Annotated in this window: 47 protein-coding genes (1 of these 47 cut by a window edge); 24 read left to right on the forward strand and 23 right to left on the reverse strand. The window is 42.0% G+C overall.

Annotation, left to right across the window (positions count from 1 at the left end):
* Positions 1 to 236 precede the first annotated feature (236 nt).
* The 7 genes from AC5JQI_RS10300 to AC5JQI_RS10330 all read left to right on the forward strand — a co-directional run bounded on the left by AC5JQI_RS10300 (position 237) and on the right by AC5JQI_RS10330 (position 6152).
* The gene (locus AC5JQI_RS10300) at positions 237 to 719 is read left to right on the forward strand and encodes an MSMEG_0572/Sll0783 family nitrogen starvation response protein (RefSeq protein ID WP_010845689.1); all 483 of its coding nucleotides are present in this window, start codon (positions 237 to 239) and stop codon (positions 717 to 719) included.
* Positions 720 to 749: 30 nt separating this feature from the next.
* Entirely contained in the window at positions 750 to 1742 is a 993-nt protein-coding gene (locus AC5JQI_RS10305) for a Nit6803 family nitrilase (protein WP_493912084.1), read from the forward strand.
* A gap of 36 nt (positions 1743 to 1778) precedes the next feature.
* Complete coding sequence (locus tag AC5JQI_RS10310; RefSeq protein ID WP_493912085.1) at positions 1779 to 2873, forward strand: MSMEG_0568 family radical SAM protein; 1095 nt, start codon at positions 1779 to 1781, stop codon at positions 2871 to 2873.
* 12 nt (positions 2874 to 2885) lie between these two features.
* Complete coding sequence (locus tag AC5JQI_RS10315) at positions 2886 to 3449, forward strand: MSMEG_0567/Sll0786 family nitrogen starvation N-acetyltransferase (protein WP_493912086.1); 564 nt, start codon at positions 2886 to 2888, stop codon at positions 3447 to 3449.
* Positions 3446 to 4474: a sll0787 family AIR synthase-like protein gene (locus AC5JQI_RS10320; protein ID WP_493912087.1), complete on the forward strand. Its 1029-nt coding sequence runs from the start codon at positions 3446 to 3448 to the stop codon at positions 4472 to 4474. Before AC5JQI_RS10315 ends, AC5JQI_RS10320 begins: the two co-directional genes overlap by 4 nt.
* Positions 4475 to 4547: 73 nt before the next feature.
* Positions 4548 to 4838: an MSMEG_0570 family nitrogen starvation response protein gene (locus AC5JQI_RS10325; RefSeq protein WP_493912088.1), complete on the forward strand. Its 291-nt coding sequence runs from the start codon at positions 4548 to 4550 to the stop codon at positions 4836 to 4838.
* A 12-nt stretch (positions 4839 to 4850) separates the two neighbouring features.
* Complete coding sequence (locus AC5JQI_RS10330) at positions 4851 to 6152, forward strand: MSMEG_0569 family flavin-dependent oxidoreductase (protein WP_493912089.1); 1302 nt, start codon at positions 4851 to 4853, stop codon at positions 6150 to 6152.
* A gap of 123 nt (positions 6153 to 6275) precedes the next feature.
* Here the strand turns inward: AC5JQI_RS10330 and kdsA are convergent, their stop codons facing one another.
* From kdsA to hemA, 5 genes are all read right to left on the reverse strand, one after another.
* Entirely contained in the window at positions 6276 to 7130 is an 855-nt protein-coding gene (gene kdsA / locus AC5JQI_RS10335) for a 3-deoxy-8-phosphooctulonate synthase (protein ID WP_493912090.1), read from the reverse strand.
* Between the two features lie 91 nt (positions 7131 to 7221).
* Positions 7222 to 8031 carry an invasion regulator SirB1 gene (gene sirB1 / locus AC5JQI_RS10340; protein ID WP_493912091.1) on the reverse strand — a complete coding sequence of 270 codons (810 nt, stop codon included), beginning with the start codon at positions 8029 to 8031 and terminating at the stop codon, positions 7222 to 7224.
* On the reverse strand, positions 8015 to 8863 hold the full coding sequence (gene prmC / locus AC5JQI_RS10345; protein ID WP_493912092.1) for a peptide chain release factor N(5)-glutamine methyltransferase: 849 nt from the start codon (positions 8861 to 8863) through the stop codon (positions 8015 to 8017). The genes sirB1 and prmC overlap by 17 nt, the downstream gene beginning before the upstream one ends.
* On the reverse strand, positions 8863 to 9945 hold the full coding sequence (gene prfA, locus AC5JQI_RS10350) for a peptide chain release factor 1 (RefSeq protein WP_493912093.1): 1083 nt from the start codon (positions 9943 to 9945) through the stop codon (positions 8863 to 8865). The genes prmC and prfA overlap by 1 nt, the downstream gene beginning before the upstream one ends.
* A gap of 30 nt (positions 9946 to 9975) precedes the next feature.
* Positions 9976 to 11238 (reverse strand): glutamyl-tRNA reductase, encoded by a 1263-nt coding sequence (gene hemA, locus AC5JQI_RS10355; protein ID WP_493912094.1) that lies wholly within the window; start codon positions 11236 to 11238, stop codon positions 9976 to 9978.
* 273 nt (positions 11239 to 11511) lie between these two features.
* Here hemA and lolB point away from each other — a divergent pair, with 273 nt between their 5' ends.
* The 5 genes from lolB (at position 11512) to AC5JQI_RS10380 (ending at position 19031) form a co-directional block, all read left to right on the forward strand.
* Positions 11512 to 12129 (forward strand): lipoprotein insertase outer membrane protein LolB, encoded by a 618-nt coding sequence (gene lolB, locus AC5JQI_RS10360; RefSeq protein WP_493912095.1) that lies wholly within the window; start codon positions 11512 to 11514, stop codon positions 12127 to 12129.
* Complete coding sequence (gene ispE, locus AC5JQI_RS10365) at positions 12129 to 13034, forward strand: 4-(cytidine 5'-diphospho)-2-C-methyl-D-erythritol kinase (RefSeq protein ID WP_493912096.1); 906 nt, start codon at positions 12129 to 12131, stop codon at positions 13032 to 13034. The genes lolB and ispE overlap by 1 nt, the downstream gene beginning before the upstream one ends.
* A 59-nt stretch (positions 13035 to 13093) precedes the next feature.
* Positions 13094 to 14041, forward strand: coding sequence for a ribose-phosphate diphosphokinase (prs, locus tag AC5JQI_RS10370; protein WP_493914657.1), 948 nt, complete (start codon positions 13094 to 13096; stop codon positions 14039 to 14041).
* Positions 14042 to 14787: 746 nt separating this feature from the next.
* A complete protein-coding gene (locus tag AC5JQI_RS10375) occupies positions 14788 to 16776 on the forward strand; it encodes an autotransporter outer membrane beta-barrel domain-containing protein (RefSeq protein ID WP_493912097.1) in 1989 nt (662 codons plus the stop codon).
* 278 nt (positions 16777 to 17054) lie between these two features.
* Positions 17055 to 19031 carry an autotransporter outer membrane beta-barrel domain-containing protein gene (locus AC5JQI_RS10380; protein ID WP_493912098.1) on the forward strand — a complete coding sequence of 659 codons (1977 nt, stop codon included), beginning with the start codon at positions 17055 to 17057 and terminating at the stop codon, positions 19029 to 19031.
* A gap of 106 nt (positions 19032 to 19137) precedes the next feature.
* Here the strand turns inward: AC5JQI_RS10380 and ychH are convergent, their stop codons facing one another.
* A complete protein-coding gene (gene ychH, locus AC5JQI_RS10385) occupies positions 19138 to 19413 on the reverse strand; it encodes a stress-induced protein YchH (protein WP_323855399.1) in 276 nt (91 codons plus the stop codon).
* A gap of 374 nt (positions 19414 to 19787) precedes the next feature.
* Here ychH and pth point away from each other — a divergent pair, with 374 nt between their 5' ends.
* The 3 genes from pth (at position 19788) to AC5JQI_RS10400 (ending at position 22639) form a co-directional block, all read left to right on the forward strand.
* Positions 19788 to 20378: an aminoacyl-tRNA hydrolase gene (gene pth / locus AC5JQI_RS10390; protein WP_493912099.1), complete on the forward strand. Its 591-nt coding sequence runs from the start codon at positions 19788 to 19790 to the stop codon at positions 20376 to 20378.
* Between the two features lie 111 nt (positions 20379 to 20489).
* Positions 20490 to 21581, forward strand: coding sequence for a redox-regulated ATPase YchF (gene ychF / locus AC5JQI_RS10395; protein ID WP_237387040.1), 1092 nt, complete (start codon positions 20490 to 20492; stop codon positions 21579 to 21581).
* An 878-nt stretch (positions 21582 to 22459) separates the two neighbouring features.
* Positions 22460 to 22639 (forward strand): hypothetical protein, encoded by a 180-nt coding sequence (locus AC5JQI_RS10400; protein WP_237387041.1) that lies wholly within the window; start codon positions 22460 to 22462, stop codon positions 22637 to 22639.
* A 317-nt stretch (positions 22640 to 22956) separates the two neighbouring features.
* On the opposite strand, the gene AC5JQI_RS10405 is transcribed toward AC5JQI_RS10400, so the two are convergent.
* Positions 22957 to 23160: an alpha/beta fold hydrolase gene (locus AC5JQI_RS10405; protein WP_493912100.1), complete on the reverse strand. Its 204-nt coding sequence runs from the start codon at positions 23158 to 23160 to the stop codon at positions 22957 to 22959.
* Between the two features lie 259 nt (positions 23161 to 23419).
* Between AC5JQI_RS10405 and AC5JQI_RS10410 the strand changes: the two genes are divergently transcribed.
* The 3 genes from AC5JQI_RS10410 to lhgO are packed head-to-tail and all read left to right on the forward strand — an operon-like array spanning position 23420 to position 27660.
* Positions 23420 to 24454: a TAXI family TRAP transporter solute-binding subunit gene (locus AC5JQI_RS10410; protein WP_493912101.1), complete on the forward strand. Its 1035-nt coding sequence runs from the start codon at positions 23420 to 23422 to the stop codon at positions 24452 to 24454.
* Between the two features lie 52 nt (positions 24455 to 24506).
* Positions 24507 to 26477: a TRAP transporter permease gene (locus AC5JQI_RS10415; RefSeq protein ID WP_493912102.1), complete on the forward strand. Its 1971-nt coding sequence runs from the start codon at positions 24507 to 24509 to the stop codon at positions 26475 to 26477.
* Entirely contained in the window at positions 26470 to 27660 is a 1191-nt protein-coding gene (gene lhgO, locus AC5JQI_RS10420) for an L-2-hydroxyglutarate oxidase (protein WP_493912103.1), read from the forward strand. Before AC5JQI_RS10415 ends, lhgO begins: the two co-directional genes overlap by 8 nt.
* Positions 27661 to 27802: 142 nt before the next feature.
* Here the strand turns inward: lhgO and AC5JQI_RS10425 are convergent, their stop codons facing one another.
* The 7 genes from AC5JQI_RS10425 to AC5JQI_RS10455 all read right to left on the reverse strand — a co-directional run bounded on the left by AC5JQI_RS10425 (position 27803) and on the right by AC5JQI_RS10455 (position 39908).
* Complete coding sequence (locus AC5JQI_RS10425; protein ID WP_493912104.1) at positions 27803 to 28753, reverse strand: omptin family outer membrane protease; 951 nt, start codon at positions 28751 to 28753, stop codon at positions 27803 to 27805.
* Positions 28754 to 29227: 474 nt separating this feature from the next.
* Positions 29228 to 35479 carry a TcdA/TcdB pore-forming domain-containing protein gene (locus AC5JQI_RS10430; RefSeq protein ID WP_493912105.1) on the reverse strand — a complete coding sequence of 2084 codons (6252 nt, stop codon included), beginning with the start codon at positions 35477 to 35479 and terminating at the stop codon, positions 29228 to 29230.
* Positions 35467 to 35658, reverse strand: coding sequence for a hypothetical protein (locus AC5JQI_RS10435; protein WP_493912106.1), 192 nt, complete (start codon positions 35656 to 35658; stop codon positions 35467 to 35469). Before AC5JQI_RS10435 ends, AC5JQI_RS10430 begins: the two co-directional genes overlap by 13 nt.
* A gap of 607 nt (positions 35659 to 36265) precedes the next feature.
* Positions 36266 to 36835: a HutD/Ves family protein gene (locus AC5JQI_RS10440; RefSeq protein ID WP_493912107.1), complete on the reverse strand. Its 570-nt coding sequence runs from the start codon at positions 36833 to 36835 to the stop codon at positions 36266 to 36268.
* Between the two features lie 125 nt (positions 36836 to 36960).
* Positions 36961 to 38382 carry an aminotransferase-like domain-containing protein gene (locus tag AC5JQI_RS10445; RefSeq protein ID WP_493912108.1) on the reverse strand — a complete coding sequence of 474 codons (1422 nt, stop codon included), beginning with the start codon at positions 38380 to 38382 and terminating at the stop codon, positions 36961 to 36963.
* Between the two features lie 87 nt (positions 38383 to 38469).
* A complete protein-coding gene (locus AC5JQI_RS10450) occupies positions 38470 to 38598 on the reverse strand; it encodes a hypothetical protein (RefSeq protein ID WP_272903029.1) in 129 nt (42 codons plus the stop codon).
* Between the two features lie 173 nt (positions 38599 to 38771).
* Positions 38772 to 39908 (reverse strand): hypothetical protein, encoded by a 1137-nt coding sequence (locus tag AC5JQI_RS10455; RefSeq protein WP_493912109.1) that lies wholly within the window; start codon positions 39906 to 39908, stop codon positions 38772 to 38774.
* A gap of 192 nt (positions 39909 to 40100) precedes the next feature.
* On the opposite strand from AC5JQI_RS10455, the gene AC5JQI_RS10460 reads away from it, so the two are divergent.
* The 4 genes from AC5JQI_RS10460 to AC5JQI_RS10475 all read left to right on the forward strand — a co-directional run bounded on the left by AC5JQI_RS10460 (position 40101) and on the right by AC5JQI_RS10475 (position 43879).
* Positions 40101 to 41450 carry a cytochrome ubiquinol oxidase subunit I gene (locus tag AC5JQI_RS10460; RefSeq protein WP_493912110.1) on the forward strand — a complete coding sequence of 450 codons (1350 nt, stop codon included), beginning with the start codon at positions 40101 to 40103 and terminating at the stop codon, positions 41448 to 41450.
* Positions 41440 to 42447: a cytochrome d ubiquinol oxidase subunit II gene (cydB, locus tag AC5JQI_RS10465; RefSeq protein WP_493912111.1), complete on the forward strand. Its 1008-nt coding sequence runs from the start codon at positions 41440 to 41442 to the stop codon at positions 42445 to 42447. The genes AC5JQI_RS10460 and cydB overlap by 11 nt, the downstream gene beginning before the upstream one ends.
* The gene (locus AC5JQI_RS10470) at positions 42428 to 42586 is read left to right on the forward strand and encodes a DUF2474 domain-containing protein (RefSeq protein ID WP_323855261.1); all 159 of its coding nucleotides are present in this window, start codon (positions 42428 to 42430) and stop codon (positions 42584 to 42586) included. The genes cydB and AC5JQI_RS10470 overlap by 20 nt, the downstream gene beginning before the upstream one ends.
* A 66-nt stretch (positions 42587 to 42652) precedes the next feature.
* Positions 42653 to 43879 carry an ATP-binding protein gene (locus AC5JQI_RS10475; RefSeq protein ID WP_493912112.1) on the forward strand — a complete coding sequence of 409 codons (1227 nt, stop codon included), beginning with the start codon at positions 42653 to 42655 and terminating at the stop codon, positions 43877 to 43879.
* Between the two features lie 91 nt (positions 43880 to 43970).
* Here the strand turns inward: AC5JQI_RS10475 and AC5JQI_RS10480 are convergent, their stop codons facing one another.
* Entirely contained in the window at positions 43971 to 44942 is a 972-nt protein-coding gene (locus AC5JQI_RS10480) for an endonuclease (protein ID WP_493914658.1), read from the reverse strand.
* Between the two features lie 315 nt (positions 44943 to 45257).
* Here AC5JQI_RS10480 and AC5JQI_RS10485 point away from each other — a divergent pair, with 315 nt between their 5' ends.
* Complete coding sequence (locus AC5JQI_RS10485) at positions 45258 to 45440, forward strand: hypothetical protein (protein WP_275359107.1); 183 nt, start codon at positions 45258 to 45260, stop codon at positions 45438 to 45440.
* A gap of 453 nt (positions 45441 to 45893) precedes the next feature.
* On the opposite strand, the gene AC5JQI_RS10490 is transcribed toward AC5JQI_RS10485, so the two are convergent.
* The 8 genes from AC5JQI_RS10490 to AC5JQI_RS10525 form a co-directional block, all read right to left on the reverse strand.
* Positions 45894 to 46331 carry a universal stress protein gene (locus tag AC5JQI_RS10490; protein ID WP_237387607.1) on the reverse strand — a complete coding sequence of 146 codons (438 nt, stop codon included), beginning with the start codon at positions 46329 to 46331 and terminating at the stop codon, positions 45894 to 45896.
* Positions 46332 to 46437: 106 nt separating this feature from the next.
* Positions 46438 to 46866 carry a universal stress protein gene (locus AC5JQI_RS10495; protein ID WP_493912113.1) on the reverse strand — a complete coding sequence of 143 codons (429 nt, stop codon included), beginning with the start codon at positions 46864 to 46866 and terminating at the stop codon, positions 46438 to 46440.
* A 218-nt stretch (positions 46867 to 47084) separates the two neighbouring features.
* Entirely contained in the window at positions 47085 to 48335 is a 1251-nt protein-coding gene (locus AC5JQI_RS10500) for a NupC/NupG family nucleoside CNT transporter (RefSeq protein ID WP_493914659.1), read from the reverse strand.
* Between the two features lie 195 nt (positions 48336 to 48530).
* Positions 48531 to 49475: a pseudouridine-5'-phosphate glycosidase gene (locus tag AC5JQI_RS10505; protein ID WP_493914660.1), complete on the reverse strand. Its 945-nt coding sequence runs from the start codon at positions 49473 to 49475 to the stop codon at positions 48531 to 48533.
* The gene (locus tag AC5JQI_RS10510; RefSeq protein WP_493912114.1) at positions 49475 to 50563 is read right to left on the reverse strand and encodes a PfkB family carbohydrate kinase; all 1089 of its coding nucleotides are present in this window, start codon (positions 50561 to 50563) and stop codon (positions 49475 to 49477) included. The genes AC5JQI_RS10505 and AC5JQI_RS10510 overlap by 1 nt, the downstream gene beginning before the upstream one ends.
* 590 nt (positions 50564 to 51153) lie before the next feature.
* A complete protein-coding gene (gene adiC, locus AC5JQI_RS10515; protein ID WP_493912115.1) occupies positions 51154 to 52482 on the reverse strand; it encodes an arginine/agmatine antiporter in 1329 nt (442 codons plus the stop codon).
* A gap of 17 nt (positions 52483 to 52499) precedes the next feature.
* The gene (adiA, locus tag AC5JQI_RS10520; RefSeq protein ID WP_493912116.1) at positions 52500 to 54773 is read right to left on the reverse strand and encodes an arginine decarboxylase; all 2274 of its coding nucleotides are present in this window, start codon (positions 54771 to 54773) and stop codon (positions 52500 to 52502) included.
* A 602-nt stretch (positions 54774 to 55375) separates the two neighbouring features.
* Complete coding sequence (locus AC5JQI_RS10525; protein ID WP_237387613.1) at positions 55376 to 56689, reverse strand: sodium-dependent transporter; 1314 nt, start codon at positions 56687 to 56689, stop codon at positions 55376 to 55378.
* Between the two features lie 761 nt (positions 56690 to 57450).
* Here AC5JQI_RS10525 and AC5JQI_RS10530 point away from each other — a divergent pair.
* On the forward strand, positions 57451 to 57671 hold the 5' portion of the coding sequence (locus AC5JQI_RS10530) for a phage holin, lambda family (RefSeq protein WP_493914661.1). 94 nt of this gene lie beyond the right edge of the window; the window shows 221 of its 315 coding nt (coding positions 1-221); the start codon lies at positions 57451 to 57453; the stop codon falls past the right edge of the window.

Genomic DNA, 57671 nt, shown 5'->3' on the forward strand with positions numbered 1-57671 from the left:
TTCATAGTTGAGACTATAAAAATTCATAATACTACGGAAAATCATAGCATCCCAGCAGTTCCATTTATATTAATAAAAATATTTTATGTGAATTTTAACTCTATTTTTCAAATAGATAAATACAACCACCCTGCCCTGAAATATAACTTGGCATAGCTTTCGCAATAACCTTTTGCAATAAGACCGAAAGACGACAGATCGATTCATTCCAAAACAACATTGAACTAGGAGCTGTTATGCCAAAAGTTGATATCGAACAATATAAAGATGGCGATTTTCTTGTTGATTACGAAGAAAAAGTGTTTGAGGACGTCAAAGCACAGCCGGGTGAAAAAGCCTTGTTGACTTTCCATACCGTTGCATTTGAAGGGTCAATCGGCCTGATCAATGTGTTACAGGCAAAGCGTTTATTGCGCAAGGGCTTTGAAACCAAAATATTGCTTTACGGCCCGGGTGTGCAATTAGGGGTTCAACGTGGTTTTCCAACTTTAGGGGCTGAGGCTTTTCCGGGTCATTTGGCCGTCAATAACCAATTGAAAGCCTTTATGGAAGAAGGCGGCGAAGTCTATGCCTGCCGTTTTGCGTTACAAGCAATGTATGGTCAAACCGAGAAAGCACTTATTCCGGGAATTCGCCCGATTAATCCATTGGATGTGATGGATTTAAAACTACTGATGCGTCGTGAAAATGCCTTAATTATTGATACCTGGACTGTTTAAGTAAGCACAAACTCATAAGGGGAATAAGACATGAACCGAATCATTAAAGCTGCCGCAGTGCAATGTAGTCCAGTACTTTACAGCCAAGCCGCAACAGTAAAAAAAATCTGTGACATTATTTTAGAGCTTGGAAAACAAGGTGTGCAATTTGCTGTTTTTCCTGAAACCGTCGTGCCTTATTACCCTTATTTTTCCTTTGTACAACCGCCATTTGCTATGGGAAAAGAGCATTTAAAGTTGTTGAATGAATCAGTGGTTGTCCCTTCCGAAACAACGCTGGCGATTGGTCAAGCCTGCCTTGAAGCCAGCATGGTGGTATCGATTGGCATTAATGAACGTGCAGGCGGGACGATTTATAACGCACAACTGTTATTTGATGCCGATGGTTCAATCATTCAGCATCGCCGCAAAATTACGCCAACTTACCATGAGCGCATGGTCTGGGGTCAAGGTGATGGCAGTGGCCTGCGGGCCATTGACTCCGCAGTGGGACGAGTTGGTTCGCTGGCATGTTGGGAACATTACAACCCGTTGGCACGTTTTGCCTTGATGGCAGATGGTGAGCAAATTCATGCGTCCATGTTTCCCGGTTCGCTGGTAGGACAAATTTTTTCCGATCAAATCAGTGCAACCATTCAACACCATGCGTTAGAGTCCGGCTGTTTTGTGGTCAATGCCACTGCATGGCTGCATCCTGAACAGCAGCAACAAATTATGCAGGATACTGGCTGTCACATCGGGCCAATTTCAGGGGGATGCTTTACCGCCATTGTTTCTCCTGAAGGCAAGTTCTTAGCTGAACCGCTCACGCAAGATGAAGGTTATTGCATTGCCGATCTGGATCTTAGCTTGATTGATAAACGCAAACGCATGATGGATTCAGTGGGACATTACAGCCGCCCCGAATTGTTCAGCTTATTGATTGATCGCCGCCCGGCAAATGTATTGCACGAACTGAAAATTGAAATACCGGCTCAAAATCATCTCGAAAAAGATTCAAAACTTAATGAAACCCAGATCTGAACCGTATTGATTAAACCCAAGTAATAGGGGGTAGAAATGTCTGCAACGCAATTACCTGCAACTCAATTACTGACCGATTTGCAATGTAATGGTCTGAAATGGGAAGGCGAGCTTGGTTTATCCCGCAAAGGGGGCGCAGGCCCAAGCGATCATAAGGCACTGAGCCTTAACGGGAAGACTATGATGATTCCTGTGCTGAACCTTGCAGCACAAGACTCTCCCTATACCGCAAAGCCTGAGCTGAACTCCGGCAAGGTCACTGTCTTTAAAAACCGGATTCCGGTGGCAACCTTAACGATACCTGCACGGCCCCGGTTTTATGATTTAAAAACCGCCGAAGGTATTGCCTATGAGCAAATTGCGACCTTACATAGCCATGATGTATTGGCAACGACAGTGCTACAGCATTGCATCCGTATGAATGATAAGGCAACGGCGTGTCAATTTTGCTCAATTGATCAGTCTTTAATAGGTGGTCGAACCCTGATCCGTAAACGTCCGGAACAGTTGGCAGAGGTGGCTAAAGCAGCCGTTGAGCTGGATGGTATCAAGCAAATGGTGATCACCACAGGTACACCAAATACGGGAGATCGCGGGGCAAAAATCTTATATGACTCGGTCAAAGCGATTAAGGCACAAGTAAATTTACCAATACAGGTACAGTGCGAGCCGCCCGATGATTTTGCATGGTTTCAACGTTTAAAAGATGCGGGTGCTGTATCGATTGGAATGCATCTTGAGGCGGTGAGCGAGCGTGTGCGGCAGAAAATTATGCCGGGCAAAGCCGAAGTCTCACTGGAAAAGTATTTTTCAGCCTTTGAGGCCGCCGTTGCGGTGTTCGGCCGTGGACAAGTCAGTACCTACATTTTGGCAGGATTGGGTGATACCGAACCGGAAATCGTGGAAATGACCGCCAAACTGACTGAAATGGGGGTGTATCCCTTTGTGGTGCCGTTTGTGCCAATTAAAGGCACACCATTGGAACATCATCCTAAACCTGATCACGCCTTTATGCAGTCGCTCTATCCGAAAATCGGACTGCAACTCAAACAACATGGCCTGAATTCAGAAAATACTCAGGCAGGTTGTGCCAAATGCGGCGCTTGTTCTTCGCTGAAAGCCTATGAATAAGGAAAATATGCTATGAAACTTTCTCGTTATTCTTGGCTGCTTGGGCTAAATGAAGAGCTGAAACAATTTATTAGTGATGACATTGCCATCAAAATGGTGTCGGAAGATTGGGAGCGTCGCCAATATTATCGTTTGCGTGAAGTGACCTTTCGTGATGAACAGAAAATCTTGCAAGAAGATCGTGACGAGTATGATGTTAAAGCATTAGGCATTGTTGCCATTGGGAAAATGTCTGGTGAGCATGACCGTGTGATTGGCGCAGTGCGGATTTTTCCCGATGGCGAACAGACGTGGTATGGCGGACGCTTATGTGTAGAACCTCTCTATCGACGCCACCATACCATTGGTAAAGCGTTAATCAATGCAGCGGTATCAACCGCCAAGAACTTGGGGTGCCGTACTTTTTTAGCCACTGTGCAAAGCCAGAATGAACGCTATTTCCAAAGATTGGGTTGGGATAGTTTGCGTCAGTTAACCGTTGCCAACATTCCCCATGTGTTGATGCAGGCACAGATTGAAAACTATCCATTGCAGCATATTCCGATGCAAACCTATATGCAGAAGGAGACGCAATGATGGATCTCAATCAGTTACTCGAGATATTGAGGCATACACCCGCCATGCAATCCAAACAGGCAATTGCACCCAGTGTTTCAGTCAATACCGTTTCAGCCAATACAGTTTCAACTAATACAACTTGCCATGCTGATTCATTGGATAGTTTATATACTTACCCCGGGGATGATACGGCGGCACTGCCATTAAATGGTCAGTATATATTGCACGCCTGTGAAGGTATGTTGCCAGGTTTTGTGGTCAATCATCCTTATTTTGCAGGATGGTCGGCAGTCATGGCGAATATTAGTGATATTGCAGCTATGGGTGGTCGGGCGTTGTCAGTGGTAAACACTCTTTGGCATACCAACCCCGAACAGGCCCGGTTATTAATGCAAGGTATGCAGGATGCTTGTCGTGCTTATAGTGTGCCATTGGTTGGCGGGCATACTAATCTTGGCACAGTTTATCAACCTGCTTTATCAGTTGCGATTCAAGGCACGGCACGAAAATTGCTCTCAGTGCTGCATGTCAGACCACAACAAAAAATCCTGATCGCTTTAAATCTGCAAGGGCAATTCCACCCCAATACCACTTATTGGAAATGCTTTGAGCATGTCTCTGACGGCGTTTTACAGTCACAAATTGCCTTGTTGCCGCAATTGGCGGAAGCAAATCTGGTTCATGCCGCCCGTGATATCAGCAATGCCGGCATTTTAGGCAGTTTGTTGATGTTGCTCGAAGCTACAGCTTCGGGGGCTGATATCAACCTGGATGCCATTCCTAAACCTGATGATGTGGACTGGTCTGAATGGCTGCAAATTTTTCCCAGCTTTGGTTTTTTACTGACTGCCAATGCCGATCAATGTGAAGAAATTATCAGGCTGTTTCACAGTCAGAGTATTGCCTGCACTGTGATTGGTGAAACCAATGCCAGTGGTGTGGTTACAGTGCAGCAACAACAGCAACGCGGCATATTTTGGAATTTTAACCACCACATATTTACCGGTTTTTGTTATGCCGATGTCTTGAAAGCATTGGATTAATAAAATCAGTTTAAAAAAGTTATAGGTTCAACCCGTTATAGAGTGAGCCTGAGAGCCAGCAGGAGCCTATGTTATGCCCAGTGTGAATTTTACAGTGAAGTGGCCCAATGGAGAACAGATTCAATATTACTCACCCTCAACCGTGATTTATAAATATTTGTCCATGGGTCAGTGTTACTCAAGCACGCAGTTTTTGCATCAGGTTGAAAATGGTCTGTATGCCGCATCGGAAAGAGTACGGGCATGTTATGGCTTTGTCTGTAGTTCGGCGATGGACAATCTGGCAATGATCAAACACCAGGCCAAACTGTTCGAACTCAGTCCCGAAGATCAAATTACAGTTATTGAAATGACGAATAAATGAGAGGCATGTTCTATGTTAAATAGCCAAAATCAAATATTACAGCCAAATTATGATGTCGTGATTGTTGGTGGTGGTCAGGCAGGTTTATGTATCAGTCACTATTTGCAGAAAGCAGGTATTAATCATGTGATATTGGAAAAAGAATCCGAGTTAACCCATAGCTGGCGCCGTAAACGTTGGGATAATTTTACTTTGGTGACACCGAACTGGCAGTGCCTGTTGCCTGAACATCCTTATCAGCAGCAAGACCCCGATGGGTTTATGAAAAAGCACGAAATTGTGGAATATCTTGATGAATTTATTGAAAAACTCAATCCACCTGCCATTTTAAACATTCAGGTAGAACATGTGAAAAAAGTGGCTGAACATAAGTTTGTCATTAAAACTAATCACGGCACAACCACCGCCAAACAGCTTGTCGTCGCAGCAGGTGGGTATCACACCCCGATTTATCCAGAATTAAGCGATGCTTTGCCTGAGCATATAAAAGTCATGCATTCGGAAGAGTATTTGAACGCAGATCAATTGCCTCAAGGGGCAGTGTTGGTGGTCGGCTCAGGACAATCCGGAGCACAAATTGCCGAAGACTTGCATCTGGCAGGCAAAAAAGTCTATTTATCGACAGGTGATGCGCCGCGCTGTGCCCGGTTCTATCGCGGCAAAGATGTGGTGAAATGGCTGTTTGATATGGGCCATTACAAAACGACTGCGAAAGATCATCCCTATAGTGAGGAAGTACGTAACAGTACCAATCACTATGTTACAGGCCGTGATGGCGGACATGATATTGATCTGCGTAAATTTGCTTTAGAAGGCATGCAGTTGTTTGGCCGTTTTGATGACTATAAACAGGGTCAACTCTGGTTCAGGCCGGATTTATCAGACAATCTGGATCGTGCCGATGCTACTTATAACCGGATTAATGCTTCTATTGATGAATATTTAGCTAAAAATAATATTGCGACTGATGAGCCTGCATCGGTATATCAGCCTGTCTGGCAACCAGAACAAGAAATCACACACATTGATTTAGCAAAAGAAAATATTACTTCCGTGATTTGGTGTATCGGTTTCAGGCCGGATTATTCATGGATTGATTTAGATATTTTTCAAGCCAATGGTTATCCGAAACATGATCGGGGTATTACCGTTGATCCGGATGTCACGTTTATTGGTTTACCGTGGTTACACACATGGGGTTCTGGGCGCTTTCTGGGGATCGATCAGGATGCTGCCTATGTGGCACAGCATATTGAGCAAAAAATAAGTCGGCAAAATAATCATCACAAGCAGATTGCAGAAATGGCTGGGTGACCATTGCAAGCCCCCAGCCCGGCATGTTGTTTTATATCCCTTAGACGCAGCGGATAAAAATAAGCGGTTACAAGACAGAATGCCTGTAACCGCATCATCAAGAAAACCTGACAGTTTCAGTGATTATTTGCTGGTATCCAGTTCAGGAAAACTTTTCACCACATCATCAATGGCTTTCATCTGCGCCAGGAATGGTTCCAGTTTTGCCAATGGCAGCGCTGACGGGCCATCACATCTTGCATTTTCTGGATCAGGATGTGCTTCAAGGAACAGACCTGCAATTCCGACTGCCATACCCGCGCGAGCCAGTTCAGCAACTTGTGCGCGACGACCACCAGAAGCGGCACCGAATGGATCACGACACTGCAATGAGTGAGTAACGTCAAAAATCACAGGAGCACCGCCGGTTGCCTGCTGCATGACACCAAAGCCCAGCATATCAACAACCAGATTGTCGTACCCAAAGTTGCTACCACGGTCACACAAAATAATTTGTTCGTTACCGCCTTCTTTGAATTTCTCGACGATATTCCCCATTTGCCCCGGACTGACGAATTGAGGCTTTTTAATATTAATGACTGCACCCGTCTTCGCCATTGCTTCAACCAAGTCAGTCTGACGCGCAAGAAAAGCCGGAAGTTGAATAACATCAACAACATCTGCAACCGGTTGTGCCTGGGCAGGTTCATGCACATCAGTAATGATTTTTACGCCGAAAGTTTGTTTCAGTTCCTGAAAAATTTTCATCCCTTCTTCCAAACCCGGTCCACGATAGGAATGGATAGAAGAACGGTTAGCTTTATCAAAAGAGGCTTTGAAAACATAAGGAATGCCCAGTTTTTGCGTTACGGTGACATAGTGTTCACAAATACGCATGGCCAAATCCCGTGATTCAAGGACATTCATACCACCAAACAGTACAAAAGGCAGATCATTTGCGACCTTGATGTCACCAATATTAACCACTTTCTGTTGCATGCTTATACCTTCTTGTTAAGGGCAAATAAATTTGCTATTTCCATAAAAAATAAATGGGGCACAGAGAATTTTTGTCTATTCATGAAAAGGCTCAATGAAGAACAATCAATCTCCGCTCAATGGAGTTAATCTGCATTTTTATCATTTCTGAGATAGGGTCCTCAGGGCAGTGTTCCACAAAATAACTCAAATCCGAAACAGCGATATGATTGCAATCAAGCTGAGCATAAATCAGCCCTCGGTCACGGATTTCATACGGATCATCGGGGTCAAACATCAGTACGATTTCGCTCGCCTTAAGTGCCAGTTCCATCTTTTTCTCTTCCATCAAGGAAACTTTGATGGTATCGGTGACTTTACGTACGATACTAATGTTATCCGATTCTTGTAAGTCTTTATTTTCTAAGCAAACAGTTGGACCAATATTGCCTTTCAACCAGACATCAAGTATATGTTCGTTGAGTGTATCGCCATTCATGGGATTAATAAACCATGTTGGCTCATCAACCAAATCCATCCTCAAGATCAACTGGGTCGGGAATATTACCGGCTGTACGGGTAAAGCCAGCATCTGAGCAATGTGTGAAAAAAGCGTTCCAAGTGCCACAGGCGCGCCTTGGCGTGAACGCAGTACACTATCCAACCACAGAGTATCAGACAAACAATACACCCCACTTGCCCCACCAAATTTCCATTCACGATAAAACAGTGTCAGCAATGACTGCACCTTGGCTTTGATATCAGTAATTGAAGAAAGCCTCTGCTGAGCTTCTTCAATCAAAGCAGCTAACTGTTCAGCCACCAATATTTGGGGGAAATCAGGACGAATAGCCTGTGTTACTAGAATAATACCGTCAATCAGGGGAGCACTATTGAATTCATAATTAACTATGGGTTTCATTTTTATTCCATCGACCTACCGTGATACGTTCGTTACCACCATAATCCTGAAAAGTCGCTATCTGCTGATAACCTTTCTCCAAAAATAGATTTCTAACAACGGTTCCCTGTTTCCAGCCATGCTCCAATAATAGCCATCCGTTTGCTAACAAGAAATAGCGAGCTTGTTCCACAATTGTTTGCAAATCTGACATACCATTTTGTGCAGCGATCAGTGCAGTGGCCGGTTCAAACCTGACATCCCCTTCGCGCAGATGAGGATCAGCCCCATCAATATACGGTGGATTGCTGACAATCATATCAAATTGTCGATGTCCAACTTCAGTAAACCACTCACTTTGCAAAAAATTCACATTGTGGAAAGACAGTTTTTCAGCGTTGCGTTTCGCCAATGCCACCGCATCAGGATTAATATCGACTCCTGTTACATGGCAATCACGGCGCTCACTTGCCAGCGCCAGCGCAATTGCACCAGTTCCTGTGCCGAGATCCAGAATCTGCGATGGTGAGTCAGGCAATAATTCCAAGGCCTTTTCAACCAGACATTCTGTATCTGGGCGTGGGATCAGCGTCGCCGGTGATACCGCCAGGGGCAGTGACCAAAATTCACGTTCCCCTACAATATAAGCAATCGGCTCACCCTGAATGCGGCGAGCCAATAAGCGATCAAGCCGATGTGCTTCCTCCGATGAGATTAATGTTTCACTGAATGCAATCAAGTAAGTACGGGAACGCCCTGTCACATATCGCAGCAAAATCTCTGCATCACGCTTAGGGCTGTCACTCTCGGTCAATTGCAGGGCCGCATACTGGAGCCAATATTGATAGTTCATCAATCCTGCTCTGACAATGCGGATAATTGGTCTGCTTGATATTCTGTAATGATAGGCTGAATAAGCATATCCAGTTTACCTTCCATCACTTCTTCAAGGCGATATAACGTCAGGTTAATGCGGTGATCGGTAACCCGCCCCTGTGGGAAGTTATAAGTCCGGTTGCGATCTGAACGGTCGCCAGAGCCAAGCAAATTGCGGCGCTCAGATGCCTCGGCTTCCTGACGTTTCCGCACTTCAGCAGCACGAATACGCGCAGCAAGCACAGACATCGCTTTGGCTTTGTTTTTATGCTGGGAACGCTCATCCTGGCACTCTACGACGATGCCGGTTGGAAGGTGGGTAATTCGAATAGCTGAATCTGTGGTATTGACGTGCTGCCCACCCGCCCCAGAAGAGCGATATGTATCAATTTTCAAATCACCGGGGCTGATTTCTGGTAATTCTGCGTCAGGAATTTCCGGCAGAATTGCCACTGTACAGGCGGAAGTGTGAATACGCCCCTGTGATTCTGTTTCCGGCACACGCTGGACACGATGACCACCTGATTCGAATTTCAGATGACCATAAACATGTTCACCAGAAACTTTAGCAATGATTTCTTTATATCCACCATGTTCACCTTCATTGGCGCTCATTATCTCAACTTTCCAGCGGCGGGATTCAGCGTAGCGGCTATACATGCGGAATAAATCCCCGGCGAATATTGCTGCTTCATCACCACCGGTTCCTGCACGAACCTCAAGGAAACAGTTGCGCTCATCATCCGGATCTTTCGGCAGCAACAGCACCTGCAACTGTTGTTCCAACTCTTCATTACGAATTTTTGCGTCTTTGAGTTCTTCCTGCGCCATTTCCTTCATTTCGGGATCGTCAAGCATCATCTCAACTGTTTCAATATCATTCTGAACACTTTTCCAAGCTTTAAAACAGTTAGTCACATCGGTAAGTTGAGCATATTCTTTTGATAATGCACGGAAACGCTCTTGATCAACGATCACTTCAGCATCACCGAGGTGAGCCAGTACTTCTTCATGGCGTTCTTGCAATGCTTCCAATTTAGCGACAATAGAAGGCTTCATTCGTAATATCAGACCTTAATTAGAATAGGATTAGTTATGATCCAGCCCAAGGCTGTCCCGTAATAGATTCAGGCGTTCCAAATCGCCATCACTGGCAGCCTGTTGAAGTGATTTTGTTGGTGTATGGATCAGACGATTGGTCAATTGGTGAGTCAATTGGTTAATGATCTGTTCTGCATCTGCACCCTGCCTTATGGACATCAATGCCTTTGCCGTCATCTCAGCCCTAATTTTCTCTGCCTGCTCCCGATATTCGCGGATTGTATTAACAGCCCCCTGAGAACGCAACCAATCCATGAAATGGCTGCTCTCTTGTTGCACAATACCTTCCGCCACAATTGCAGCGGCTTTACGCTGAGCAAGGTTTTGTTGAATGATCGCCTGTAAATCGTCCACACTATACAGATAGACATCACTCAATTTTTCAACATCCGGTTCAATATCACGCGGAACAGCTATATCAATCAGAAGCATCGGCTGATTGCGGCGTAATTTCAGTGCCCGTTCAACCATGCCTTTACCGATAATCGGCAGAGGACTAGCAGTGGAACTGATTACAATGTCAGCTTCTGCAAGCCGAGTATCAATATCCGGCAAAGAGATAACTTCCGCATTGACTTCACTGGCAAGTGCCTGAGCGCGCTCTCTTGTGCGGTTAGCGATCATTATGTGACGTACTTTGTGCTCTTTAAGGTGACGCGCTACCAACTCAATGGTTTCCCCCGCGCCCACCAACAGGATGCTTAATTGAGAAAGGGATTCAAAAATCTGCCGGGCAAGTGTACAGGCTGCAAAAGCCACGGAGACAGCATTTGCTCCAATATCTGTTTCTGTTCTGACCCGCTTGGCCACCGAGAAAGATTTTTGGAACAAGCGCTCCAGTTCACCCGACAGAGATCGATAATTCTGCGACTCGGCAAATGCTTTTTTCACCTGCCCCAAAATCTGAGGCTCTCCCAATACAAGGGAGTCCAAGCCACTCGCAACACGCATCAAATGACTGACAGCGTCATTATCCAGATGCCAGTAAAGGCTGGATTTCAGGTCTTCGGGCTTGATCTGATGATAACGGCATAGCCAATTGATCAGCTGCTCTTTAAAATTTTCCTGCTGTTCAACACTGAGGTATAGCTCTGTGCGGTTGCAAGTTGACAGCACAACGCCGCCCCGCACCAGTGGCTGCTGGAGCAAGTCATCAAGCGCAAGCCCTATCGTGTCAGGGGAAAAGGCCACCCGCTCACGTAAAGAAACGGGCGCTGTATTATGGTTGATACCGAGTGCTAATAAAGTCATTTTAACTGCGTTGAGTTATCACAGGGATCAAATTCATGATGATATTAATAACTATTCTCATAAACTCACACCCTTCATAAGGACTCTCATTGGCCGAGCATTTTACTTGATGCATCAGTTCAATAAAAGTCAATCGAACGGTTCTGCGTTAATTTATTCGAGAATTTTTGCCAAATTTTCGCTAAATTAGCGCGCTGATTATAGACTTGGATGGCACATCCTATACCCAATGGATTTCAAGTTTCAAACTATCCTATTGCCAAGGGTCATTATATGAAAATATCCTCATTCCTTCGCCTTCTCCCTCTTTCGGGTGTTTTACTGACTGCCTGTACAGTCACTCAGCCCCCTGCGGGCACTGGCTCAGCGGATACCCCACAATGGCATGCCCGTGAACAACAATTGCAAAAACTGGAGCATTACCAGACCCGTGGTTCATTTGCTTATCTGGCCAATGATAAAAAAGTGTATGCCCGTTTTTTCTGGCAACAATATTCGTCTGATAATTATAAATTGCTGCTGTTAAATCCGTTGGGTACAACAGAATTAGAATTGTTCGTCGAGCCAAATATGATCCAACTCACGGACAACGACGGTAAAAAATATCTCAGCAATGATCCTGAGACCTTAATTTATCAACTTACAGATATGAATATTCCGCTAGATAATCTGAAGAGTTGGATTATTGGCTTACCCGGCGATGCCAATAATTTTCAACTGGATGCAAATTACCTGCTTAAATCCGTGAGTGACCGAAAAAGTGGTGAAGTTTGGCGCGTGAATTATCAAGGATACGATACATCAACAATCCCGGCTTTACCCAATCGGCTTGAACTCACTCAAGGAAAAAACCGCATCAAATTAAAAATGGATAACTGGACGATTCAATAATGACCTTAACTTGGCCTTCTCCGGCAAAATTGAATTTATTTTTATATATCACAGGCCAGCGTCCCGATGGCTACCACGAACTGCAAACACTGTTCCAATTTCTGGATTATGGTGATGAAATCACCATAACACCCCGTATGGATAGCCAGATCCAACTGCTGACTCCCGTTGCTGGCGTAGAGCATGATGATAATTTAATCGTGCGTGCAGCCCGGTTATTACAAGAATATTTACTACAAAAGCATTCATTGCAGGATAACAGAAAGACATCTCAATTTGAAACCAAACACTTAGGTGCGGATATTCACATTGATAAATGTTTGCCTATGGGTGGAGGTTTAGGCGGAGGTTCTTCCAATGCCGCGACCGTATTAATTGCCCTGAATTATCACTGGAAAGCTAATTTGTCCGATGATGAACTAGCACAGATTGGTATCAGCCTTGGCGCAGATATTCCTGTATTTGTCAGAGGACATGCTGCGTTTGCTGAAGGAATAGGCGAAAAACTCCAGCCAGCTTCACCAGAAGAAAAATGGTTTTTGGTTGCCCACCCCGGAATTGAGATATCAACCCCGACGATCTTCACAGATCCTGAATTAAAAAGAAATTCTCCGATTCGTTCTTTACCCGCATTATTACAGGTACCATTCGAAAATGATTGTGAACCAATCGCAAGAAAACGTTTTCGTGAGGTTGAACAGCTTCTTTTATGGCTGTTACAATACTCACCGTCGCGCCTGACCGGAACTGGTGCATGTGTTTTCGGCGAGTTCGAATCAGAAGCATCGGCCCGTAAGGTGTTAAATCAAGCCCCAGAGTGGATGCAGGGCTTTGTTGCGCGTGGTGTTAACATTTCTCCATTGCATAAATTCCGCTCTGGGATACCCGTGTTATTGAACCAATGAACAATGTTTGTTCGATTGGTCAACAATATCTCTCTGGACGCAAGCCTGAGGTTTATCCCGTGCCCGATATGAAGCTTTTTGCTGGTAATGCTACACCTGAACTAGCACAACGTGTTGCCAACCGCCTGTACACTAGCCTGGGAGACGCTGCCGTTGGTCGTTTTAGCGATGGTGAAGTCAGTGTTCAAATCAATGAAAATGTACGTGGTGGCGATGTTTTCATTATCCAGTCCACCTGTGCACCGACCAACGACAACCTGATGGAATTAGTCGTTATGGTTGATGCTCTGCGTCGTGCTTCCGCAGGCCGTATTACTGCTGTTATTCCATACTTCGGTTATGCTCGTCAGGATCGCCGTGTCCGTTCAGCACGTGTACCTATCACAGCCAAAGTTGTCGCTGATTTTTTGTCCAGCGTTGGTGTGGATCGTGTTCTCACGGTAGACCTGCACGCTGAACAGATCCAAGGCTTCTTTGATGTTCCGGTTGATAATGTATTTGGTAGCCCAATCCTTCTGGAAGATATGCTCCAGAAAGGTCTGGAAAACCCGATTGTTGTCTCTCCAGACATTGGTGGTGTTGTTCGTGCCCGTGCGATTGCTAAGCTGCTGAACGATACAGATATGGCTATCATTGATAAACGTCGCCCACGCGCAAACGTTTCTCAAGTTATGCATATCATTGGTGACGTTGCTGGTCGTGATTGCGTTCTGGTTGATGACATGATCGACACTGGCGGTACTCTGTGCAAAGCCGCTGAAGCATTGAAAGAGCGTGGGGCTAAGCGAGTGTTTGCTTATGCAACTCACCCTATTTTCTCTGGTAACGCAGTAGAAAACATCAAGAATTCAGTGATCGATGAATTTATCGTCTGTGACACAATTCCTCTGGCTGATGAAATCAAGGCGTTAAACAAAGTTCGTACTCTGACACTATCTGGCATGCTTGCTGAAGCTATTCGCCGTATCAGCAATGAAGAGTCAATCTCTGCCATGTTTGAGCACTAATGCTTGAGAGTCTTAGTGCAGATATTAAGCACAAACTTATTCAAGTGATTAAATAAGTCATTGTCTGAAAAACCCCGTTGATGCATCCGCGCAGCGGGGTTTTTCAGTTTATTTAACAAACACCATTAATAATTTCATTAAAAAATAAATAACATTTGGTAATGTTTTTCTTAAAAAATAATTAGTAGTATCAATTTGTTAAGTTAATTTATGTAAATTATTTCCACTCTGACATTCTGCTTTATTTATAAACAAATAAAAATTCATATTCTATAAGAATAATATTTCATCTGGTACGTCCAGTATTACAATTCTCTGAGAATACTGGTGTCATTGAAAAGTTGCTGCTAACCTGTGGCGCAATTAATAACGGCAGATTTTTATTTCCTTACGTCATAATACAGTATGGATAAATAAGTATTATTTCCAACCTAAAAAATAAACTTTACTAATAAATAAGCTACTAACACCTCAATTTGAGGTGACGGTTTCTTTTAGCCTAAATTATCTTTTTATCAAGTTATTGCCAAAGGAAATTTACAAGATGAGTGTATTAACATCACATTATATATAAAAAGCTCGAATCAGTATGGCTGATTACCAACCAGTAACCATACTTAATCGCAGGCAGTTGTTATAAACAAGTTAACTGTCTGATAAGGATTTATTTCAACGACTCAATGCATCAGCCCCAAAGCGGTAGGCTGATCAAAATAACAAAAACAACTTTTTTAAGGAAAGTGCCAATGAAAAAGACATTTTTATTTACACCTGCACTGTTAGCGCTTTCAATCAATGCCATTTCAAATGCTTATGCCTATGACAAAGTTTATGTCTTTGGTGATAGCCTGAGTGATGGTGGGAATGTAGGGCGTTTCACCACGAATGGCGCGACAAGCCAGTTATATGATGAGTATATCGCGCAACAACTTACGGGCACCAATCTGATCCCATCCAATCATGATGGCGGAACCAATTATGCTCAAGGTGGTGCGACTGCGCTTAGAATGGCACGTCAGGATCCTAAATTGAATGCTTTTAATCCCAATACCCAAAAACAAGTTGATGATTATCTCAGCCTGCATAATAACCGGGCAGATTCCAATGGCATATACATTCATTGGGTGGGCGGTAATGATCTTGCTGAAGCCTTAATTGCAGGCCAAAAAGATCCTCTTGAGGCACTTAGAATTGTCAATACCAGTGCTGCCGCTGCTTCTAGCCAAATCAATAACCTTATCACTGCGGGTGCAGGGTTAGTGGTTGTGCAGACGGTTCCTGATGTGGGTACTACGCCTAAGTTATTCGAGAGCTTAATAAAAACAGGTTTGGAAGGTAAAGGGGTTTCCCAAGATCAGATTAATTTTATTCTGCAAGAAGTTCATACAGAAATTAATAAACATGTCATTCCCAATGATGCGGCACGTGATTTGGCGCTAAAAAAAGTATTTCATACATTAGCGGAAAAAGGTGAAAAATTAATTCCAGGGGCTTCCGCTACAGCAATTGAAAAAGAACTTACAGAGGGCTATGAAAAAACCAGAGAAAGTGCGACAGAGTGGACAAATCTCTATAACGAGGAAATAGACAAACAAATCAGCCAAGGAAACGGCAATATCTTACGTGCCGATATCAATGGCCTGCTGAATGAAGTCATCGCCAACCCGCTGATTTATGGCTTTCAGAATACATTAGGCTATTCCTGCCCATATGGCGAGAGTGCCGCTAAATGTTCCTCCAATGATCCCGATTTTGTCAAAAAGTTTTTATTTTCTGACAACTTCCACCCAAATCCATTAGCGCATAAAATTGAAGCCCAATACATTACCTCTATCTTCATTGCCCCCACACAAGTCATGGCGCTGGCTCAAGCCAACCGTGCGTCAGTGAAAAGCGCCCTCTCCTCCCTTGATGGTCACTTGCAGCAACTGCGCAATGGTGGTAATGAACAAGGTAAATTCGGTGTTTTCGGTGGCTACACTGGCAGCCAGAATAAAACCTTCACGCTGGGAGGGGATTATCAATTGATAGATAATTTGTTGTTGGGTGCAATGTACTCTAACTATAAAGACGAACGCACTCCAGCGGCTAACTTCTCTTATGAAGGACGCGGTCATGTGTTTACAGCGTATGCGCTGTGGAATTATTACAACAACGGCTGGCTGAGTGGCGATGTTCACTATTCACGCACCAATTATGACAGTCTGACCCGTAGCATTCAGCTTGGTGAATACACTCACAGAGAAACCGGCTCTACCACAGGTAAACAACGGGGAGCGCGTATTACCGCAGGTTGGGATATCTCTGTCACGAATTACCTGACCACCAGCCCAATCGTTCAATATGCTTGGGATAAAGGTGATGTCGATGGTTACCGTGAATCCGGTAATAACAGCTCCTCCATGCACTTTGGTAATCAAAATTACAGCTCCAAGGTTGGAACTCTGGGATGGCGGGTGGACACCAAACTGGGTCGCTTCAATCCTTACGCCTCTGTCCAGTTTAACCATCAATTTGATGATACACACTATAAATTGAGCGGCGCGATTAATAGCACCAGAACCTCTTTTGTGCAGGAAAGTGGAAAACAGAACACCAATTGGCGTCAGTATACTGTTGGTGTGAACGCAAACTTGATCAATAACGTGCGGGGCTTTGCATCCGTGACTCGTAATGACGGCAATGCTCAAGATCCTAACTACAATTTCAGTTTAGGGATCAACGCCAGCTTTTAATTCTGTATAAACACACTACCTAAAAACTGAAATAGAACCATCAATCAAAATGTAAGGCATGACTATCAATGCCTTACATTTTTTTGTCTCTTCTCTACTCAATATTCAAATGAGCACATTAACACCACGTTGAATCCTCATATATACAGCCAGAAGTAGTATCAAACTGAAATGATAAAAAATCACGCCTCAACCAGTAAAATGGAGAAATTATTCTGCAATTAATTCAAGGTGGTGTGCTGGCGTAAAAATAGTGAATTGTTTTCAGGAGAATCAGGATGAAGAAAGCACTTTTTTTAATATCAGCTATAACAGTCGTTTTATTGAATTTCATGACAAATGCGCATGCCTATGATGATATCTATGTTTTTGGTGATAGTTTGAGCGATGGTGGGAATATAGGAAAATTCACTATAGATGGGAAAAATGCTGAACTTTACGATGAATATATAACTCGAAAGCTCACAAACAAAAAGTTAACACCATCTAAATATGGTGGAAATAATTACGCACAAGGTGGTGCAACGACCAATGGCTCAGAAAAACCTATCATATTCCTTAACCCCACAACACAAAATCAAATCGCCACATATTTAAAGAAACATTCTGAAAAAGCTGACCCCAATGGTATTTATATACATTGGGTGGGAGGTAATAATATCGCTGAAGCTCTGAGTTTTTTAGCAAAAGGCAATAAAAACAAAGCGGAATATATTATTAATAATAGTTCCGCATCCGCTGCATCGCAGGTCAATCAACTCATTAAAGCTGGGGCAGGTTTAATTATTGTTCCTAATGTACCTGATATTGGTAAAACACCCAGAATCATGGATGAAGTACTTACAGGAGCATTACAAAAAAGTAAAATTCCCAGTGCAGAAATTGATAAAATTCTTAAACAGACCCACAAAGCCATTAACCAGTACTCTACACCAAATGCTGATATTCGAAACAAGGTAATCTCAGGCGTTTTCAAAAAGATTGCAGAAAATAAAGCTCCTCAAGATCCAATTAAGGCTGACGAGATCTACAATCAGTTATTGAATGCTTATAATAAAACCAGCAAAACTGCCTCCCAATTTTCTGACAAATATAACCAAAAAGTAGACGAACAACTCGGTAACGGCAATATCCTTCGTGCCGATGTCAACCGCCTCCTGCAAGAAGTAATTGATGATCCGACTATCTATGGCTTTTCCAATACACTGGGTTATACCTGCCCACAAGGCAAGTATGCCGTATTTTGCGTTTCTTCCGATCCAGAGGTTGATAAAAACCAATCTTACTTATTTTCCGATAACTTTCATCCAACACCTTATGCACATCGGTTGATTGGTCAGTATATTACGTCCATCTATAAGGCCCCTCTACAGGTGATGGTGTTGAATCAAGTCAACCGAATACCAACCAAAAACGTTACTTCCTCACTGGATGGTCACCTGCAACAGCTACACAATGGGCATAATGACCAAGGTAAAATTGGTATATTCGGCGGTTATACCGACAGTGGCAATAACACTTTCACATTGGGTAGCGACTATCAACTAACGACTAATTTACTATTCGGATTAGTAATTTCTCATTATCAGGATGAACAGAACCCCTCCTATAATTTCCATTATGCCGCGAATGGCCATATTATAGCCGCTTATGCGCTATGGAACTATGCTGGTAATGGCTGGTTGAGTGGTAATCTTCATTATTCCCACACCAATTATAATTATCTGTCACGTACCATCCAGCTTGGACAAGCCACGCGCAGAGAATCAGGTTCAACAATTGGTAAACAGTGGGGTTGGAGAATTACGGCAGGCTGGAATATTCCTATCACGCAATACCTGACCACCAGCCCAATTATCCAATATGCGTGGGACAATGGAGATATCAATGGTTACCGTGAATCCGGCAATAACAGCACCTCCATGCACTTTGGTAATCAAAACTATAACCCCAATGTAGGTTCAGTGGGCTGGAGAATTGACACACAATTAGGCCGTTTCAATCCATACGCCTCAATCCTGTTCAATCATCAGTTCAATAACGAACGCTATACACTGCGCAGTGCCATCAATTCCACCATAACATCATTCGTACTGCAAAAAAAACAAGCCAGAAATCATGTTCAATACACGGTAGGAGTGAATGCTAATCTGACCAACGACTTTCGCGCATTTGCCGCTGTATCACATGAAAACAGTGCTAGCGATTTCTCGCGTAACTATAATTTTAATTTCGGTTTGAATGTCAAATTTTGATAAGATTAATTCAAGATAAAAATTAGAAAATTTATAAAAAGAAAAGCAATTAAGGCGGTAATTTTTTTACCGCCTTAATTAAATTAGTTACTTTTTAATCTATTAATCATGGGAGTCTATGTTTTTTGCGACGATAACGTTCATCGTAATTTTTTAACCACCAATACTTATCAGCCACTTGTTCCCGTCCACCAATACTGGCTCCTGCCAACCAAATTAATGCCCCCACAAACAGCCCCATTAATGCAACGCCCGTCAATAATTCAGACAGCCCCAAATTAAAGACATGACCGAGCAATACATAAGCCAAACTGAGAAACATTGCAGCCATTCCCAACCCCATGAGAATGTTACCAAAGATAAAAGCCTTTTTACGTTTCATAACCAACCTCCAATACTTTTTGCGAACGCAATTTGCAAACCCAACGAACTAAAAAGCACGAAAGTAGATATCTTTCTTTGTATTAATTATAGCCTTGATTTTTCAAAGGTTATTGAGGTGGTGATCACAATCCGTACAAACTTGAACCTAATTTTTTACATTATGTCGGAATAATATTTATTAATAGTTTGCATTTATCCAAACTAGATTTGCCTAAATAACGGTAGCATGACGAGTATATCCTTCATCTTTCAAATTACGCCTTTGTTTTCTGCCTCTAAAAAATAAAACACATAATGAGTTTTGTACTCAGGCCTTTAGATAGGTAAACTAATGCCCTTTTTTGTTTTATTGCCAATAAGCGAACCAAAACTGTGAGTAACATAAAATTAATCGTTGGCCTGGCAAATCCTGGAGCTGAATATGCGCAGACCAGACATAACGCCGGGGCATGGTTTGTCGATTCATTAGCACACCGCTATAACCAATCCCTGAAAGAAGAAAATAAATTTTTTGGCTATACCGCCCGTATCAATATAAATGGGCAGGACATCCGCCTGCTGGTGCCAGCCACTTTCATGAATCTCAGTGGTAAATCTGTCCTTGCCCTTGCCGGGTTTTATCGCATCCAACCGGACGAGATTCTGGTAGCACACGATGAATTGGATCTACCGCCTGGTGTGGCAAAAATGAAGTTAGGCGGCAGCAATGGCGGTCATAACGGCCTGAAAGACATTCAGAACAAATTCAGCAATAACCCTAACTTTCATCGCCTGCGCATTGGTATAGGCCATCCGGGTGATAAAAATAAAGTTGTGGGATTCGTACTCGGCAAGCCACCTGCCAGTGAGCAAAATCTGATTGACGATGCCATTGATGAAGCATTGCGCTGCACTGATATTCTGATTAAAGATGGCATGAGCAAGGCAATTAACCGTTTACACGCATTCAAAGCCAGCGCCTGACTGGGAGTACGTGGCGCAGCGGGTTATTGCGTGTATAATAGCGCCAATTTGTATAACTCACCGACAAGCATATTGCTCGTTGGTTTATAAGTGATTTAAGGTGATAAATATATGGGATTCAAATGCGGTATCGTTGGCCTGCCTAACGTTGGGAAATCTACATTATTCAATGCGCTGACCAAAGCAGGTATCGAAGCAGCAAACTTCCCGTTCTGCACTATCGAGCCAAACACTGGTGTTGTGCCGATGCCAGACTCACGTCTTGACCAATTGGCTGAAATCGTCAAGCCACAGCGTATACTGCCGACCACAATGGAGTTTGTGGATATTGCCGGTCTGGTAAAAGGCGCTTCAAAAGGTGAAGGCTTGGGTAACCAATTCCTGACCAACATCCGTGAAACAGAAGCAATCGGCCATGTTGTGCGTTGCTTTGAAAACGACAACATCATCCATGTTTCAGGTCAGGTTGATCCTGCTGCCGATATTGACATTATCAATACTGAACTGGCTCTGTCGGATCTGGATACCTGCGAACGCGCTATCCAGCGTGTACAGAAAAAAGCCAAAGGTGGTGATAAAGACGCTAAAGCAGAGCTGGAAGCTTTGGAAAAGTGCCTTCCCCACCTCGAACAAGCAGGTATGCTGCGTGCTTTAAATCTGAGTGCAGAAGAAAAAGCGGTTATTCGCTATCTGAGCTTCCTGACGCTGAAACCAACCATGTACATTGCTAACGTCAATGAAGATGGTTTCGAGAATAACCCACACCTTGACACTGTTCGTGTCATCGCAGAAAAAGAAGGTTCTGTCGTTGTTCCTGTTTGCGCTGCGATTGAAGCTGATATTGCAGAACTGGAAGATGCCGACCGAGAAGAATTCATGGCTGAACTGGGTCTGGAAGAACCAGGGTTGAATCGTGTTATTCGTGCGGGCTATGAGCTGCTGAACCTGCAAACTTACTTCACTGCCGGTGTAAAAGAAGTTCGTGCCTGGACAATCCCTGTAGGCGCTACGGCTCCACAAGCAGCGGGTAAAATTCATACTGACTTTGAAAAAGGCTTTATCCGTGCCCAAACCATCGCGTTTGAAGATTTCATCACTTACAAAGGTGAACAAGGTGCGAAAGAAGCAGGTAAAATGCGTGCAGAAGGGAAAGATTATATCGTCAAAGATGGCGATGTGATGAACTTCTTATTTAACGTCTGATTTTTTATGTCTGAGGCATCTAACGATGCCTTATAATTAGCAGAAAAATCATTAAAATCCACGTAATTCAACGTGGATTTTAACTTTTATAATATCTCAAAATATTTCATCAAAACGCATTAAAAATAACTCTCGGATTTATCCCGTTTGTCTCACACTCCCCCACACTATTTCCCCATTATGGAATATAGAGGTTCATGAAAAGATACATGCCTCTGCCTTTATAGCATAGATAACCGTATGTTTATAAAAAGATAAGTATGCGTAATCAACAAATCTGCGACTGAAAGATGACAACTATAATATCCCCATATACATAGTAATAAAAAGCCTAATTTATAATAAAAATAGAAATGATATAATTAAAAATCAATTTAACTGGATATTTCTCTTATAAATCATTCAGTAGCTTTTTTATATAAAAATCTCAGAGATACATCATTGTTATTTTATAAACAAATCATAAATGCATTGGACAAATAGATAGCCAAAACATAGAACACTTGCAAGAATAATCACGTTCAATTCTGATATTGAACATGTTGTAAATATCGATATATTTATCCATTATGAAGAGATGAGATATGGAATCATGAATAGAAAATTAGTTGCTTTTATACTGTCATGAATCATAGTATCGACTATCACTGCTAACGCCACAGAGTGAATCTCGGTATATTTTTGGCGAGTAAAGAATACTCTCTAAATAATCTATAACCTGATTCCTAATAGTGGTAGACATTATGTTATTAAACGCCTTTTCTAATAAGCCAGATATTATAGCTTAAAGAAAAATCTAGTGACATTAATGAATGCAGCCAACAAGGCTGGAAAACGACAAGTACTTTTATTTACACACAAAAATAGGGTATGAAATTATGAACAAAAAATTAGTTGCTTGTATATTGACCTTTATTATCGGAACAACTGTTACTGCTAATGCCTCAGCTCTTGCTTGTAATATCTTTGGTCCTTCAGCCAAGCAAATCTGCTTAGGGGGCTGCGATCTGCTATCAGATAAGGGTTTCTTAGGTTTCCTCAAAAAAGTCTGTATATAATCAACATCCAGTATATTTAAAATATAAATTCTGTTTCATCATGTTTCATCAATGAATGTATAAAATAAATCTGCATATCAGGTATGTAACCATGAAAATCATTTTCAATGGCCTTCATGTAACAATCATTGGTGAACTGTTTGTGTTTAATGCTTATTTATAATTATTGATTTATAATTTAAACTGGATTTTTAGAGTAAAGAGTTTTAAACTAAATTATGATTAATAGTTTGGTTTATTAAATTATAATGGCGGGAGTTTTTACTGCGTTACTGTCCAAGCATGTAATCAAAACTCCCACTATTATTGATTATTATCTATTCGCATTTATTGAGTTTGTTTTCTTCATAAACTCTGGTGCTTCCCAGAAAGGTTCTGCACCAGTTGATATCGGTGGAGTGCCACAAATCATCAACCCGATCATTTCCAATATGCCCTCCCAATGACCAACCAAAAACCACAACGCTGTTAATAGCTAGCTTTTCCAATACCTCAATGACAGTAAGCGCATAACCAGACATTGAATACGCCTGACGAGGTTCACTAGCGTTTGATGACGCGCCATGCCCCGGTAAATCTAACGTTTACCTCTTTAAAAATTATTTAGTGATTTTATCACTCAAAAACCATCAGTTATTTCATATTTCCTGTTTCACTTCTAACATTTATAAAACGATTATCACAAATTTATGACATTAAACTCTAAATTAGAGGAGTAATGTTGTATACAAATTAATATAAATATTAAGAATTTGTTACATAACATCCGGTAATCACATTATGAAAATAAAAAAAATAAAACTCCTTCTGGCGATACTCGCCATCTGTATATTGGTCGTCATGGCTATTGCAGGAAAGGTGGAGAATACCCATAAACGCTTTCTCTCTGTAGCTACTGCTTCCACTGGTGGAACTTATTATCCGATGGGAGTGGGATTAGCCAATATCTGGAGTAATCATTTAAAACAGGAGAATATTCAAGTTACAGGACAATCTTCAGCAGGTTCAATTGAAAATATTGATTTACTCCAAAAAAATGAAGCGCAACTCGCTATCTTACAGAGTTTGATCGCCCTCGAAGCTTATCAAGGAGTCCGGAATTTTGAAAACCGCTCTTATCAGGATTTGCGCTCAATTTCAGTACTCTGGCCTAATGTTGAGCACTTTGTTCTATTAAATGAAAAAATCAAAGATGGTACGTTGAATGATATTTCTGGTACTCGTTTTTCTGTCGGGCCACAAGCCAGCGGTACCGAACAATCTACGCTGATTATTCTGAAAGGAGTTAATCTCAGCAAGCAAGATATTCAACCAGAATACCTTGGCTATGGTGATACAGTTTCGGCCATGCGAGACGGTCGTCTTGATGGTGGCGCCCTGCCTGCGGGTATACCCGCATCAGCAGTCACGGATATGTATGCCAGTGGTGTTCCGGCCCGAATCCTGAATGTGACAGATGAACAGCTGGATAAAATTAATGCCATCGCCAATTCATGGTTCCGCTTCATCATTAATCCAGAAACTTACCCTCGTCAGAAATGGGCCATTCAAACTATTGCGCAACCCAATATTCTAATGACAACACGCGGAATAGACGAAAAAACCATCTATGAATTGACCAAAGTAATGTTTGAAAATCAGAAAGAAGTCCATCAAATTCACAGTTCAGCAAAGTATATTTTGCCGGAAAACGCACTCAAAGGTGTCTCTGTGCCACTACATCTCGGTGCTTATCAATATTATCGCGAAATTGGCCTGGATATACCTGATTACCTTGTACCACCAGAACTTAGTTCCATGCCATCCCAACCATAATTCACCCTGAGTTTTCCCATTATGTTATTGACCATAATATTATGGAGTCGCCATGAGCACTGATAATGTCGCACTATCTTCCGCAGAACTGGATAAAGAAGCGGGTTCCGGCAGCCGCCACTTAGGTGGTTTCTACCTGAAATTGACAACCATACTTGCCATCGCTATTTCTCTGTATGCCATCTACTCAAATGCATTATCCAATACGCAGGAATTTTACCGTAATGCCATATTCCTCAGCGGAATTCTGGTCTTAGGTTTTATTCTGTTTCCCATTTCAGAACGTTATTCAACCCAAAAATTCAATTATTTGGATTACTCTTTCATTCTGCTCACGTTGGTCAGTTACGGATATTTTTACTTCACCTATACTGACTTACACGTCGGACGTAACAGTATTCCCAACACTACAGATTATGTCATGTCCGTCATCGGCCTAGGTGTATTATTTGAGGCCGCCAGAAGAACCACAGGCTATTTCATACCGGGTTTATCCATTTTTTCCATCGTTTATGCCCTGTTCGGTCAATATTTCATGGGGATATTTGGGCATGCCGGCTTTTCGCTTGAACGCCTATTGTTCCGCTTATTTATGACCAGCGAAGGTATTTTTGGTATTACCTTATCCACCGCATCAACAGCAATCGTTACCTTTATCTTGTTCGGTGCATTTTTAAGTGTGAGCGGAGCAACTGCACTGTTCAATGATCTTGCTCTGGCAATTGCCGGTCGCCGTCGGGGAGGGCCAGCTCAGGTTGCTGTCATTTCGTCTGCCCTGACCGGCTCACTCAGCGGTAGTGCAGTTGCCAACGTGGCTACAACAGGGACTTTCACCATTCCTCTGATGAAAAATATCGGCTTATCTCCCCGTTTTGCCGGCGCTGTCGAAGCAACAGCATCAACGGGAGGAATGATTATGCCACCGATCATGGGAGCGGCGGCATTTATCATGGCGGGCTTTTTAGGTGTTTCCTACACTACCATTGTGATTGCAGCCATTATTCCGGCACTGCTCTACTATGCAGCCCTGATTATTGCCATTGATTTGGAAGCCAAAAAACAGGGATTAAAAGGTATCAGCAAAGAAAATATTCCCAAAGTCAAAGCTGTATTGAAAGCTCGTGGTTTATTATTACTGCCACTGTTTATCGTAATCGGTACCTTATTAACCGGAAAAACACCGATTTATGCTGGTTTTCTCGGCATTATTACAATTATTATCGCAAGTTGGATAACGCCAGATACCTCCGTTCGCATGACTCCGAATAAAATAGCTGCCGCCCTGAATGATGCAGCTCGTGGTGCAATTCAAGTTACCATTGCTTGTGCCACCATCGGAGTTATTATCTGTGTTGTCACCATGACAGGCATTGGTTCTACCCTTGCTTTCAATATCGTTTCCCTGACTGACAATACGCTATGGATGATCCTGCTTGTCGTGATGGTCGTTTGCATTGTTCTCAGTATGGGGTTACCTTCCACCGCCTTATATATTGTCGTTTCTGTGACAGTGTCACCCATATTAATCAAAGCCGGTGTTTTGCCACTGGCTGCTCACTTCTTTGTTTTCTGGTTTGGCGCACTTTCCAATATCACGCCTCCCGTCGCCCTTGCCAGTTATACAGCAGCCAGCATTGCCCGCGCTGATCCCATGCAAACATCATGGGATGCTGTTCGTTTGGCGTTTCCGGGTTTTATTATTCCCTTTATTTTGGTGTACAACCCGGCGTTATTAATGCAAGGCGATGACTTAAACGTTCTGTCCATCAGCTATATGATACTGACTGCCTTGATTGGTATTTACTCACTTTCTATCTCCAGTGCCAATTTCTGGATGTATAAAATTCATTGGTTAGAAAGAGTTCTCTTCGCAATTGCTGCTATTCTTCTGATTAAACCGGGAATGCTGACCGATCTCGTAGGCGTAGGGTTAATTATCAGTGCAGGAGCCATGCACATATTGCGTAATAGGTTGAATAACATAAAAAATAATAACAAAGAGGAACACCCTAAAAATGTATGACGTAATTATTATTGGTGCAGGATTAGTCGGGCTTGGCACTGCCAATGCCCTGCAAGAGCAACATCCGCACTTACGTTTGCTGATACTGGATAAAGAAAATAGGGTTGCTGCTCACCAAAGCGGTCATAACAGCAATGTTGTTCATTCCGGCATTTACTACACCCCTGACAGTTTAAAAGCACGGCTGGCAAAACAGGGAAACCGCACAATATATGAGTTTTGTCAGCAACACGGATTATATTACGACCGTTGCGGCAAAGTGATTGTTGCAACGCAACTCAAAGAGTTGCCTTTGTTGGAAAACATCTATCGGCGAGGGTTAAAAAATGGTCTTGAAGTCAGCCGGCTATCACAAGCCCAATTGAAAGAGCGTGAACCTTACGTCAACGGGCTTGAGGCTATATTAGTGCCGAATGCTGGGATCGTGAATTATCCGGAAATTGCAGCAAAACTGGCTGAAATCATTCAGACCAGAGGTGGTGATATTCATTATCAGCAGCAAGTCCAAGGTATTAGCGAAAAAAGCGATTATGTTGAAGTGAAATCTCAACAAACCTGCTATCAGGCAAAATTTCTGGTGAATTGCGCCGGATTGCATAGCGACAGAATTGCCAAACTGGCTGGTTATGAAACTGGCATGAAAATTGTTCCATTTCGTGGTGAATATTATGTGCTGGACGACAGAAAAAACTATCTGGTGAATCATCTGATTTATCCCGTGCCCAATCCGGATTTTCCTTTCCTCGGTGTTCATTTTACACGGATGCACAATGGAAAACGGGACGTTGGCCCGAATGCGGTGCTGGCATTTAAACGTGAGGGGTATTACAAGACAGATTTCAATCCACGGGATTTAGCAGAAATACTGGCTTACAAAGGATTCTGGAAGATTGCCACTCGTTATTTTTGTGAGGGCGTAGCAGAAATGCGCCGATCCTTTTCACGTCAGCTTTTTACCGAAAATGCCCGTAAACTTATTCCTGATTTACAGCTGGAAGATATTACACCGGGTCCAGCTGGTGTGCGTGCCCAGGCACTTACCACTGATGGAAAATTGGTGGATGATTTTCATTTTGTAAAGGGTCGCCGTTCACTGCATGTCTGCAATGCGCCCTCTCCTGCGGCTACGGCATCAATAGAGATTGGGAGAGAGATTGTGAAGCGATATTTTGGTATAAGTTAATAAATTTATCGTAAAAACAATAGCATTATCTGTACTGGCTCAGATCAGATTTTGCCCTGATGGGTTCGTTCATGATTATGTTATAAATCCCAGAAGAAGAATTGCCCGGTATTTTCCGGGCAATACAAGTAGATAGAAAAAATTAAAAGCAATATTGGACTCCAAAATTTATATTATAGTTTCGGTTTTCAATTCCTGATGAACCATCATCAGAATAGTTAGTTTTATCTGTTTTATTGTTATGCATCACTGTGTTACCTTTACCTTCACGATATTTATTCCAGACAAAGGCTGTATATACCTTAATTTCAGGTGTTACATAATAACCTGCATCTATTGCAACACCATAATAACGAACACTATCCGATTGTTCATAGAAAGTCAGACTACGGAGATAATGTTCATTGTGATCTTTCGCTTTCACCCATGGGCTAAATTTCAGTAAAACATTAAATTCCAAATCCTGATAGCGATACTGTCCCCTTAATCCGATGTACGGTAGGCTATATTTTTGTTGATAGCCAATACCTGCTGTAGAAGAAAAACTTCCTTTATCCTCTCCCCCATCATAACTATAGTAACCATCATAATCCGTCCAGCTGAAACGAGTTTCTTGATAACCCAGAAGTGCGCCCAACTTGTAATCAGGCTGTTTAATTAACCAGGTTATAGCATTTAAATCAAACTCATTAGCGTAATTAAGGGGAGTATTTGGACTGACTGATTTGTCGATCCATTCGCTCTGAGATTGTTTTTTCGAATCATTCAAATTGTAATTGTAATCGTCTGACTTACTATTACGAGATGTTAATTTAACCCAACCATTGGCATTTAACGTTAACCAGTAAAAAGTATCCCAAGAAATACTACCCTTAGCAATTAAGGCGTTACCAATTTTCCAGTCAAGCTCACTCATTTTATGCCCAGTTTCGACATCATAAACATATTCTTTCGACTTTCCTCTCAACCAACCAAGACCAATATCAAAAAACACGTTGCCAGAATTCAAATTGAGCTTTGGTTCTGAAGACGATTCTGCTGCTGTTCCAAAAGATAGTGCTGTCAATGTAAAAGCCATTAATACTTTTCCCATGATATCAATCCTCTAATAAAAATTTTATCTCACCATTTAGATTTTATTTATCTTTATAGCGAACCATCATCTTATTATTCGAATAGATAATATAAGAATTCACCATGACTTTTTGAAGTTATTCTTTTTGAAAAATAACAACTTTATAGTATGTGTTAATATTTCCTCACATATATGGATTTTACTTTTTAATCACCTCCTGAAATATAAATAAATTAAAAATCATTCAGAAAAAAATAATGTTTTATTAACCAGATACAAATAAGAATATGATTTTATCAAGGTAATTTACTGTTAAATATATTAATGTGAATTTCTTCTATTAAATAAATAGGATTTCATAATAGTCATTACACTAAAATTATAAGCATCCCTTACTCCTAGTACCATGAGGAGTAAGGAAGTGATCTACAATTCTGGTATATTATTGATAGGAAAGGAGAGGCATTTAGCCCCTCCTGTCGTTTCTTATACTTAGCTTATGACAAATCTGGAATTAGGTAACAAAAGCGGCTGTTCAACCTTAACAGGTTGAAGACTTTGCAGCGGATTCCCCTGAACACTACCAGAATCAGGAAATGAAGCCATTGCTCCAATCAGATTTGCCGGGTTCAGACCTTCCGTCTCTGAAACAGTAGTGACTGCATGAGGCTCAATGGTTGGTTGCCTACTGGCCCAGGGTAAATCCATCAGTACGCTATTAGTGTTCCCCTGTTTGCTAATGCTCTCGACTAGGCGTTCCACGTTGATCACCGGAGAACCCTCCTCCAGATTGATATGCAGATGCTGATGGGCCTTGGCCTGACTACCAAATACCTGACGCACCACCAATGCCGTTCCGTTGCCAGAGTCGGTCAACATCAGATCATCGTCGTGCCGGCTCACCAGAATGCTCTCCGGATTGGTTATCGGTAAAATCAGACGATCCAAAGCCCGATTCTGATCGTTATTATCGATAATCACCGTACGATAGTGACCCCACATCTCTTTACTGAGTTGATAAGTGTCGTGATTGGCCCCACCATACAGTACCAGACTATCAACACCGTCAATGATCGGTAGCGTCAGATTGTCATTGCCCCTACCTCCTTGAAGCAACAACGACGAACCAATTCTCTTCGCTCCTTTGAGTTTATTGAGTATTTGAAACTTGCCGCCATTGAGACTGTACAGCGTTTGAGTCGTCTGATTATGCACATACGCCGTCTTACTTTTTGCATTGACGCCTAAAAAACTAAGATGATCCGAGACCGGAATATCATTGCCTGAAAATATCTGACCGCTACCAACATCAAACCAGCTTTGCATACTGCTACTCTGCAAGATCAATACCCCTTTGGCATCCCATTGCTCGGCAAGTTTAGTGAGCGTCTGTGACCGTTCGGTCACATTTTTCTGCAACCATTCTTTACTAACACCAACTAACTGCGGCCTGCCATTATTAGGTTGCAACAAGATCTCGCCCTTGACTGTGATCAGGCGCATACCGATATCAACCTGCTTTACCTCCTTGAAAGACAACTCAGGCATTAACTCACTGGCAACAGGAAGTTGTACTGAAGCGTCAAGCATATGATCAGAGCCAAAGGCGGCAGCCAACGCATCTGCGGTCATAGCTGGTTGATAATATAACTTACCACTTTCAGGCTCGAAAAGCCGCGCGGAGGTGCCACCCGCTTCGAACCCCAGAAATTGTAGCGATTTACCCTGCAATGCCGCTGAAACCACTACCACCTGTCCGTTGTGGTACCACACTGACAGTAGGCTCTTGCCGTCGGTGCCCTTGACCCCGAACACCGCCAAGGTGGTTCTGTTGTCAGTGACGCTGGCCAGATCCTGCCACCAGTGAGTACGTCCCTTGAGCCAATGTTCGTTGACCGCTTCGTAGCTAAGTTGCCCCAGCGCATCGAGCCGGGCCACACGCCCATCCTCGGTAACAGCCAGCAGATTGTCGTTCAGGTTGACCACGTTGGCCAACACTGGAGTATTGATACGCAATGCTATGGAATGGTTGGCGTCAAGAACAGCATGTCCTGAACCTTCCTGACGGAACAGAGCCTTCTGCTTCTTACTGTAGAAGAAGAACACTTCCGCGCCAGCAGAGCGGGGAATACTGCCCACCAATACGAGGTCGACCGGGATGTGTTTCTGTTCGGACGCTTCAACATGCAAGATCTTATTCTCCGGTGGAGCCAAATTCGGCTTGATCAGCGTGTCATCACTGGTACGTATCCAGTAGCGGTGCACCACGCCAGCCGCATCCATACCGAACACCGTGACCAGATCCGCAATGGTCGGCTGGATCAGTCGGGCGCCCAATATATATCTCGAAGTCTCACGTCGGGTACTATTGCTCTTGTAGTTTTGAAGTCTGGTCTTGAACTCACCACGATGCGGATCGGTGTTTGCCAGAAACTGGAGAAGCGTATCATCACCCACCGAACTGACCAACTCCATTCGGTCACTGAGGATCCGATATTCCAGTTTAGCTTCCCCCGCCTTCATCTGATAATGGTGCGTCAGGTAGATAGCATTCCCCTCTTGCCACAGCCGACTGATCTTACCCACATTATGATTGAACCATGGCATAAACTGCGCATCGACCTGTCCGGTAGCGATGTCTACCCGCCACGCCGCCGCATTATCGGTATCGTAGAAATAGGCATGATCGTCCATCACCGCACCCAGTTGAGCGTGTTTGGCCTGTTCGTGGGTAGTGTCGGTGAATATCATCCGCTCTTTAGCCACATCGTAGAAAGCCCGACCAACATCACGCCCATTATGGCTGTAGTTCTCCACTACCACATACTGTCCGTGCAACTGATGTGCCTTGGCCAGATCTTTCAGGTGCTGCTCGATTTGCTGGCCGGGCACTTGCCACTTGCTCGAATCTACGCTAACCACCTGAGTTGTCAGGCCAGAGAAGTCGACCTCGCTCACTTCACCATGGTGGTTGACCACCAGCACCTGCTTGTTCTGGGTGGGGTCCAGTTCAACCACCACACCACCGACAACCAGTCGGTTCTTTAAGACGCGGATGGTATCGCTGGTGAGCAAACTGCTATCAATGATCCAGCGCGACGGTGCCTTGCCGACCGGATTGTGGAGGATGTTGCTCGTGAGCTTCACGCTGGCGCCTTCGTTCAGCCCGATCAGGTACTCACCACCAGCACCTTTGATCTCGTAATGCAGGTAGCCATACAGTTCCTTGGGCAGATCAGGCACTATCAGTTTCCTGCTTCTCTGGTCGAGTATCACTTCAATCGGTGTTGCAACATACTCCTGATAAATTCTACGGATCGTAACCTCGCCCGGAAAAATGTAAAAATCATAGTCGAAGCGCTTATCCTTTTCGAGCTTGCGAATCACATCGAAACCGGCATCATGGCGTGTCACTGCGCCCGGTAACTGCATATATTCATAGTTAATGAAAGACTTGGGTGTACCCGGCAAGATCAGCACATTGCTGTCACTGTGCTCGAGATCACGGGAAGCCTTCTTATGTCCGATCCCGCTGCGTACCTCGATTGCTTGACTGCGATCGTGCACCATCCTTGGGAAATCGCCGACCCAGAAGAAATAATTGATTTCCCCTGAGCCTGTAGAACCAGAATGGGTACGATAGATGTACTGACTGTCGAAACTCACCTGTTTATTACGCAGATCCAAAGTCTTGATCACAGCTCCGGCGAGGGGCACCAACACGTCTTGCTTGCTATCATACCGATAACCATCACCCTCGTAGGCCTTATCGAGCATATCGAAATAATGCCCCACTGCCTTGGCATCCTCGGCGACCGCACCAAAAGCTTGAGCCAGTGCTGTGAAGCCCACTGCCAGTCCGCCGAAGAGTACCCCAGAACCACCGAGGACTGCCGCAGTTGTCGAGGCACCGACCATTCCGGCACCTGCCCCGGCAGCATCAGTAACAAAGCTGGCCGAATCAAACGCCAGTTGAGTCCCGAATACCGCTTTCTGTGTGTCAGTTTCTGCATGGGCGAGTTCATAGGCGTCTAACCCAATAGAGGCTACACCAAAAAGCAAGCCTATACCCTCGTTGGTGGCATGGGCCAGCGCTGAAGAAAACTCTTTGAGTGAAGTTTCGGCACCCACTATTTCGCCGCGCAATGCTGTACTCACCAGCCTGGTAACATTGACTGCGTCGTTCACGCCACCGCGCATCATCTGAGCGTAGTTAAGGTAACTGTGGATCTTGAGTGCGGCGCTCAAATCTGGCGAAGAGATCCCATGTGCCGCATCGTTGCGGTTCTTGTCGGCAAACCATTGGATCAACGCCTGTAGAGCAAATCCAGCGTTCAGCCCATCAATCGGAGCTGCCTCACTAATACCACTATTGCGCTGTATCTGACCGCGTTTGAGGGTGAAATGCTGGCTCAGGGTATGTATATGTTTATCAATGAAGCGGCGGAATTTGACAAAGGTAACATCGTTGCTGCTCACCCAGCGAGTCTCATCAAGGTTATCGCGATTGATGAATTGGATGCGATAACGATCTTCACCCTGATCCTCGATATTACCAATCACCGGCATCCAGCACGAGTCAAGCTTATTTTCCTGAGCAAGCCTTATAATTGCTCCGTCAAATTTTGCTCCCCACTGCTCAGCCTCAAGGGTAACCAATGTGGTGCGTAACTGAGTATCCTCGGCAACCCTCTCTTGGGCGTTGATCATTTGCTTGACCTTCCGCCGTTGCTCTATAACAGTGGACAGTTCTACGGGGAGGGTCAAGTCAGCGACGTCCAAGCCATTACCCACTGATACTTTTGCCATCTTGACGGGATCGATCTGCACTAAGTTGAAGACAGGAACCGATTTGCTGCCAAATGAACCGTAATGAATGGCCAAATTGCGCTTCACCAGATGTTGATTCATGCCACGGGAGAAATTGGTCGCATCGTCGAATGCAAAAATCCCGACATTCGGATCATAGAAATAGTAACGACGTCCTTCAGCTCCGGCAGTAGATCCCACCATCATCGCATGATTCCGGGTATTGAGAGAGAACGTCGAGGTTCCAGTCGCGCCCTCCAGCAGGGAAACGACTTCGGACAAGGTAACTTGCCCTTTCACCGTTGACGCCTGTACGGCTTCAACATTGGAGTGCAGTGTTACCAGACTGTTTTTTAGCAGTGTGGAACTACCTGCCTGAGGGGAGGCTGCGGCAAGAAAGAGTTTTTCCACCAGGCTGTTGATACCCGCCTTGCCATTGCTGGCCAGCGCGACCGCCATGGCTCTGACCAAGGGATAGCAACGCCCGCCAGATACGTCTCCGACCAATGACAGATAAAAATCTTGTGGCGCCAAGAGATTGAAGCTGCTACCGGCACGCTTAAAATCCTCGCTGAATACCGCTGTCTGTTTCAGGACCTTGTCAATGTACTCGGACCGGCTAGCGTCAGTGATATGGCCGCTCAAGGCACCTCGCTGCCTGAGAGTAAGCTTGTTGTCAAAAAACAGGCTTTTCATTTCCAGAACTGACATTTTATCGTTAAAATCCGGGATGCTGATATCCTGAAAGTTGCGCAAGCCATCAACAAACTCGGTACTCGGTCCCCTTCTCTGGTAAGCTTCGGCAATAGCATAACGCTCACCCAGGCTACGGGTATGTTTCTGACCGCCACTCTGAATAGATATATCATTAATCTGCAATACGGCATCTATACCGCTCTTGGATTTGATTTGCTGCCATAACCAGCTTTGTTCGACGGAGGACATTTCACGCAAAACTGAATCGTATTGCTCCTTGTAGAACTCCAGCGTGATATTGAGCTGTTTTATCTGTTGATTAATCAGGGCAAGCTGAGAACTTTTTCTGGTGCTGTTTCGGATATTATACAGTTCGCTTCGTTTGTCCACCAATGGCTGAGTCTCTGCCGTGATCTTGGCTTGAACCTTGTCACGCAACTCAATCCACGCTGCAATCGCTGGATGATGAGAAGAAAACTCTCCCCCTTCGTATACACCATCAGAGATCCCTTCAACTGAAACTCCGAACTGGACAGCGACCTTTTTGAATTTTTGGTGAATCTGTTCACGGTAATCAGTAAATTGGGACTGACTATGCTCAGACACTTGACTGTCAGCGATCTGAATTGATATTGGCTCCCCGCCGCTGCGTAGCTTCGGCCAGAGCATATGACCGTCCTGCTGATACTCCTGACGCTGGAACACCAGTTTCCATTCATCATTGACGTATTGCATATAAGTCGCAGCAAGGCCTTCAGAGGTACCCACTACTTGGTAATCCTTGAAATCCACTGCCATGACAACGTTGTCATACAGCAACGAACTATTAACTCGACCATCGTGGTAGACCCGGTAAGTATTGTCATCAAGGTTGGTCACCACAATCGAACATCCCGACAATGACGCGGTGAACAGAAAACTCCCCGGAACCGCATGCTTAGGAATATCCACGTAAGCAGGCAACGCATTAGCCTGATTTTCACCGTTGTAACCGAGAAAATACGCTGGCACACTCTTCACGTCACTCTCAGAGAGATCACTCGTGCTTAGATCAGTGTATTCGACTTCGTATAAACCTGCCTTAATCTTCACCAATTGAGCACGCCCCTCTGCCGGAATTCGCCCCACCCTGGTTAATGTTTCTGCACTGATGGTGTTGGATTTAGCAAACGAAATTGGATCGATGGCAAACTGCTGGATATCGGCACTGCCCTGACGGGGTTCAGTTACACCCTCCATAGGCACAAGTCCCCCTTAAGCTCACGATCCCGTACCGCTTGTGCCAGCAATGCTGGGTTGGATATGTCGTATCCTCGCTTCTGCAAGATTCCCGTCAGGGTATTTTCAAGTGGAGTATATTTGGTAAAGGCTGTCGCAGGAAGTAACTCAGATTGGTGGTTATTATTGGTACTAGGCATGATCATCCTCCTTAAAAGATCCTATTATATAATCAATAAATGATAGTATTTACAATATGTTAAATAGGATCATGACAAGTTCCCCGACCCGTCTGGGCGAGAACTCAATCCTTCATCTGCAAAGTTCATAGCTGGGCTGCAAACCCACCTAAAGTGAATAGTTAGAAATAAGACGTACTAAATAAAAGGTAATGACCCATATTGAGATCAGAAAATTTAAGTCAAAAACTGCTCTCGTAAGGTGGAAGTCCCTCTTCAAATACAAACAATAATCATTATCAATTATTTTTTCAAATGATATTACAATTATAATCAATTGATTGATTTATAATAATAGTGTTTGTTATCGTTTGTTTTATTTTAGGTACCTAAATAAATTTTTGGAATATTGAAATAATAGAACAATTGAGGGAATCTCAGTCCGATTTTGCGATCACTTTCATCACAGGAAAACCGGAAATACAAAAAAATGAGTGTAGCACTATTATGAAATAGTCATTTATAGAAAAGAGTCAGCAAACAGATATAAAACCCGTCACTGACTCCATTGACATTTATCAAGCTGCTTTCTGTTGATCTCAACTTACAATCCTTTGAATAATATAATTTATTCAATTGGGCGCAAATCCACCCACAATAACTGACTATCCGCAACCAGTGGCTTAATCGTTCCCTCCCTCATCTCCGGCAACCACCATGCACCTTGACCAAAAGCAAGCTGAAAACTATTCGAACCCGTCATTTCCCAGCGACCTTTCAATACATAAAGCACGCCACTGTGGGCCGTCGGTAGTAAACGCTCATCAGAAACCACAGATATCTCAGAAACCCAACACGAACGACGAGTCATAATACTGAAACACTGAACAGAGCCATCCAGCAGTTCTGCATGGCCTTGGATATCACCTGAAAAATGGAATGGGATCATTTTCTTCGCCAGTTCATGTTCCAGGAACCCTGGACTGGTCAAACGCATTCCTTTTCCTTTCAATAATACGATAGAACGTTCAATATCAGAATATTGCGCCAATACCCCACTTTGATGAATCGTTGTAAAGCAAGCCCGCCAGGCAAAATCATCAGCAACCGGCCAACACACAATATCCCTTGTTTCACCTCTCCCTTCAGACCATTGCTCTTTTGGTAACGTTGCATAATCAAAACATTTCATTTTCATGCCACTCCTTCACCATTTTATATTCTGTTTACAACAACAAAAGATGACTATTATCTAATTGTTAACAGAAACATTCGCAAATAATTCTTTCTGCGACAATATCGAGATAGTTGAAATGTGATTAATTACCCGCATTCCCTTAAAATCATGTGGCATAAATTACCCAAATCTTTCATTGCCAAAGCCTGCTCTTCATTCCATGCAAACGAGGTATTCAAGCGGAAAGCGTGATCAAATTGAGAACTGGTAGAAAACATGCTGCCCGGCGCAATGCTAATATTTTTCGCCAACGCCAGCTGATATAACCGATTAGCATTGAAAGGCGGCTCAAATTCCAGCCAAAGGAAATAGCCTCCACGGGCACTGTTCACTTTCACAGATTGAGGGAAATACTCACGGATTGTGCGTAGCATCTGACTTTGTCGCTGCTCCAATTGGCGTCGCAAGCGCCGCAGGTGATTGTCATACCCCCCCTGAGCCAGATAATCCGCAATTGCCAACTGTGTTGGCGTACTGGCAGACACCGTACTCATCATCTGTAATTGCTGAATTTTCTGCGCATGTTTTCCCGCTGCTACCCAACCGACCCGATACCCCGGCGCAAGGCATTTTGAAAATGATGAGCAATGCATGAAATTATTTGCTGTATCCCATGATTTTATCGGCGCAGGAGGCTCTTGTTCGAAATACAATTCACCATATACATCATCCTCAATCAAAGCGATTTGGTTCTGATTCAGAATCTCCACCAACCGTTGTTTATTTTCAGAAGACATTGTGCAACACAGTGGATTTTGATAACGCGACATCAGCCAACACGCTTTGATCGGGTATTTTTGTACAATCTCTTCTAATGTATCCAAATCAATGCCTGTCTGCGGATCAGTCTTAATAGCGATCGTTTTCAAACGTAACCGTTCTATCGCCTGTAATGCACCATAAAAAGCCGGCGATTCAATCACCACCCAATCCCCCGGCGAAGTGACGGATTGCAGGCTGAAACTTAATGATTCCATAGCGCCCGCAGTAATGACGATTTCATCCGGCGAAATATGGATACCGTGGGAAGCATAGCGACGGGATATATTCCGCCGTAATTTTTCATTACCAGGCGGAAGATTTGCCAGCGAACTGTGTGGAACAAAACGACGGGCGACTGAAGCCAGTGTTTTTGACAATTTAGGGTCTAATAACAAAGAAGGATCGGGAAATGCCGAACCGAAAGGAATAATTTTCGGATCTTTACATGCCTGTAAAACATCAAAAATTGAAGCACTAATCTCTACACTCTCGCTTAAATTCAGCCCTCTTCCTCCTTTTGCCGCCGCAAAAGGTTTTAAGCGAGTGGCAACATAATACCCTGATTGAGGACGTGCTACGATCCATCCCTGACTTTCCAGTAGTTGATAAGCTTGCAGCACCGTCATCAGACTCAAACCTGACGATTTAACCGACTCTCTCAATGATGGCAACCTGTCACCAACTTGCCATATATCGTCTTCTATCTGTTGGCGGATCACTCCCGCTAATTGTTCATAACGCGTCATAAGCCTGGCCTTTGCTTAAATTGTTATAGTTATCTTTCAATTAAAAATAAACTATTATACTCTGTCTTCTCAGAAACAAAAAACACTCTATACCCATTGGATTTCAAGATGCAGCGCGACGGCAAGGGAATGACAAATTCGTCGGGAACGAATTTGCCCAGCCAAAGGCTGGCCTCCGGTGAAAGGCAGGAGCCTTTCATTAATCCCCTGGAGCATAGATAACTATGTGACCGGGGTGAGTGAGCGCAGCCAACAAAGCTGCAACTTAAAAGACGACAGGTATAAAATGACTCAACTCAAAAAACTTATTATTGTGTGTATACTTTGGTTTTTATCCGTACCCCGTGTTACAGCAAGTTGCAGCAATAAATATCTACCGGAATAGTATCTTACTGTTCATTAAGGAATTTTTTAATACGGTTAAGAATGCCTTTATCATTGGTATAAACTAATTCTATATGATGATTAGAATCCCTATTCATTAATTTTCTTGCATGTCTAAGTTCTGAATGAGCAATCGGAGATCTATAGTCAAGGGAACCAATATCTTTATAATCACTGTCTTGCCAATTTTGATGAAAATTTCTTTCATCTATATTAGATTTTTCTTTATATTTCTTAAACCGATTATCATTTTCCATATAAAATACTAATCCTTTAATCGGTGAATTTGCATCACCAGCTTGTGCTTCAACCCAATCAATCGCCAGTTTTGATATTTTACGCCAATATGATTTTATAAAAGTTCTTGTAATTAATTCTCCATGATACTTCTTTTCATAACTTTCAAAGCAATCATAATCAGGCCCAAGGTGGCCAATCTCATGCCTGATATTTAAAAGATTTGAAATACCTTCCCCATCACTTTTTAGATAACTTGCAAAAGCATTATGAGTATAATTTTTATCTTTGATTGTATTAACTAAACTTGAGTGTGTTAGTGAAGAATCGCTATATAATTTCCCCGATTTTATCATTTCTTCTTCATTTAATTTTTTCTTTACATAGTGAAAAGGAACATTTTTGGTCAAAAATCCGGCCTTATAATTACTATATGACTTTGCTTTTCCAAATTTATTTTTATTATCATTTCTTCTTGTAAAGGTATCATGAAGAGATATTTCACCTAACTTCCTATTTAAAAAATCACCCCAGCTATTCAGTAAGTAATGAACAGTATCTGGATCGATTAAATCCATAAGTATTTTTTCTTGTTCTGGTGTAATAGAATAACTATCTTTTCCTTTTTCATGATTAAAACACCACATTAAAGCATAGAAGTTTTTTTGAGATTTTAATCGATTAGAGGAATATAAATCATTAAGCGTTTTATTTTTGTTTTTTATAAAATGGCTTATGGCATTTAAAAAATCATCTGAAGATAATTCTAATCCTAATGAAGAACTCAGAATATCTATAGTTATATAGATATTACCATCTCTAAATTTTTTTTGATTATATAGTTTTTCTAAATAACATTCTCGAGGACTATCAAGTCCAAAAACCACCATAACGTTTTTATTCATGGTATTACCTCAAACTAAATTTGATTTATTTAACAAATGATTAATCCATTCAATACATTAATATGAGGCCAAACTGTTATATATTATAAATTAAAAATTGTAACTATTATACCTACCTCTCTTATGTTTTACTTGTCTGACCTTCTAACTTCGTTTACCCATATCTCCAATAGATTTCAATAAGAGGTCACTATGTTCGGGTTAAATGCCCTTGAACTCGCAAGGATACAATTTGCATTCACGGTTTCTTTTCATATTATCTTTCCTGCTATTACGATAGGTTTAGCCAGCTTTCTGGCAGTGTTGGAAGGTTTGTGGCTTAAAACACGTAATACCGATTACAAAATGTTATACCACTTCTGGTCAAAAATTTTCGCAGTTAATTTCGGTATGGGCGTTGTTTCTGGTTTAGTGATGGCCTATCAATTCGGTACCAACTGGAGCTTCTTTTCTGATTTTGCTGGTTCTATCACAGGTCCCTTACTGGTTTATGAGGTGCTGACAGCATTTTTCCTTGAAGCAGGATTTCTCGGTGTCATGCTGTTTGGCTGGCACCGGGTTGGAGAAAAACTACACTTTTTTGCTACCTGCATGGTGGCACTCGGGACTATTATCTCTACATTCTGGATATTAGCCTCCAATAGCTGGATGCAGACACCACAAGGTTATGAGATTGTCGGTAATCAGGTTGTCCCTGTTGATTGGCTGGCGGTCATTTTCAATCCTTCCTTTCCTTATCGTCTTTTGCATATGGGAACTGCTGCATTCCTTGCCTCAGCATTTTTTATCGCGGCTTCGGCAGCCTGGCACCTGCTGAAAGGTAATGATTCATCAGCCATGCGAAAAATGTTGTCAATGGCGATGTGGATGATCCTGATTATTGCTCCGTTACAAGCTCTGATTGGCGATATGCACGGGTTAAATACGTTGAAATATCAACCCGCTAAAGTTGCCGCAATGGAAGGACATTGGGAGAATCATCCCGGAGAACCCACTCCTTTAATTTTATTTGGTATGCCTAATCAAGAAACCGAAGAAACACGTTATGCCGTTAAAATCCCCTATCTTGCCAGCCTGATCCTGACACACAGTCTGGATCAGCAAATTCCGGCACTAAAAGAGTTTGCGGTGGAAGATCGCCCAAATGCCTTTATGGTGTTCTGGTCATTTCGTGTCATGGTCGGATTGGGGATTTTGATGATTGTAGCCGGTATTTGGGGACTGTGGCTGCGCCATAAAAAGCGCCTTTATGAGAACCGACTTTTTCTGCGCTTTATATTCCTGATGGCACCTTCCGGCCTTATCGCTATTCTGGCCGGATGGTTTACAACGGAAATCGGCCGCCAGCCATGGGTCGTTTATGGCCTTATGCGTACCAAAGAGGCGGTTTCAGCACATGGAGAGGTCCACATGAGCATCAGCCTGCTTATTTTCTTCATCGTCTATGGTGCCGTTTTCGGTGTTGGTTACGCCTATATGATGAAACTTATCCGCAAAGGTCTCTCTCAATCCCCTGATAAGGAGTCAGTAAATGGGTATTGATCTTCCTCTTATTTGGTTCCTGATCATCATATTCAGTACCATGATGTATATCGTAATGGATGGTTTTGATCTTGGGATTGGTATTTTGTATCCGGCGATTAAAGGGCAATCTGATCGTGATTTGATGATGAATTCTGTGGCTCCCGTCTGGGATGGAAATGAAACCTGGTTAGTGTTGGGAGGCGCCGGATTATTTGGCGCATTTCCTCTGGCTTATGCCGTCATTTTGGATGCGCTGACAATTCCACTCACCATTATGCTTCTGGGGCTGATATTCCGTGGTGTCGCTTTTGAGTTTCGCTTCAAGTCATCGCCAAAACACCAACATTTTTGGGATAAAGCTTTCATTGGTGGATCAATCCTTGCCACATTTATGCAGGGTGTTGTTGTTGGCGCTGTTATTGAAGGGTTTCCAGTCGAAAATCGTGTTTATATTGGTGGCTATTTTGATTGGTTGGCGCCTTTCCCTCTTTTTTGTGGATTAGGTCTTATCATTGCTTATGCTTTATTAGGTTGCGGCTGGCTGGTGATGAAAACCGAAGGTCATCTGCAACAACAGATGTATCGTGTGCTGCGCCCACTGACGTTATTGATGCTTGCGATCATTGCCGTTATCAGCATTTGGACACCTTTCGCTAACTCAACAATCGCTGCACGCTGGTTCAGTCTGCCAAATCTGTTTTTCTTCATGCCCGTGCCATTATTGATATTGTGGTCAGGCTGGCAGCTATTAAAAGCTACCCGACACTCAAGCCATTACCTCCCGTTTTTAACTGCACTATTACTGATTTTCATGGGTTTCAGTGGATTGGGTATCAGTATCTGGCCGAACATTATCCCTCCTTTCATTAGCTATGAAGAGGCCGCCTCTCCGCCTCAATCTCTCGGCTTTATGCTGGTTGGCGCTCTGTTCATCATCCCGATTATTCTGACTTATACCTTTTGGAGTTATTATGTCTTCCGAGGAAAAATCAACCATGAACAAGGTTACCACTGAAACAAACCCGCAACGCTCTACGCTATGGAAACGCTTGGGTTGGATGGTAATGATATGGTTTTGCAGTGTACTTGCATTATATGCTGTTTCCACGTTATTTCGTGTCTTAATGACAACGGCAGGAATGAAAATCAGATGAGAATTAACCTTTTTTAACTAATTGAGCTAAGGTTTTGATCAGGGCAACAAGAGGATCGTTTAACTGATGAAAACCTTTTTTAGCAATCCAGTAGCAGCAATAGGTTTATTGTGTGGTACGGCGATCGCTATCAATTTGTTTGTGCTCCTTTTTCTGGGATTCAACACCCCACTCACATTGATTGAAAAACTGTGGGCGATATTTAACGTCTTGAGTATTATCTATTTATTTGTCTTACTCCATAAGTCAAACTTTATTTCGTTTCGCATCACACTATTTTCCACCAAAGAACAGAAAAAAATAATAATCTTAAAACAGGAAAAGCAGTATTTACGTTTTCTCATATCTGTTCATACCCAACTCAGCCTTAACACTTCATTATCTGATAATTTTTACACGGTATTTTATGCACTCAATCAACTAGTTGCTTTTAATGAAGTCAGAATCATACTTTATCACCCACAAAGGAAATACCATTTTGAATATCCGGATAATACTTTAGATACTTATCTTCCACGGCTGCTGAAATGGGATTTATATGATAAACAAACTTTCCACGGAATGATTCAAATTATCATCCATCAGGATCAAGTTCTGTCTGTTTATGAACGGAATCTTATTCAGTCTGTTGTTAGCGCACTTGCAAAACATTTATCACTCAAAAATACAGTACGCCAGCAGATTCAGCAACGCATCAGTGATGATAGAAAATCCATTTCCAGAGATCTGCATGATACCGTTGCACAATCATTCCTTTTCCTGAAGATTCAGATCAATAGCCTGCACTTCCGCACCGATAAATTCTCACGGCAGGGATTAATCTCCTTAAGAATGATTAAGGAAGAATTGGATATCGCGGGTCAGCAATTCAGAGAGATGCTGTCTTCACTGCGAACAGAAAAAAACCATCAGGATTTGCATGAATCATTGAAGGCTTTGATCAGAGAATTTAATCATCGGTTAGGATTCAATATTGAATTTCATTATCGGATAACCCATCAAATTATCCCCACTGGTCATGCACGACATCTGGTACAGATTATTCGGGAAGCCTTGAATAACTGTTATAAACATGCCTCCGCAAGCTGGATCAGTATTCGTATTTATCCTGTCGGGAAAAAGATTATCACCGTGATTAGCGATAATGGCTGTGGTATGCCTCAAGCATTAACAGAACAAGAGCAATTTGGGCTGGCAATTATGCGGGAACGAGTATTTCTGATATCGGGACAAATTAAGATTAAAAAACATAAAAAAAGCGGAACCGAAATTGAGATTCAGTTCCCACTTTAATTAATAGTGTTAATTTTTACTGAAACATTCTTTAACTTTTCATTGATAATATATTGAATAATAATCACAAAAAGCCAAACATTCTCCCTTCTCAGTACTTCTTGCAATTACCTGCCAAATGATACCCTGCTTTTCTGGCTTCGGCTTCAGTGCGAAAATAAACAACATTCTTATCTGCCACTGTTTTATAACCAGAGCAGTGTTCAAAATGATAAATCTGGCTATTTTTATTTCCTTTTATGGTTTCACCGTGCACCGTTTTTGATGCAATTTTTTTACTTGGTGCCGAATTGTTCTCAGCATGCAGATTATTCAGCTTTGACGTACTATTTTGAGCCACCAAACCCTGACCTGAATTTTTGTGTCCCAATTCCCATTTCTTACTACCAGTCACAAATGGGTTATGGTGCCCCATAAACCGGGCAATTCGGTTATCCCTCTTACGCTCCCAGGCATCCACAGGATACTGACGATCCCATGCCATCATCAATTGTTGCTGCTGACGTGACATCGTAAGGTTATAACGATCATGCATATAAAAGTTGACTCTGGCTACCATACCTTTCACTCTGTCGCGTGGCTCAAACAAGCGTGATTTAAAATCCACCTTACTGCTACATGCCCCATACATATTAGGCGTGTTTCTGGCAACCATTCCATAACTGAAATTACTGCGATCACCATTAACTTCACCAATGGATGGCGCTAAATTATGCATATCCGATTCGATCACGCGGAACCCCGGATCTGTATCAACACAGTTTTTCCGTCCGCCGTTTTGCCAACATTGGCGTTGATGACCGAATACCCATGCCGGAACTATATGTTCCCATTCAATGCGCTCTGCTCTTGTTTGCTGTGACCTTACATGATAGCCACAAGAAGCCAGATCAACACGCCCGCCGCTTTTACCAACCCATTGCCAATCACAACCACAATACAATGTACCTGAACCTGATTTCGTTTGATCACCATAGACATTCTTTCTTGATTCAACTTTGGCTTGCTCGAAGTTGGCTGGAGCACTCCACGCATTGAAAGATACGGCTAATCCGAAAACCAAAAGATAACGTGCCCAAAGGCTAATTTTACTATTCAAAATAATACCTATTTACTTATTGTACATAACATCCGTCTATTATCCTGCCTGACAATACCCTGAAATGACAAATACTATTCTTCATTTTTTCTCAATAATGATGATGAAACCCATTTATTATTTGAATTAATTAATATTAATATGGATTAACGCACAAAATAGTCGCTTTTATTGGTTTGTTAAGCAACAAAATATCATGTTTATTAAACTATTGAACTATGTTTATTTGGGTAACATTAAATTGGTTTTTTTAATATTCATTTGAATTTGTTGGAATAAATGACCATTAGCGCTAAAATTGAACAACTTGAGCAAGAATTGCTAGCAGTTGTAAGGAAATATTCAGGGAATGAAGAAGTGACCGTCATGACCACTAACAGTTCAGAAAATAATTTACAGATTCAGGTTATTATTGCTGGTAAAAACCGGTTAGATATTATTCTGAATTCGTTTTCTGATTAAGCAAAATTTCTCTGTTATTACAAAATAACCAACTATTATCCATTACCCATTTTTGGGTAATGGATAATTATTAAACATAATCAAAATTTAATCTTTAATATCAAAATATTACCATCAATAGCGATTGGAGAAGTAAATAATTTTATCTGCTTTTTCTTTTTCATTACAAAATAAATTAAATGCTTTTCAATTTTCTTATCTGAATAGCATTCGTTAGAGATAAAATATTTTAGTTAAATTCCTTTCCCATTATATAGAATAAAACAATTATTAGTTAATGATTTTTTTAAAGAGGAATGTCGATTTATTTTTTAATAATCACCCACTAAAAAATGAGTAAATTTATTCTCTATATTCATTTCCCCAGCCACATAGTTCACTATATGACTGGAGATTAATTCACTTTTTGTCACTCTATAACTCGAAATCCACTGAGTATTAAAACAAAATTAATTACCGAACAATTAATACTGAAGTATTGGCATATCCCACAATACCTGACGCATTTGAACCCAATAGATGCGTTGTAATATCCGGCCGACGTGATCCAACAATAATTAGATCAGCACCAATTTCACGGGCAGTAGACAGCACTTTATCTCGCGGAGAACCAAAGGCAACAGAGAACGATATCCTATCTTTAGGTAAATCGACTTTTTCTACGACTTTTTTAAGTTCTTCTTCAGAATTTGCAATTGCTTTTTTAGCAAAAGAACTCAATAAATCATAATGATAACTATAACTCACAGAAAATCTTGATATATCTGGCACTGAGTGAAACAGGTGAATCTTTGCATTAGATATTTTTGCCAAGTATTCTGCATGTTTAATTGCATTATCAGTTAATTGATCTTCTGCAATATCAATCGGAACTAAAATCGTGTTATACATATACATTCCCCTGTAATCGGATATAACTGTAGTTATTGAACCCAACCAATAAAGCCGCCACTAAAAATCTATATAACCATTAATCCACTATTCCTGATGACAATTATTACCGAACTACTAATACAGACGTTTTTGCGTATCTGACAACCCCAGAGGAGTTAGAACCCAGTAAGTGTGTAGTGATATTAGGCCGTCTTGAACCAAGGACGATTAAATCAGCATCAATTTCACTTGCCGTAGCAGTGATTTCATCTCTTGGTGAGCCAAATGCAATCGAATAAGAAATACGATCAATCGGTAAGTCAATGGAATCCACCAGCACTTTCAAGTCTTTCTCCGCCTTGATAGTCGCCTTGTCTTTAATTTCCATATAGCCTAATGCATAAGCATTGATAATCGCTGACGAAATAGGCAATACATGTAAAAAATGTAATTTAGCCCCTGTCTCTCTGGCGATTTTAAGCGCGCAGCCAACAGCCTTGTTAGTTAGATCTTCTTCTGAAATATCTACTGGTACTAAAATAGTTTTGTACATATGCACGCTCCTATTACCTGAAATACCGAGTTATCCTGATTTCTTTAGTATATTGAAATTCAGGCAACTTACTGTGAGTTATTTAACACCTAAACATGTTAGCTCCTATGTCCTTCATTTTTCAAGTTACCGATTTATTGACCACAGGCTTAAATCAACGTCCTTGCCACAACCTTGCAACCAATAGGTATGTTAAACTTCATAGCGAAGGGTTCATTTTACAAACTCATAAATAGCCCTGCTATCGTTGCACTCATAAGGTTGGATAAAGTTGCTGCCAATAATGCCCTGAAGCCAAGTCGTGCAATGTCTGACGTTCTTTCAGGAACAACAGTGATGAATGCTCCTACCACAACAGCGATGGAGCCAAAATTGGCAAAACCACAAAGGGCAAATGAGATAACAGCAATGGTTTTGCTATCCAAACTCACAGCAGAATAGTTTAAATAGGGAGAAAAATTCACATAAGCGACAAATTCATTGATTGCCAGTTTTTGCCCAATCAAGCTTCCGGCCAAATCAGCGTGCTCCCACTCCACCCCCATGATATAAGCCAAAGGTGAAAAAAGATAACCGAACAGGCTTTCCAAACTAATCCCTTTAAAACCAAATATACTGCCAACGCCACCAATCAGACTGTTGATTAAGGCAATCAACGCAACAAAAGTCATGACTACGGTTGCTACACCAACAGCGATTTTCAGCCCTAACATAGCACCGTTCGCGGTTGCTTCAATAATGCTGGCAGGGCGTTTTTCGCTAAATGAGATTTGACCAAATTGAACTTGTGAAGCCTCCGTCGCAGGGCTAAGCAAACGAGCAAATAAAATACCTCCTGGGATTGCCATCAATGATGCTGCTAAAAGATATTCTATCGGCACTCCCAAACCTGCATACCCAACCAGCATAGACCCCGCAATGGAGGCCATTCCGCTGCACATGACAGTAAAAAGCTCATTACGATTCATTTGATTGATAAAAGGTTTTAGAACCGCAGGAAGCTCATTTTGCCCTAAAAATATGGTTGTTACCGCGGCAAAGGACTCGACTTTGCTAATTTTCATTGATTTCTGAAACAAATATCCCAAGATATTAATGATCCATTTCATAATTCCAAGATAATAAAGCATCGATATTAAAGAGGTAATGAAAATAATGGCCGGCAACACTTGAAATGCAAAAATAAATCCAGCACCATCAAATAACTCATTCATCTTCGTACTAACCAAACCACCGAAAATAAATGAACTTCCTGCTGAGCTATAAGAAATTATACTATTAACTCCACTGGCGATATTATTAATCAGCCATTTTCCCGCAGGAATATACAGCATAATTGCGCCAAGGCTTACCTGAAGCAATAACGCCGCACCTATAGTCCGTAAACTGATTCTTTTTTTGTTGACAGAGAATAGATACCCAATCAAAAGCAGTATTACTACACCTAGTAAGCTGCGTAAAATATCCATAATCATATTCCTGTTATTTTTTATCCAGCCAAAAAATGTCAAGGATTACCTTAGTTTTCTTTCTGGCTGGCATTTATTCTATACCCGTTTACTCCAATTATGTCGCTTGGTTAAATAAGCCATGTTATCACCACGCCACAATTTGAAATTCATTGGGTGTTTTATCATTTTGGATAAAAATAGATTGGATAAAGCTTATTTATTTTTATTTATTCCTTGATAAGCAATGGCGATTTGTGCCGCCAATTTTGCATTATTGAAAACCAGTTCAATATTCGCCTGTAAACTTTCACCTCCCGTCAATTCTGCAACCCTTGCCAACAGAAATGGCGTACTTTCTTTACCATAAATCCCCTGTTCCTCAGCCTCGCCAATTGCCCGTTCAATGGCATCATTGATTTGAGATTCCGACATGGCAAATGGTTCAGGAATGGGATTGGCGATAACAAGACCTCCTTTTAATCCCGAATGCCATTTTACTTCCATGGCTTGGGCTATTTGTTGAGGTTCGTCAAGTCTTATACTCACCGGGAATTGGCTGGAACGACAGAAAAATGCAGGTAGTTTTTCTGTCTGATAACCCACAAGAGGTACGCCATGAGTTTCCAGATATTCTATTGTCAATCCCAAATCAAGAATGGATTTAGCCCCAGCACACACAACCGCAACGTTGGTCATAGCTAATTCTTGTAAATCGGCTGAGATATCAAAAGTCTGTTCAGCACCACGATGAACGCCACCAATACCTCCCGTCGCAAAGACAGAGATACCAGCCATTTCTGCAATAATCATAGTTGAGGCAACTGTCGTTGCGCCATGTTTTCCTGCTGCAACAACAAAAGGTAAATCACGGCGACTAACCTTTGTCACCAGATGCCTTTCTTTAGCCAGTAGCTCAATTTCACCATGAGATAACCCAACTTTCATTCGCCCTTCAATGATGGCAATAGTCGCTGGTACCGCACCATTATCCCGAATACATTGTTCAACTTCCAAAGCCATTTCCCTATTTTGCGGATAAGGCATCCCGTGGGAAATAATAGTCGATTCCAACGCAACAACAGGACGATTATCTGCCAGTGCATCTACTACTTCTGGGGAAATATCCAAATATTCATTTAACACAATATTTTTATTCATCATTTCAATTCCAACAGTTGTTTCACTCTACTACAGGATAAATTCGGATAATTAGTAAATTCTGAGGATAAAGTGAGCGCAGAGCAGCCTTGTGCAAAACGAATACTCTCTGCCCATGTCATGCCTTCCAACCAGCAATGAGCAAGACCCGCCATCATTGCATCACCGGCTCCACTGGCATTAACCACATTGACGGGAATAGCGGGCGAACATCCCACATAACCACCTATCTCACTGTAATACACCCCATCTGTGCCCATACTTAAGGCCAGCCTTTGCACACCTTGTTGATGGAACCAAGATGCTGTATCAGATGCATCTGATAATGTTGTGATTTTTATTCCGCTGAGTATTTCAGCTTCAAGACGATTGGGTTTCAGGGTATGAATATGAGATAACCAATGGCGAATTTTAGTTGCTTTAAATGTTGATACTGTATCTACAAAGACCGGAATATTTCCTGCATGGCTGAATAACCACTCTAATGCATCTTCCGTCAAATTACAGTCAACAATCAATACACCTGCATTCTGAATTAGCATTTTAGATTGATACAATAAAGCAGGAGTGAGTTTTTCTAATATACCCATATCATTAACCGCTACCCGCATTTCACCTCTTTCATCAATTAATGAATTGTAAGTAGATGTATTTTCATCAGGAATCTTATGAAGATAATCTGTATAAACACCTGCTAATTTCGTTTGTTCCAATAACGTTCTTCCATAAAAATCATCACCAATAACAGAAATCAAATAGCTTTCATTCCCTAATAAAGCGATATTATGTGCTATATTTCTAGCTACTCCTCCCGCAGTAGATTTATTCTTTCCTGGATTAGAATCTCCATAAATTACTTCAGAAAACACATAGCTGACAACATCCATATTAGCAGCACCTACTGTGACAGCATATCTATTTTCTGAAAGAATATAGCCTTTTCCCTTTATATACCCCTTCTTACTCATATTCATAATATGTCCTGCGACACATGAACGGCTAATTCCAAGAATATCGGCCATTTCCTGCTGCTGAATGAAAGGATCTCGCCGGATAAGCTGCAATATCTGTTTTTCTCGATTTGCCATGTCATGTCCTTACTGATGTTTTGAACATGAGAGATTTTTATTTCATCAACATCCGACAGTAAAGTTAATTTATATTGTTTATTGTCATAGTGAGAAAGAGATCGTAAGCCACATGAAAAAATCTTCACAAGTCAATATTGTGATAAATATAACCATTTATATATTAAAAGTTTGCAATATGTCAGAGTTTTATATGCTTTAACTGAAGTCGTAATATCTTTATGTGAGAATAATCACAATAAAAACAACAAGATTTGTAAAATAAAAAAACAAACCAACATTTGTTTGTTTTTATCAAAATGTTTACTTTATGAACAAACAGCAATTTGCTTGTTACATCAAAAAGTGATTTATTTCACAATTCAAACTTGGCAGGGAAATTGGCGGAAAATGTTACTGTTTTGACTCAAACGACATCGAAAATACCATCATTTTACTTAAATTAACCCGTAGATACCCAATGACTTTCAAGAAGTCTGCACGAAAAGTAAAGAAATGCTCTGCAATTTTGGAACGCTATTTAATAAAAAAGGTGCTGATATTCCAGCACCCAATATGACTAACAAAATAAACAATATCCGAAATCCGATTTATTCTTTTTTATCCAGAGGAAAAGGTACTGGATGTTTCGTGTTGTAGTTAAACGTATACATAGCCGTGATTATCATCATCACAACCAGCGTCCATACCACCTCTTTCGCCCCTGTACCCAGAACAGCCCAGATACAATATATAAAGGCAATGAAAATGATGGCAGTATATCGTCCCTTTTCTTGCCCAAGGTGGCCATGCCCGATGAGCAACAAGGCTGCACAGGTATACAAATAAGGTATCAAGGTAAAAATAACCGAAACCGAAGAAACTAACCCAAACTCCTTGGCTGCATTTGGAGACATACTGCTGAGTTGGAAAATTGTCATCAGGACACCAAGGATCAATAGGCCAGCAACCGGCGTTCCCGCTTTATTCACTTTGGCAAAAATCGCAGGAAACAGCCCATCATCTGCGGCAGCTTTAGCTGTCTGCCCGGCCAATAATGTCCAGCCACCAAGTGAGCCTAAACATCCGGCCGCGGCACAAAAGGCGACTATCGCACCGGCAGTATCTCCCAGAGCCAATCTGGCCGCATCGCCAAAAGGAGATGATGAGATTTTCAACGCTGCGTTAGGGATCATCCCCATAATCACGCTACTGGACAGGACGTAACAGACAGCAGCGATAAGCACACCGCCGATAGTGGCAATCGGTACATTGCGTTTAGGATCCTTAACCACTCCGGCAGCAACCGAAGCACTTTCAACACCGATAAAAGACCATAATGTGACGTTCAGAATACTTTGGATTGCACCAAAGGTGTTCAATCCACTTACATTCCAAGCATCCATGTATGTTTTGCCATTAAACCAGAACCATCCTAATACCGCTGTCGCTACAATTGGGATCAAGGCCAATGTGGTCGCCACAGCCTGAACGCGAGTAATAACATGTGGCCCAATAATGTTCAAAAAAACAAATATCCACAGTATTGCTATACATGTGATGGTCAGGACAATCGGATCTTTTAGGATTGGGAAAAAATAACTAAGATAACCAACCCCGATCACGACCATCGCGATATTACCGATCCAGCACGCCAGCCAATACAGTACGTTGGTCTGGTACCCCAAAAAAGGCCCGAAGGCCCGTCGTGCATAGGCATAAGAACCACCCGGACTATCATCCAGTGAAGATATCTTGGCATACACTATCGATAGCCCGACAGCACCAATGATAGTTACCAGCCAGCCGAGAATGGCAATACCTCCTGTTGCAGCCAAACTGGCGGGCAGCAAAAAAACTCCTGATCCCATGATGTTACCCGCAACCATCAGTGTAACGGGGATCAATCCGACTTTTTTCGCCTCTGAAACTGTAGCCATAATTTATCTTCCCGTTCTCACTTTTTTACACACAAAACGTGATAAATACCGTTGATGATCTCCGTCCCTTCCGTTTCATGTTCAAAACCAGGGAATTCGTGATCCCATTTCTGTAATGCGTGTAAATAGCCAGTCTGTGGACAGGTTTTATCGCCAAATTTTTCCCCTGACATTAGCATTGGAATTCCGGGTGGGTATGGAATGATGGAGTTTGCTGCGATGCGATGAGTCAGATCATCAATTGCCACCATTTCCACCTTATCAGCCACAATTGCCTGATAAGCCGCTCGTGGTGTCATCACCATTTCAGGCAAGCTGGCATAAGCCCGATTCAGTTTTTCGCCCGGGTTATTCTGCCGCAAATAATCGAACATCTTGTCGCCTAAATCTTTCAAGCCTAATTGATTGTAAATATCAGGATACTGTTCCACTAAATTCGGCAATATCTTACTCAAAGGTGTATTCGCATCATAATTGTGTTTAAAAGAAAGCAAGGTGTTGAGTAATGTTCCCCACTTTCCTTTGGTAATACCCATTGAAAACAGGAACATGATTTGGAAATCGGTTGTACGGGTAGGTACGATTCCGTGCTGGCCCAGCCATGCCGTTACTAATGCGGCCGGTACGCCCTGTTTCAGCAATTTGCCATTCTTGCCCATGCCCGGAGCCAAGATGCTGACTTTAATCGGATCGAGCATGCTCCAGTTATCAGGCAAGTCTTCAAATCCATGCCAGCTGTCCCCTGGGTGCATTACCCAGCAACTTTGCTCTTTCGCCAGTAAATCCTTGGAAGCATCTTCAAAAGCAACTTTCTTGCCAGTAGCCGGATCGATCACTTGCTCCTGATTCCACGGTTTAAAGAACCATCCTCCTTCTTCGCTGAATTCCCTGTTCAAACGTGCCAATGCCTGACGAAAATCTATCGCTTCTTCAATAACTTCCTGCGTCAGAGAATAACCACTATTACCCTCCATCATTGAAACTGCGATATCGTTTGAGGCACAAATCGCATAGAGGGGAGATGTTGTTGTATGCATCATGTAGGCTTGATTGAATCTTGCAAAATCAACAGGATTACGTCCATCACGAATATGGATGAAAGAGGCTTGCGATAACGCATTCAGTAATTTGTGAGATGAATGAGTGGCAAAAATTGTCGGCCCAGAATGGTCTTTAGGCTCTCCACGCATTGCGTAATGATCATGATAAATCGGGTTAAAACGTGCATAACCATACCATGCTTCATCAAAATGTATCCGATCAACACTTTTATCCAGCAATTCCTGAACTTGTTTGGCGTTATAACAGACACCATCGTAAGTACAGTTTGTCACTACACTATAAACAGGTTTGTGATTAGCTACCTCCTGAGTCAGTGGGTTCTGCTTCAACTTTTTCTGTAGTGTTTTTGTCTGCATTTCTTGCGGATAAATAGGGCCGATAATGCCATATCGGTTACGGCTTGGCAGCATATAGACAGGCTTTGCCCCTGTCAGGATTAACCCTTGTTCAATGGATTTATGGCAATTGCGGTCAATGACGACAACATCATCTTCGGTCATGCAAGCCTGCATAATCGTACGGTTAGAACCCGACGTTCCGACTACTACCGAATAAGAATGATCAGCACCAAATACTCTGGCTGCATACCTTTCACTTTCACCAAATGCACCGGAATGGTCTAACAGCGATCCCAATGAGGCGCGCTCAATACCCATATCGGTGCGGAAGAGATTTTCCCCATAATAATCATGATAAAAACGCCCAGCCGGTGTTTTATTAAACCCCACCCCACCCTGATGCCCGGGGGCAGCCCAAGAGTATTCATAGGTTCGGCTGTATTTCATCAAGGCAGACATTAAAGGAGGTAATAATTGTTGGCGATAACGTTTCATGGCTGCAATGGCACGACCGGCAATAAAATCGGCTGAATCTTCCAATATCCATGCAAACTCAGTCAACTGTTCCAGTAAATCATGATTCAGCAGAAACACCGTTTTTTCTCTATCGCTTAATAAGAAAACCGGGACATTTTCCTGACGCTCAAATAACTTATTCAATAATCGCTGTATACTCAGATATAAATCATCATCCATAAGTGCGCAACTGACCATGACGCAATCAAATGGCTCATTGGCTGAAATTATCGTATAGCTATCATCCAGTGAATCCGCAATAACAACATCAACATCTTTCTCAGTTAATTTATCTGCCAACCTTTGAACCGCATTTTCGATAATGTGACTGTGGTATCGTGTACCTATTTCATTTTTTGCTATCAATACTTTCATGACACTCTTCCTTACGCTATTTCTACTTGAATTGACAGGAAAATTAAGAGTTGCTTGGCAATGGCATAAGATTTTTAGTGCAAATACCAATAATACAATTTCCATTTAAAATTATTTGTTAAAATATAATTTTTAAAATTAAAATCACATCAATCAATATAGTGTCTATTTTAGATAGTGCAATTCAGATAAATCACTGGAGTTCAACCCCACTGAACAGAACAAATGTAATAGATATTGAAATAGCAGGAAAAAACATTAACAACAATTACTTTTATAACATATAGTTACTAATTTTTTAGTTATTTTTCGTTGAATTAATTTGTTTTTTGTATAATAAAAATTTTATATGATGAGTTGCCCGCCTTTTGGTTTACTTTAGAGTAAAACTATTTCTCAGGGATACATAATTCGCATAATTGCCATACGACATGCTGAAACTCAATGGAATCTTGATGGCGTTACTTTGCAAACCCTAATATGTGAATCCAAGGAACTTAAAAAGCGGAACTACGCGAGGAAACAAGAAGATATGCTCACCAATTCAATGTATCAGCTTATCTGTTAATTCTTATAGATAAGCTGATACATTTACAACAAAATCAGATCAATCCATGTACCAAAATAATACCGATGCAAGCCGGGCCAATATATCTCCATATAAGCAATAAACATTTTCGTTTTAATCGTGACATATTATCAGGCATTAATGAAATAGCTTTGCTTGACCAACCAAAAATCAAACAAATTATAATTCCAAACAACGGCATCAGAACATTTGATGTAATGAAATCTAATATATCAAAAATATTCTTCCCGCCTATCGATAAAAAGCTTAACACCCCAAAGGATAAAGAGACAGGAATCCCCATTAACATAATAGATAATGTAACAATTAAGCCAGCTTTACGCCGAGACCAATGAAATCGAGACTGTACATAAGCAACAATATGCTCAAGCAATGAAATCGATGAAGTCAATGCGGCCATCAGTAATAATGTAAAAAAAGTAATTGCCCAAATAGTACCTCCGGGCAAATGAGCAAAGTAAATGGGCATCGTCATGAATGTTAAACCCGGGCCTGCATTAGGTTCTAATCCTGCAGAAGTTAAAGCAGGAAAAATCATCAGACCGGCTAATATACATACAAGGCATGATAATATCACTACCCAAACACTAGAGCGTCCAATCCCTTTATTACTTGGTAAATAGGCACTATAAGTAACATGTATTCCCAGACCGATAGACAAGGAAAAAAATGCCAGCCCTAATGCGTCTAAAATTCCTTTACCTGTCAGACTAGCAAAGTCAGGATATAAAAACATTTTCAATCCTGCAGATGAACCGGGTAAACGAATCCCGATAATTATTAAAACTACCATGATTACAATAAGGAGTGGCATCATGATTTTCCCTGCTTTTTCAAGGCCTTTTTGCACTCCAGCCAAAACTACAATGCAAGTTAAACTTGCAAAGACTAAATGTGCAATTATCGGCCACCAGGGATTACTGATGAAGTTATTAAAAATAATAGTCAGCTGATTACTGTCCGTTATATTCAGTTTTCCAACTGCTGCCATCGAGACATAACCAATCGTCCATCCACCAACTACACTATAAAAACTGTAAATACACCATGAACTGAAAATTCCGATAAAACCAATAAATCCCCAATTCTTACCTAATAACTTCTTAAACGCATTTACAGCACTTTCGCCGGTACTACTTCCCAGTAAATTTTCAGCCATCAACACTGCTAATCCAATGATGAAACTGAACAATAAAAAGACTAAAAGGAATGCACCACCGCCATTTGTTGCAGTAACATAAGAGAATTTCCATATAGCCCCAATACCAACAGCTGAACCTGCTGCCGCTAATACGTGACCAAAACGAGAAGTCCATTGTTGACTCACACTAACCTCCTTATCGCTAAGGCGTTAACATGTGTATTCGGGCGCACAGAGCAACCAATTTCTTGACTGAGGATATAAGATAATAGAATGCTGGATATAATAAAAAATGTCACAAGGAACTCCGGTTAAAAAACAGTTCCACCAGCAAGATAGATAAGCCACCTAACTGGTGGCTTCATAAGAAAAACAGATAAACGCAGCCACCTATTCGGATAGGGATAGTAGGCTTAGTAGAAGATTCACAATTGCGTTCATAGCTCTACTCTAGATGTTCATCATTTAATCGTAACTTTCAATGGCGTTAATCAAATCGATGAACGCTTAACAAGCTGCCATTGTATACCATAGAAAATAGTGATTTTAAATAATAACCTATAAAAAATTAACTGGTTACTCAACCTAAATGACACTTTACATTTTTCAAAATGTCATCCTTTCCATTGGAATTCCACCAAAAAATACACGTCCCACGCGGCGAAAAATAAGGAATTCTCATAATTTGTGTGTATCACTAATAAAAACGGGGACTGAAGTGAGCATTGCTTTTCAATGAATTAGTAAGAGCCAGTGCACAACGGCATCACAATGTGGATTTTCTTTACTGACGTTACTATGGAGAAGTACGGGATGTCATTAAGTAGGTGCTGGAAACTGAATCCTGATTGAGCCGATTTGAGTGCAGTTTTGCCTTATGCCTCTGAGATTATGTGACCTTAAAACCCTGCTTCTGTGATACCCATCATTCAATTTTGGAATTAATGATGAAAGAACATCCTGATTTATGGGTCGATGTACTGAACAGTCTGAGAAACACATGGCCACAGATATCCGGTTCTATTTTAGCCATCATGATTTGTTATGGCCGCCTGATTTATGACGGTGTAGAGCGGAAAAATCGCTGGGTAGAACCACTACTGTGTGGCGCACTGTCGTGGGGATTTTCCAGCGCACTGGAACTCTTTGGTATTCCAAGCAGTGTTTC

Source organism: Xenorhabdus sp. XBWT (genome assembly GCF_059072735.1).

Excerpts from the sequence above, each read along its gene's own strand:
- adiC (WP_493912115.1), bottom strand. The coding sequence starts at position 52,482 with ATGGCTACAGTTTCAGAGGCGAAAAAAGTCGGATTGATCCCCGTTACA.
- AC5JQI_RS10470 (WP_323855261.1), top strand. The coding sequence starts at position 42,428 with ATGAACAAGGTTACCACTGAAACAAACCCGCAACGCTCTACGCTATGG.
- ispE (WP_493912096.1), top strand. The coding sequence starts at position 12,129 with ATGACCTTAACTTGGCCTTCTCCGGCAAAATTGAATTTATTTTTATAT.
- sirB1 (WP_493912091.1), bottom strand. The coding sequence starts at position 8,031 with ATGAAACCCATAGTTAATTATGAATTCAATAGTGCTCCCCTGATTGAC.
- AC5JQI_RS10510 (WP_493912114.1), bottom strand. The coding sequence starts at position 50,563 with ATGGCAAATCGAGAAAAACAGATATTGCAGCTTATCCGGCGAGATCCT.
- AC5JQI_RS10315 (WP_493912086.1), top strand. The coding sequence starts at position 2,886 with ATGAAACTTTCTCGTTATTCTTGGCTGCTTGGGCTAAATGAAGAGCTG.
- AC5JQI_RS10400 (WP_237387041.1), top strand. The coding sequence starts at position 22,460 with ATGAACAAAAAATTAGTTGCTTGTATATTGACCTTTATTATCGGAACA.
- adiA (WP_493912116.1), bottom strand. The coding sequence starts at position 54,773 with ATGAAAGTATTGATAGCAAAAAATGAAATAGGTACACGATACCACAGT.
- AC5JQI_RS10440 (WP_493912107.1), bottom strand. The coding sequence starts at position 36,835 with ATGAAAATGAAATGTTTTGATTATGCAACGTTACCAAAAGAGCAATGG.
- prfA (WP_493912093.1), bottom strand. The coding sequence starts at position 9,945 with ATGAAGCCTTCTATTGTCGCTAAATTGGAAGCATTGCAAGAACGCCAT.
- AC5JQI_RS10485 (WP_275359107.1), top strand. The coding sequence starts at position 45,258 with ATGACCATTAGCGCTAAAATTGAACAACTTGAGCAAGAATTGCTAGCA.
- AC5JQI_RS10410 (WP_493912101.1), top strand. The coding sequence starts at position 23,420 with ATGAAAATAAAAAAAATAAAACTCCTTCTGGCGATACTCGCCATCTGT.
- AC5JQI_RS10450 (WP_272903029.1), bottom strand. The coding sequence starts at position 38,598 with ATGCTCCAGGGGATTAATGAAAGGCTCCTGCCTTTCACCGGAGGCCAG.
- AC5JQI_RS10505 (WP_493914660.1), bottom strand. The coding sequence starts at position 49,475 with ATGAATAAAAATATTGTGTTAAATGAATATTTGGATATTTCCCCAGAA.
- AC5JQI_RS10405 (WP_493912100.1), bottom strand. The coding sequence starts at position 23,160 with ATGTCTGGTTATGCGCTTACTGTCATTGAGGTATTGGAAAAGCTAGCT.
- AC5JQI_RS10460 (WP_493912110.1), top strand. The coding sequence starts at position 40,101 with ATGTTCGGGTTAAATGCCCTTGAACTCGCAAGGATACAATTTGCATTC.
- AC5JQI_RS10320 (WP_493912087.1), top strand. The coding sequence starts at position 3,446 with ATGATGGATCTCAATCAGTTACTCGAGATATTGAGGCATACACCCGCC.
- lhgO (WP_493912103.1), top strand. The coding sequence starts at position 26,470 with ATGTATGACGTAATTATTATTGGTGCAGGATTAGTCGGGCTTGGCACT.
- AC5JQI_RS10330 (WP_493912089.1), top strand. The coding sequence starts at position 4,851 with ATGTTAAATAGCCAAAATCAAATATTACAGCCAAATTATGATGTCGTG.
- AC5JQI_RS10310 (WP_493912085.1), top strand. The coding sequence starts at position 1,779 with ATGTCTGCAACGCAATTACCTGCAACTCAATTACTGACCGATTTGCAA.
- AC5JQI_RS10375 (WP_493912097.1), top strand. The coding sequence starts at position 14,788 with ATGAAAAAGACATTTTTATTTACACCTGCACTGTTAGCGCTTTCAATC.
- AC5JQI_RS10425 (WP_493912104.1), bottom strand. The coding sequence starts at position 28,753 with ATGGGAAAAGTATTAATGGCTTTTACATTGACAGCACTATCTTTTGGA.
- ychH (WP_323855399.1), bottom strand. The coding sequence starts at position 19,413 with ATGAAACGTAAAAAGGCTTTTATCTTTGGTAACATTCTCATGGGGTTG.
- AC5JQI_RS10380 (WP_493912098.1), top strand. The coding sequence starts at position 17,055 with ATGAAGAAAGCACTTTTTTTAATATCAGCTATAACAGTCGTTTTATTG.
- cydB (WP_493912111.1), top strand. The coding sequence starts at position 41,440 with ATGGGTATTGATCTTCCTCTTATTTGGTTCCTGATCATCATATTCAGT.
- AC5JQI_RS10475 (WP_493912112.1), top strand. The coding sequence starts at position 42,653 with ATGAAAACCTTTTTTAGCAATCCAGTAGCAGCAATAGGTTTATTGTGT.
- AC5JQI_RS10300 (WP_010845689.1), top strand. The coding sequence starts at position 237 with ATGCCAAAAGTTGATATCGAACAATATAAAGATGGCGATTTTCTTGTT.
- kdsA (WP_493912090.1), bottom strand. The coding sequence starts at position 7,130 with ATGCAACAGAAAGTGGTTAATATTGGTGACATCAAGGTCGCAAATGAT.
- AC5JQI_RS10305 (WP_493912084.1), top strand. The coding sequence starts at position 750 with ATGAACCGAATCATTAAAGCTGCCGCAGTGCAATGTAGTCCAGTACTT.
- prmC (WP_493912092.1), bottom strand. The coding sequence starts at position 8,863 with ATGAACTATCAATATTGGCTCCAGTATGCGGCCCTGCAATTGACCGAG.
- AC5JQI_RS10495 (WP_493912113.1), bottom strand. The coding sequence starts at position 46,866 with ATGTACAAAACTATTTTAGTACCAGTAGATATTTCAGAAGAAGATCTA.
- hemA (WP_493912094.1), bottom strand. The coding sequence starts at position 11,238 with ATGACTTTATTAGCACTCGGTATCAACCATAATACAGCGCCCGTTTCT.
- AC5JQI_RS10490 (WP_237387607.1), bottom strand. The coding sequence starts at position 46,331 with ATGTATAACACGATTTTAGTTCCGATTGATATTGCAGAAGATCAATTA.
- ychF (WP_237387040.1), top strand. The coding sequence starts at position 20,490 with ATGGGATTCAAATGCGGTATCGTTGGCCTGCCTAACGTTGGGAAATCT.
- AC5JQI_RS10435 (WP_493912106.1), bottom strand. The coding sequence starts at position 35,658 with ATGCCTAGTACCAATAATAACCACCAATCTGAGTTACTTCCTGCGACA.
- AC5JQI_RS10455 (WP_493912109.1), bottom strand. The coding sequence starts at position 39,908 with ATGAATAAAAACGTTATGGTGGTTTTTGGACTTGATAGTCCTCGAGAA.
- lolB (WP_493912095.1), top strand. The coding sequence starts at position 11,512 with ATGAAAATATCCTCATTCCTTCGCCTTCTCCCTCTTTCGGGTGTTTTA.
- AC5JQI_RS10430 (WP_493912105.1), bottom strand. The coding sequence starts at position 35,479 with ATGGAGGGTGTAACTGAACCCCGTCAGGGCAGTGCCGATATCCAGCAG.
- AC5JQI_RS10500 (WP_493914659.1), bottom strand. The coding sequence starts at position 48,335 with ATGGATATTTTACGCAGCTTACTAGGTGTAGTAATACTGCTTTTGATT.
- AC5JQI_RS10325 (WP_493912088.1), top strand. The coding sequence starts at position 4,548 with ATGCCCAGTGTGAATTTTACAGTGAAGTGGCCCAATGGAGAACAGATT.
- AC5JQI_RS10415 (WP_493912102.1), top strand. The coding sequence starts at position 24,507 with ATGAGCACTGATAATGTCGCACTATCTTCCGCAGAACTGGATAAAGAA.
- AC5JQI_RS10445 (WP_493912108.1), bottom strand. The coding sequence starts at position 38,382 with ATGACGCGTTATGAACAATTAGCGGGAGTGATCCGCCAACAGATAGAA.